The 44,123-nt window shown below is 43.3% G+C and carries 40 protein-coding genes and 1 tRNA gene; 26 read left to right on the forward strand and 15 right to left on the reverse strand.

All coding sequences use genetic code 11. The features are described 5' to 3' along the window. Positions 1–464 precede the first annotated feature (464 nt). The 4 genes from ACRZ9O_RS10240 (at position 465) to ACRZ9O_RS10255 (ending at position 2,019) form a co-directional block, all read left to right on the forward strand. The gene (locus ACRZ9O_RS10240; protein ID WP_459458874.1) at positions 465–698 is read left to right on the forward strand and encodes a response regulator transcription factor; all 234 of its coding nucleotides are present in this window, start codon (positions 465–467) and stop codon (positions 696–698) included. Positions 699–967: 269 nt separating this feature from the next. Then, positions 968–1,111 carry a hypothetical protein gene (locus tag ACRZ9O_RS10245; protein WP_459458876.1) on the forward strand — a complete coding sequence of 48 codons (144 nt, stop codon included), beginning with the start codon at positions 968–970 and terminating at the stop codon, positions 1,109–1,111. Between the two features lie 66 nt (positions 1,112–1,177). Beyond that, on the forward strand, positions 1,178–1,486 hold the full coding sequence (locus ACRZ9O_RS10250) for a hypothetical protein (RefSeq protein WP_459458878.1): 309 nt from the start codon (positions 1,178–1,180) through the stop codon (positions 1,484–1,486). Positions 1,487–1,500: 14 nt separating this feature from the next. After that, entirely contained in the window at positions 1,501–2,019 is a 519-nt protein-coding gene (locus ACRZ9O_RS10255) for a stage II sporulation protein M (protein ID WP_459458880.1), read from the forward strand. Positions 2,020–2,592: 573 nt separating this feature from the next. On the opposite strand, the gene pruA is transcribed toward ACRZ9O_RS10255, so the two are convergent. Continuing rightward, complete coding sequence (gene pruA, locus ACRZ9O_RS10260; protein WP_459458882.1) at positions 2,593–4,221, reverse strand: L-glutamate gamma-semialdehyde dehydrogenase; 1,629 nt, start codon at positions 4,219–4,221, stop codon at positions 2,593–2,595. Positions 4,222–4,268: 47 nt separating this feature from the next. Further along, a complete protein-coding gene (locus ACRZ9O_RS10265; RefSeq protein ID WP_459458884.1) occupies positions 4,269–4,964 on the reverse strand; it encodes a helix-hairpin-helix domain-containing protein in 696 nt (231 codons plus the stop codon). 413 nt (positions 4,965–5,377) lie between these two features. Here ACRZ9O_RS10265 and rpoB point away from each other — a divergent pair, with 413 nt between their 5' ends. The 8 genes from rpoB (at position 5,378) to ACRZ9O_RS10305 (ending at position 20,200) form a co-directional block, all read left to right on the forward strand. Then, positions 5,378–9,250: a DNA-directed RNA polymerase subunit beta gene (rpoB, locus tag ACRZ9O_RS10270; RefSeq protein WP_459458885.1), complete on the forward strand. Its 3,873-nt coding sequence runs from the start codon at positions 5,378–5,380 to the stop codon at positions 9,248–9,250. Between the two features lie 56 nt (positions 9,251–9,306). Then, a complete protein-coding gene (gene rpoC, locus ACRZ9O_RS10275; protein ID WP_459458887.1) occupies positions 9,307–13,638 on the forward strand; it encodes a DNA-directed RNA polymerase subunit beta' in 4,332 nt (1,443 codons plus the stop codon). A 72-nt stretch (positions 13,639–13,710) separates the two neighbouring features. Further along, entirely contained in the window at positions 13,711–14,031 is a 321-nt protein-coding gene (locus tag ACRZ9O_RS10280) for a DUF3467 domain-containing protein (RefSeq protein ID WP_130895864.1), read from the forward strand. 88 nt (positions 14,032–14,119) lie between these two features. Beyond that, positions 14,120–15,571, forward strand: a complete 1,452-nt coding sequence (locus tag ACRZ9O_RS10285) for a tagaturonate reductase (RefSeq protein WP_459458889.1) — start codon at positions 14,120–14,122, stop codon at positions 15,569–15,571. A gap of 262 nt (positions 15,572–15,833) precedes the next feature. Beyond that, positions 15,834–17,240, forward strand: coding sequence for a glucuronate isomerase (gene uxaC / locus ACRZ9O_RS10290; RefSeq protein ID WP_459458891.1), 1,407 nt, complete (start codon positions 15,834–15,836; stop codon positions 17,238–17,240). Next, complete coding sequence (locus ACRZ9O_RS10295) at positions 17,240–18,250, forward strand: PfkB family carbohydrate kinase (RefSeq protein WP_459458893.1); 1,011 nt, start codon at positions 17,240–17,242, stop codon at positions 18,248–18,250. The genes uxaC and ACRZ9O_RS10295 overlap by 1 nt, the downstream gene beginning before the upstream one ends. A 2-nt stretch (positions 18,251–18,252) precedes the next feature. Continuing rightward, positions 18,253–18,915, forward strand: a complete 663-nt coding sequence (locus ACRZ9O_RS10300) for a bifunctional 4-hydroxy-2-oxoglutarate aldolase/2-dehydro-3-deoxy-phosphogluconate aldolase (protein WP_459458895.1) — start codon at positions 18,253–18,255, stop codon at positions 18,913–18,915. 1 nt (position 18,916) lies between these two features. Then, a complete protein-coding gene (locus ACRZ9O_RS10305) occupies positions 18,917–20,200 on the forward strand; it encodes an MFS transporter (protein ID WP_459458897.1) in 1,284 nt (427 codons plus the stop codon). On the opposite strand, the gene ACRZ9O_RS10310 is transcribed toward ACRZ9O_RS10305, so the two are convergent. The 6 genes from ACRZ9O_RS10310 to ACRZ9O_RS10335 are packed head-to-tail and all read right to left on the reverse strand — an operon-like array spanning position 20,197 to position 25,024. After that, positions 20,197–20,781, reverse strand: a complete 585-nt coding sequence (locus tag ACRZ9O_RS10310; RefSeq protein ID WP_459458899.1) for a precorrin-2 dehydrogenase/sirohydrochlorin ferrochelatase family protein — start codon at positions 20,779–20,781, stop codon at positions 20,197–20,199. The two genes, ACRZ9O_RS10305 and ACRZ9O_RS10310, sit on opposite strands and share 4 nt — an antisense overlap. Beyond that, on the reverse strand, positions 20,774–21,826 hold the full coding sequence (gene rlmN / locus ACRZ9O_RS10315) for a dual-specificity RNA methyltransferase RlmN (RefSeq protein WP_459458901.1): 1,053 nt from the start codon (positions 21,824–21,826) through the stop codon (positions 20,774–20,776). The genes ACRZ9O_RS10310 and rlmN overlap by 8 nt, the downstream gene beginning before the upstream one ends. A 2-nt stretch (positions 21,827–21,828) precedes the next feature. Continuing rightward, the gene (locus ACRZ9O_RS10320; protein ID WP_459458903.1) at positions 21,829–22,281 is read right to left on the reverse strand and encodes a GatB/YqeY domain-containing protein; all 453 of its coding nucleotides are present in this window, start codon (positions 22,279–22,281) and stop codon (positions 21,829–21,831) included. 12 nt (positions 22,282–22,293) lie between these two features. Next, on the reverse strand, positions 22,294–23,808 hold the full coding sequence (locus ACRZ9O_RS10325; RefSeq protein WP_459458905.1) for a GH3 auxin-responsive promoter family protein: 1,515 nt from the start codon (positions 23,806–23,808) through the stop codon (positions 22,294–22,296). Positions 23,809–23,810: 2 nt separating this feature from the next. After that, entirely contained in the window at positions 23,811–24,629 is an 819-nt protein-coding gene (locus ACRZ9O_RS10330; protein WP_459458907.1) for a glycerophosphodiester phosphodiesterase family protein, read from the reverse strand. Between the two features lie 38 nt (positions 24,630–24,667). Beyond that, the gene (locus ACRZ9O_RS10335) at positions 24,668–25,024 is read right to left on the reverse strand and encodes a DUF4296 domain-containing protein (protein ID WP_459458908.1); all 357 of its coding nucleotides are present in this window, start codon (positions 25,022–25,024) and stop codon (positions 24,668–24,670) included. Positions 25,025–25,108: 84 nt separating this feature from the next. On the opposite strand from ACRZ9O_RS10335, the gene ACRZ9O_RS10340 reads away from it, so the two are divergent. From ACRZ9O_RS10340 to ispE, 4 genes are read left to right on the forward strand one after another with little or no spacing between them, the layout of a single operon-like run. After that, the gene (locus ACRZ9O_RS10340) at positions 25,109–25,975 is read left to right on the forward strand and encodes a DUF58 domain-containing protein (protein WP_459458910.1); all 867 of its coding nucleotides are present in this window, start codon (positions 25,109–25,111) and stop codon (positions 25,973–25,975) included. Continuing rightward, positions 25,975–26,829 (forward strand): hypothetical protein, encoded by an 855-nt coding sequence (locus ACRZ9O_RS10345; RefSeq protein WP_459458912.1) that lies wholly within the window; start codon positions 25,975–25,977, stop codon positions 26,827–26,829. The genes ACRZ9O_RS10340 and ACRZ9O_RS10345 overlap by 1 nt, the downstream gene beginning before the upstream one ends. Continuing rightward, positions 26,819–27,811, forward strand: a complete 993-nt coding sequence (locus tag ACRZ9O_RS10350; RefSeq protein WP_459458914.1) for a VWA domain-containing protein — start codon at positions 26,819–26,821, stop codon at positions 27,809–27,811. The genes ACRZ9O_RS10345 and ACRZ9O_RS10350 overlap by 11 nt, the downstream gene beginning before the upstream one ends. A gap of 1 nt (position 27,812) precedes the next feature. After that, positions 27,813–28,619, forward strand: a complete 807-nt coding sequence (ispE, locus tag ACRZ9O_RS10355; RefSeq protein WP_459458916.1) for a 4-(cytidine 5'-diphospho)-2-C-methyl-D-erythritol kinase — start codon at positions 27,813–27,815, stop codon at positions 28,617–28,619. On the opposite strand, the gene ACRZ9O_RS10360 is transcribed toward ispE, so the two are convergent. The 3 genes from ACRZ9O_RS10360 to ACRZ9O_RS10370 are packed head-to-tail and all read right to left on the reverse strand — an operon-like array spanning position 28,616 to position 34,630. Then, positions 28,616–29,734, reverse strand: a complete 1,119-nt coding sequence (locus ACRZ9O_RS10360) for an efflux RND transporter periplasmic adaptor subunit (protein ID WP_459458918.1) — start codon at positions 29,732–29,734, stop codon at positions 28,616–28,618. The two genes, ispE and ACRZ9O_RS10360, sit on opposite strands and share 4 nt — an antisense overlap. Continuing rightward, complete coding sequence (locus tag ACRZ9O_RS10365) at positions 29,727–34,190, reverse strand: CusA/CzcA family heavy metal efflux RND transporter (RefSeq protein WP_459458920.1); 4,464 nt, start codon at positions 34,188–34,190, stop codon at positions 29,727–29,729. The genes ACRZ9O_RS10360 and ACRZ9O_RS10365 overlap by 8 nt, the downstream gene beginning before the upstream one ends. Before the next feature lie 56 nt (positions 34,191–34,246). Beyond that, positions 34,247–34,630, reverse strand: coding sequence for a hypothetical protein (locus ACRZ9O_RS10370; RefSeq protein WP_459458922.1), 384 nt, complete (start codon positions 34,628–34,630; stop codon positions 34,247–34,249). An 82-nt stretch (positions 34,631–34,712) separates the two neighbouring features. Between ACRZ9O_RS10370 and ACRZ9O_RS10375 the strand changes: the two genes are divergently transcribed. The 9 genes from ACRZ9O_RS10375 to ACRZ9O_RS10415 all read left to right on the forward strand — a co-directional run bounded on the left by ACRZ9O_RS10375 (position 34,713) and on the right by ACRZ9O_RS10415 (position 41,689). Next, on the forward strand, positions 34,713–35,330 hold the full coding sequence (locus tag ACRZ9O_RS10375; protein ID WP_459458924.1) for a DedA family protein: 618 nt from the start codon (positions 34,713–34,715) through the stop codon (positions 35,328–35,330). Then, the gene (locus ACRZ9O_RS10380) at positions 35,327–35,794 is read left to right on the forward strand and encodes an NADH-quinone oxidoreductase subunit A (protein ID WP_459458926.1); all 468 of its coding nucleotides are present in this window, start codon (positions 35,327–35,329) and stop codon (positions 35,792–35,794) included. Before ACRZ9O_RS10375 ends, ACRZ9O_RS10380 begins: the two co-directional genes overlap by 4 nt. 1 nt (position 35,795) lies before the next feature. Next, positions 35,796–37,268, forward strand: coding sequence for a bacillithiol biosynthesis cysteine-adding enzyme BshC (locus ACRZ9O_RS10385; protein WP_459458928.1), 1,473 nt, complete (start codon positions 35,796–35,798; stop codon positions 37,266–37,268). Further along, positions 37,268–38,287 carry a tRNA 2-selenouridine(34) synthase MnmH gene (gene mnmH, locus ACRZ9O_RS10390; RefSeq protein WP_459458929.1) on the forward strand — a complete coding sequence of 340 codons (1,020 nt, stop codon included), beginning with the start codon at positions 37,268–37,270 and terminating at the stop codon, positions 38,285–38,287. Before ACRZ9O_RS10385 ends, mnmH begins: the two co-directional genes overlap by 1 nt. Continuing rightward, on the forward strand, positions 38,277–39,080 hold the full coding sequence (locus tag ACRZ9O_RS10395; RefSeq protein ID WP_459458931.1) for a serine O-acetyltransferase: 804 nt from the start codon (positions 38,277–38,279) through the stop codon (positions 39,078–39,080). The genes mnmH and ACRZ9O_RS10395 overlap by 11 nt, the downstream gene beginning before the upstream one ends. Before the next feature lies 1 nt (position 39,081). Continuing rightward, positions 39,082–39,957 carry a cysteine synthase CysM gene (gene cysM, locus ACRZ9O_RS10400; protein ID WP_459458933.1) on the forward strand — a complete coding sequence of 292 codons (876 nt, stop codon included), beginning with the start codon at positions 39,082–39,084 and terminating at the stop codon, positions 39,955–39,957. Positions 39,958–40,056: 99 nt separating this feature from the next. Further along, positions 40,057–40,132: transfer RNA gene (locus ACRZ9O_RS10405), tRNA-Phe, on the forward strand. A gap of 860 nt (positions 40,133–40,992) precedes the next feature. Then, positions 40,993–41,205: a helix-turn-helix domain-containing protein gene (locus tag ACRZ9O_RS10410; protein ID WP_459458934.1), complete on the forward strand. Its 213-nt coding sequence runs from the start codon at positions 40,993–40,995 to the stop codon at positions 41,203–41,205. Between the two features lie 259 nt (positions 41,206–41,464). Next, positions 41,465–41,689: a hypothetical protein gene (locus tag ACRZ9O_RS10415; RefSeq protein ID WP_459458936.1), complete on the forward strand. Its 225-nt coding sequence runs from the start codon at positions 41,465–41,467 to the stop codon at positions 41,687–41,689. Positions 41,690–41,804: 115 nt separating this feature from the next. On the opposite strand, the gene ACRZ9O_RS10420 is transcribed toward ACRZ9O_RS10415, so the two are convergent. Next, positions 41,805–42,026 (reverse strand): hypothetical protein, encoded by a 222-nt coding sequence (locus tag ACRZ9O_RS10420; protein ID WP_459458938.1) that lies wholly within the window; start codon positions 42,024–42,026, stop codon positions 41,805–41,807. 88 nt (positions 42,027–42,114) lie between these two features. Between ACRZ9O_RS10420 and ACRZ9O_RS10425 the strand changes: the two genes are divergently transcribed. Further along, positions 42,115–42,489: a hypothetical protein gene (locus tag ACRZ9O_RS10425; RefSeq protein WP_459458940.1), complete on the forward strand. Its 375-nt coding sequence runs from the start codon at positions 42,115–42,117 to the stop codon at positions 42,487–42,489. 14 nt (positions 42,490–42,503) lie between these two features. On the opposite strand, the gene ACRZ9O_RS10430 is transcribed toward ACRZ9O_RS10425, so the two are convergent. Genes ACRZ9O_RS10430 through ACRZ9O_RS10440 form a run of 3 tightly spaced genes read right to left on the reverse strand, consistent with a single transcriptional unit; the run spans position 42,504 to position 43,953 of the window. Next, positions 42,504–42,809: a hypothetical protein gene (locus ACRZ9O_RS10430; RefSeq protein ID WP_459458942.1), complete on the reverse strand. Its 306-nt coding sequence runs from the start codon at positions 42,807–42,809 to the stop codon at positions 42,504–42,506. A gap of 56 nt (positions 42,810–42,865) precedes the next feature. Next, a complete protein-coding gene (locus tag ACRZ9O_RS10435) occupies positions 42,866–43,234 on the reverse strand; it encodes a hypothetical protein (protein WP_459458944.1) in 369 nt (122 codons plus the stop codon). A 23-nt stretch (positions 43,235–43,257) separates the two neighbouring features. Continuing rightward, positions 43,258–43,953: a hypothetical protein gene (locus tag ACRZ9O_RS10440; protein ID WP_459458945.1), complete on the reverse strand. Its 696-nt coding sequence runs from the start codon at positions 43,951–43,953 to the stop codon at positions 43,258–43,260. Positions 43,954–44,123 lie beyond the last annotated feature (170 nt).

The raw sequence follows: 44,123 nt of genomic DNA on the forward strand, positions 1-44,123 counted from the left end.
TTGGATGTTTGACTGCTCTTATTTTAATAAGAAAATTGTCATTATCCTTGTCTTGAATGCTACTATTTCGACACTGTGATTTAAACACAGCATCTCTTCTTTATTTCTATCAACACGTCAAAGAACTCTTGTACCTCGATATAAATCTTCCAAAGCAACCCGCTCTGTCGTGAACTTAATCACCTGATCTACTCTCAGTCTTGCTCTAGAAACCGTATGTTCCTAGCGATTGGGAGTGCAAAGATGTAGGATTAATTTTTTAAACGCAAGTCTGGGCTAGAAACTTTTTTTGGCCTAACTTATAAACATCTGATTATCAAGTAAAGAATAAACCATATTTATTTATAAAATTTTAAATTATCAGTTATTCCTGTCGACAATCCTGATTTATTAAATACATTCACCAATTCGTATCTGTTCTTACAATGAGTCAATAATTATCCATCGTTTGAATTTTGCCCGATATGAGACCAAGCCCACTAATCCCCATTTCACATTTAACTTATAGAGAAATAGAAATCGTCCAGTTAATTAGAAGGGGCTACTCCACTAAAGAAATGGCCACAAAACTAGGACTTTCTTATTTTACCGTAAAAAAGCACAGAGAAAATATCCTACTTAAGGTAGGGGCTCGAGGCAAAACGGAATTTCGAAAATTCGTATTTGAATTTGAGTTTAGTCCAAAACAGGCAGAATAGGGACTTGAAATAAATGATATATATAGGACTAAAATAGTACTATTTATCCTATTGTGTCAGCCGATCGTTTTCGAAAACTTTGTCCCATACTTAGCGTATGGTGAAACCCGAAAAACCAATTATAAGAGTAGGGGTAAAATTTTAAATATCCACAAATGAAATTTTTAAAAACAAGTTTTGCATTATTGTCAGTTTGCTTCGCATTTGTTGTTCTTACCAATTCTGCCGAACAAAAATCAGGCAAAGTTTGGCTGGCCATAACACATGTTATGAGTAAACACGGTGCATCTGCTGGTGCTACTACAGCTGTTGGGGCGATAGGAATAATGGACGCAGCAGCTTGGGGCTTTGCTGTTGGTTCTGTCGGGACTCCAGTCGCAGGAGTAGTTGCAGGAATTGCTGCTGGATTCTAATTAGTAATGGGAGTTCAATTTGTGCTCCCATTACTAATTTTCACATATTAAAAATCTTATCTAATCATGCGATATAAATCTTCATTTTCTTGTGATAAATGTCAGGCTAATATCTCTATAAAAGAGCTTTTCAGGCTGCAAAAAAATTATACTATTACCTGCAAATCATGTAATGCTACACTTCATCCAAATGAAACTATCTCCTTCAATTGGGCATTTTTTATTGGATTTTGCTCAACCGTCATTCCAGCTGAAATTAGTTTTAATATAGTTAATAGTTTGTCTATTATGATTACAACGGCTATGATTGGTGGTATTTTGGCCGTAATTGGAATAGCATTTTATACCTACAAAACAACGAAATTTAGTAGCTAGGCCCCACAATTTAGATGAAAAAAATTATTCTATTAACTATATCCATCTATATCATCGGTTTCATAACTGCCGTATTGTTAAGGAATAATTTTTTAACCATAAAAATCAATTCGCTTTCTGTGGATTTTGCAAGCAGTTCCAATAAATCAAGCAAGGATTTATTTCTTGAGATTCTTAAAAATAACACCTCAGTGTTTTTTGCAAGCGTATCAGGCTTTTTGACCTTAGGGTTATTTACCGCCATCATTACGTTTTATAATGGCTTTGTGTTAGGCTATCTTCTTGTTACACTCAATCGATTCTCAAAAAGTCCGGCAGATTTTCTTCCCCGATTACTCCCCCATTCTATTGAAATAGGAGGATTTATTCTAGCCTCCACGCTTGGATTTTACTTAACAAACTATATTACCCATCATTATTTTTTAAAAACAAGGCCAAAATTTGACTATTTACTTTTTTGCCTTTTATTCATCTCAGGATATGTAATTATTATAATTTCTGCGTTCATCGAGTCATATGTGTCAGCTATCTAGACTATTTTCTGCTTTCGTACTATCCTGTTTATCAATAAACTTTTATTTGATATCAAAGGAGGCAGCTATCTTGCAAGAAAGCATCTCTGGAAAATTCAACTCGTTTCAACTGTTTGTATTTGAGATAAACAACTATTCTTCCGCACTTTCGCCTCTGTTAATTTTTGTATTTGTTTATGCTACGACAAGCATCATTTTTGACTATCTAGAAATAAAAATACAAAAAGGATCTTTAACTAAGATAATCAGCAATGCCTTTATTCCTGTTTTACTATTCTCGTTCTCTTACCTTTTGTTGCTTACGGATTTTGTGGAAAATTCAGGAGATATAAGTGGTCAAAGTGTAGAAGATCTACATATTTTCCACGAGTATACTTTTAATGATCTAAAGCAAATTGGTAACCTTTGTTGGGGACTCTTTTACCTTATTTTAATCATTGAAATAAAATTACATTTTGATATAAATTATTTCAAGTCCTTAGTAATCAATTTGACCCCTATTGCCATTTTGCTATTATTAATCAAAATGTATTAACTAAACGGCAAACCCAATTTATAGTCTACACCATCCAATTACTTTTCTAAGAACGGGTAACGAAAATCCGTAGGCGAAACGAAGACTTCTTTCACCGTACGCGGCGAAACCCAACGCAATAAATTTAAATAAGAACCCGCTTTATCATTCGTTCCAGAGGCACGCGCACCACCAAAAGGCTGTTGGCCCACCACGGCACCCGTGCACTTGTCATTTAAGTATAAATTACCTGCCGCATTTTCTAGCACTTTCATCGCTTCCAGCATCGCATATTTGTCTTGCGCGAAAATCGCACCTGTTAAGGCATACGCTGAAGTCGAATCTACTAAGGCTAAAGTTTCTTTCCAATCTGCATCATTATATAAGTAGATCGTTAATACCGGGCCAAAGATTTCCTCCACCATCGAGCGATACGTCGGATTCGTCGTTAATAAGACCGTAGGCTCTACGAAATAACCTTTCGAGTCGTCGAAGTTTCCGCCTGAAATGACGGTTACTTCTGGGGACTTTTTCGCTTCACTTATATAAGAAGTGATTTTCGCGAAAGCTTTGGCGTCGATGACCGCGTTCACGAAATTTTCAAAATCTTCCGTTCCGCCCATTTTGATGGCAGCTAAATCTGCCTTCAATTGGGTTTCTACCGCTGGCCATAAAGAAGCAGGGATGTAGGCGCGAGAGGCTGCGGAACATTTTTGGCCTTGGTATTCGAAGGCACCACGGATTAAACCGGTAGTTAAAGCTTTCGCATCTGCCGAGGAATGAGCAACGACGAAGTCCTTGCCGCCCGTTTCACCAACGATACGTGGATAAGACTTGTAGTTGGCGATGTTTTGGCCTATATTCTTCCAAATCGTCTGGAACACGCCTGTCGATCCCGTAAAGTGAATCCCAGCAAAATCCCGGTGAGAGAAAACAACCTCCCCCGCTTCCGGGCCATCCGCTAACACCAAGTTGATCACGCCAGCCGGCAAACCTGCCTCCTCTAAAATCTCCATCAATAATCCCGCCGAATACACTTGCGTAGGCGATGGCTTCCAAACGACCGTATTCCCCATCAAGGCTGGTGCCGCCGGTAAATTACCCGCGATTGCCGTGAAGTTAAAGGGAGTCAATGCGTAAACGAAGCCCTCTAAAGGACGGTATTCCAAACGGTTCCAAACGCCAGGCGACGAAATCGGTTGTTCACTATAAATCTGTTGTGCGTAGTGCACGTTAAAACGTAAGAAATCAATCCACTCACAAGCCGCATCGATTTCCGCCTGGTAGGCATTCTTCGATTGACCTAACATCGTGCGTGCATTCAATTGCATTCTATATTTAGTCGCCGAAAGATCTGCCGCTTTCAAAAAGATCGCCGCGCGATCTTCCCAAGGCATCGATGCCCAAGCAGATCTAGCTGCTAGAGCCGCGTCAATCGCCTGAGCCACTTCCGCTTTTCCTCCTTCATAATAGTGACCTAACACGTGTTGGTGATCATGGGGGCAAGTCATGGCGACTTTTTTGGCACCCTTCACAGAACGACCTGCAATGCGCATCTGCACGTCAATTTGTTGATTCCGCAAATCCGAAAGGGCTTGCTTTAACTTAGATCTCTCCGCTGAATTTGCACCATATTGTAAAATAGGTTCATTCACAGGTGTAGGGACTTGAAAAACTCCTGAGGACATATTGTTTCGTTGATGTGTATTAAATAGGATGCTAAATTACGTGTTTTCTACTTATTATCAAGAACCACAAAGCTCAGGTAGGGCTTCAATCGCCTCCACGCCACTTGATCCAACAATTGCATTTTTTGCAACACGTCGAAATCAGTTATTGGACCATGTTGTTTTCTGTAGGCCAAAACCACTTTCGACTGTCCATAAGGCAAATACGGATGCCTGAAATCTTTCCACTCTACCTGGTTAATCTTCAGAAACCGATACACCCCGGCACCCACCTTTAACAAAGCCTTATTTTCTTTTACCCAAACCGAGTCCAAGCCATACACCTCCTTCAATTGATCTACTTTGTAAAACCCTCCCAATTTCTCCCTATACGTAATAATCCTTTTTGCAAACCCTGGCCCTATCCCATTCAGCGCCACCCAAGCTGTTGAATCCGCGGTATTGATGTCGATGGCTGCCTGTTTTTTAGGAAGCTTTTTTACATCTAATTTATATGCTACCCAAGCGCTTTTATTTTTTTCGAATTTCCGAGGCGCAAACACCTTTGGCTTAATCTCCTGATAATTCGCCTCCCAAACCACCGGATTAAATTCTAACCTTTCCTGCTCCTTCTTATAATACTCGCTTACTATATAATAGAGTACATAGATTCCCATCATAAAAAAGAGAACTATAATCCCTTTGATCTCATCATGGGTGTAGGCGAGGATGAAGCGGAGGTAATAATGGATCTTATTTTTCATTAGTGGATGATTTTAAAGCATAAAGAATAAAGCACAAAGAATAAAGTTGGTTAAAAATGAGGCTGAAGCCCCATTTTCGTTGTTATAGAAAAGTAGACCACATCAATTCATAAAGGCATCGCCTGTGGCGATTCCAACTTTATTCTTTGTGCTCTATGCTTTATTCTTTACTTATGAGCAATCTCAAACAAAAATCTCACAACCCCCTTGTATCCTAAAAAATTATCAGTACCTTTGCAGGCTATTTTAGGGTACAAGCCTTCGGGCCTATCCAAAAAGAAATGATTTCTGAAACACAATTCCTTTATCGTAGGGGAAGCGCAAAGGGGAATCATTTTTTCATCTACGAGGCATTTCAGCTTTAAATTGTGCCCTAAGGGCCCATATTCATTTAATTTAAAACGTATAAAGCCTTGAGTAACATCACTGCCACCGGAAGACACAGCTTTGCAAAAACGCAGTCTGTGATCGATTATCCAGATTTTCTGGATATCCAAATCAAATCCTTTCAGGATTTTTTCCAGCTAGAAACAGCTGCTGAGAATCGTACTGACGAAGGTTTATTTAAAGTGTTTGCTGAGAATTTTCCTATCGCGGATTCGCGGGAAAACTTCGTTTTATCGTTCGTTGACTACTCTGTAGATCCGCCGAAATATTCGGTAGATGAGTGTATCGACCGCGGTTTGACGTATTCAGTACCTTTAAAAGCGAAATTACGCTTGATCTGTAATGATACAGACAACGAGGATTTCCAAACCATCGAACAGGAAGTATTCTTAGGAAACATTCCGTACATGACAGAACGTGGATCATTCGTGATCAACGGAGCTGAGCGTGTCATCGTTTCTCAGTTGCACCGTTCGCCAGGTGTATTCTTCGCGCAATCGAAGCATACAAATGGAACTAAATTGTATTCGGCTCGTATCATTCCATTCAAGGGTTCTTGGATTGAATTTGCAACGGACGTTAACAATGTGATGTATGCGTACATCGACCGTAAAAAGAAATTCCCAGTGACTGTATTGCTTCGTGCGATTGGTTACGGAAATGACAAGGATATTCTTGATTTATTTGGCCTAGCTGAAGAATTAAAGGTAGACAAGAAAACTTTGAAGTCTACGGTAGGACGTCGTTTAGCTGCGAGAGTTTTGAAAACGTGGCAGGAAGACTTCGTAGATGAAGATACAGGTGAGGTAGTTTCTATCGACCGTAACGAAATCTTGATCGAGCGTGATACGGTTATTACAGAGAACGAGATCGAGACGATTTTGGAATCAGGTTCTAGCACGATCATCTTGCACAAAGATGATGCGAACGTAACTGATTACAATATCATCTACAATACATTACAAAAAGATACTTCGAACTCGGAGAAAGAGGCGGTAGAAGTTATCTACAAGCAATTACGTAACACGGATGCTCCAGATGAGCAAACGGCGCGCGATATCATCCAAAACTTGTTCTTCTCAGACAAGCGTTATGATTTAGGCGAAGTAGGTCGTTACCGTATCAATAAAAAATTAGGCCATGATATCCCAATGGATATTAAGGTATTGACAAAAGAAGATATCATCTCTATCGTGAAGTACTTGATCGGTTTGATCAACTCTCGCGCGGTTGTCGATGATATTGACCACTTGTCTAACCGTCGTGTACGTACTGTGGGTGAGCAATTATATGCTCAGTTCGGTGTAGGTCTTGCACGTATGGCTCGTACGATCAAAGAACGTATGAACGTTCGTGATAACGAGGACTTTAAGCCAGTTGACTTGATTAATGCTCGTACGTTATCGTCTGTGATTAACTCGTTCTTTGGAACAAATCAGCTATCTCAATTTATGGATCAAACGAATCCATTAGCTGAGATCACGCACAAGCGTCGTATGTCTGCCCTAGGGCCAGGCGGCCTTTCTCGTGAAAGAGCTGGTTTCGAGGTTCGTGACGTTCACTACACGCACTACGGTCGTCTTTGTACGATTGAAACGCCAGAGGGACCAAACATTGGTTTGATTTCTTCTCTTTGCGTTCACGCGAAAGTAAACGGAATGGGCTTCATCGAAACTCCTTACCGTCTAATCGAATCAGGTAAAGTGGATACGTCTACGACTGTTTCGTATTTAACGGCTGAAGAAGAAGATGGCAAGAACATCGTTCAAGCGAATGCACAGATTGACAAAACGGGTAAATTCTTATCTGAGCGTGTGAAGGCACGTTTTGAAGGAGACTTCCCATTAGTGAATCCAGCGGATGCACAATATATGGACGTAGCGCCTAACCAAATTGTTTCGGTTGCGGCTTCTATGATTCCTTTCTTAGAGCATGATGATGCGAACCGTGCCTTGATGGGATCGAACATGCAGCGCCAAGCGGTGCCATTGTTACGTCCAGAAGCACCTATCGTAGGTACAGGTTTAGAACACCGCGTTGCGATTGACTCACGTACTTTAGTGGTTGCTGAAGGAAGTGGTGTAATCGAATACGTTGATGCTTTACGCATTGTAGTTAACTACGATCAAACGGAGGAGCAAAAATTAGTTAGCTTCCACGGTTCTACAAAAGAATACAAATTAATCAAGTTCCGTAGAACGAACCAGGATACAACGATCAACTTAAAGCCGATTGTCTTCAAAGGACAAAAAGTGGTGAAAGGTCAAGCGCTTTGCGAGGGTTATGCAACTCAAGCAGGTGAGCTAGCTTTAGGTCGTAACATGAAAGTGGCGTTCATGCCATGGCAAGGTTACAACTTTGAGGATGCGATCGTGATGTCTGAAAAAGTGGTTCGTGACGATATCTTTACTTCGATCCACATTGAGGAATTCGAATTAGAGGTACGTGATACGAAACGTGGTGAGGAGGAATTAACTTCTGAAATCCCGAACGTTTCTGAAGAAACAGTTCGTAACCTAGACGAGAACGGTGTTGTTCGCGTAGGTTCTGAGGTAAAAGAAGGAGATATCTTAATTGGTAAGATTACACCAAAAGGAGAGTCTGATCCAACTCCAGAAGAGAAATTATTACGTGCCATCTTTGGAGACAAAGCAGGTGATGTGAAAGATGCTTCAAAGAAAGCGCCACCATCGTTAAAAGGTGTGGTTATCGACACGAAATTGTTCGCTCGTCCTAAAAAGGATAAGGATCAACGTGATAAGTCGAAGGCTGAATTGAAATTGGTTATGAAGCAATACGGTAAAGACCTATTAGAGGTTCGTAAAATCATGATCGAAAAGACCGTTGCTTTATTAGCTGGAAAAACATGTGGTGGTATCCGTCACAAGTTTGGTACAGTGATCGTAGAGAAAGGGGTTAAATTCACAGCGAAAAATATCGAAGAATTATTATTCCCAGATAAAAACTTATACCGCGATGAGTCAACGTATGCCGTTCCTGAAGAAGCGAATTTACTTTCAGATTTGATCGTAGAAGATGCTACTGCGGATGCAGCGACTAACGCGACTTTCTTAGCGTTAATTAAGAGCTTCCACGTTCGTCGTAACGAAATCGCTGGAAACTTTAAGCGTGAGCGTTTCGTGTTAGAGGTAGGTGATGAATTGCCTGCAGGTATCGTGAAATTAGCGAAGGTTTATGTAGCTAAGAAGCGTAAGTTAAAAGTGGGTGATAAGATGGCGGGTCGTCACGGTAATAAGGGTATAGTTGCTCGTATCGTTCGTGAAGAAGATATGCCATTCTTAGAAGATGGAACACCAGTAGATATCGTATTGAATCCACTAGGGGTACCATCTCGTATGAACTTAGGACAAATTTACGAGACCGTATTAGGTTGGGCTGGACAAAAATTAGGTAAGCGCTATGCAACTCCTATTTTCGACGGTGGAACTGAAGCAGAGGTAGCCGCTGAGTTAACGTTAGCAGGCTTGCCAGACTGGGGTCGTACGTATTTATACAATGGTTTAACGGGTGATAAATTTGATCAACCGGTGACTGTAGGTATCATCTATATGTTGAAACTGGGTCACTTAGTGGATGATAAGATGCACGCACGTTCGATCGGACCTTACTCATTAATTACACAACAACCATTGGGTGGTAAAGCTCAGTTTGGTGGTCAGCGTTTTGGTGAGATGGAGGTTTGGGCATTAGAGGCCTTCGGTGCAGCGAATATCTTGCAAGAGATCTTAACTGTGAAGTCTGATGATGTCATCGGTCGCGCAAAAGCTTACGAAGCTATTGTAAAAGGTGAAAACATGCCTAAGCCTAACATTCCAGAATCATTCAACGTATTGATTCACGAATTGAGAGGTTTAGCCCTTGAAATCACCCTTGAGTAAACCATTGGGCTTTGGCCCTATTAAAAGAGTTCATTTTCCAATAAAATACATAGAAAATGTCATTTAAAAAGACTAGAAAGCTGAATAGCGATTTCCAAAAAGTAACCATCTCACTAGCCTCTCCTGAGTCCATCTTAGAGGGGTCTAATGGCGAGGTAACACAACCGGAAACCATCAACTACCGTACCTACAAACCCGAAATGGGCGGTTTGTTTTGCGAGCGTATCTTCGGTCCTACGAAGGACTGGGAGTGTCACTGCGGTAAATACAAGCGTATACGTTACAAAGGCATCATTTGCGATCGCTGTGGTGTAGAGGTAACGGAGAAAAAAGTACGTCGTGAGCGTATGGGCCACATCGAATTAGTGGTTCCAGTAGCACACATCTGGTACTTCCGTAGCTTACCGAACAAAATCGGTTACATGCTAGGTTTATCTACTAAGAAATTAGACCAAGTAATCTATTACGAGCGTTTCGTGGTAGTTCAACCGGGTATGTACGCGGAAGAAGGAAAGATCGGTAGCCAATACCTTGATTTCTTAACAGAAGACGAGTACTTAGATATCTTAGATAAGTTACCGCGCGAGAACCAACATTTACCTGATGAAGATCCACAGAAATTCATCGCGAAAATGGGTGCTGACGCGTTAAATATGTTATTATCACGCATCGAATTAGACAGCTTATCGGCTGACCTACGTCACTCTGCGGATACGGAATCCTCTCAACAACGTAAGGCTGAAGCCTTGAAGCGTTTGAAAGTGGTAGAAGCGTTCCGTGAGTCGATCGGTCGTATCGATAACCGTCCAGAGTGGATGATCATCAAAATGGTTCCAGTAATTCCACCAGAATTGCGTCCATTGGTGCCATTAGATGGAGGTCGTTTTGCGACATCTGATCTAAATGATCTATACCGTCGTGTGATTATCCGTAACAACCGTTTGAAGCGTTTGATCGAGATCAAAGCGCCAGAGGTAATCTTACGTAACGAGAAGCGTATGTTGCAAGAAGCTGTTGATAGCTTATTTGACAACTCACGTAAAGTAAATGCGGTTCGTTCTGAAGGTAACCGTGCCTTGAAGTCTCTTTCTGATATGTTGAAAGGTAAGCAAGGTCGTTTCCGTCAAAACTTATTAGGTAAGCGTGTCGATTATTCAGGTCGTTCGGTTATCGTGGTAGGTCCAGAATTGAAAATGCACGAGTGTGGTCTTCCGAAGGATATGGCGGCAGAATTATTCAAGCCGTTTGTTATCCGTAAGTTGATCGAGCGTGGTATCGTGAAGACGGTTAAGTCTGCGAAGAAAATTGTTGATCGTAAGGATCCAGTGGTTTGGGATATTTTGGAAAACGTAATGAAAGGACACCCAGTTCTTTTAAACCGTGCTCCTACCCTTCACCGTTTAGGTATCCAAGCTTTCCAACCGAAATTAATCGAAGGAAAAGCGATCCAATTGCACCCATTAACTTGTACGGCCTTTAACGCCGATTTCGATGGTGACCAGATGGCGGTTCACGTTCCACTAGGACATGAAGCGATTTTGGAAGCCTCGTTATTAATGCTTGCATCTCATAACATCTTGAACCCAGCGAATGGTGCGCCGATTACGGTACCATCTCAGGACATGGTGTTAGGTTTATATTATGTAACCAAAGGACGTAAGTCGACTCCAGATCACAAAGTGGCTGGTGAAGGATCTCGTTTCTACGGATTTGAGGAGGTTGTTATCGCCTTGAACGAGAAGAAATTGTCTAAGCACGCGAACATCGTGGTGAAAGCTACGGTTCGTAAGGAAGATGGTACATTGGTTCAAGAAATGGTGGAAACTGTTGCTGGACGTGTATTATTCAACTTGTGTGTTCCTGAGCAAGTAGGTTACATCAATGAGTTATTGACGAAGAAGAAATTGCAACAAATCATCTCACACGTTCATAAGATCTGTGGTATGGCTCGTACAGCACAATTCTTAGATGATATCAAAGAATTAGGTTTCCAACAAGCCTTCCACGGTGGTTTATCGATGGGTATTGGCGATGTTCAAATTCCTGCAGAAAAAGCTTCATTAGTGAAGAAAGCACAGGAGGATGTTCAAGCGGTTTGGGACAACTACTTAATGGGTTTAATCACAGATAACGAGCGTTACAATGCAGTTATTGACATCTGGACCAAAGTGAACTCGAAAATTACCGAGACATTGATGAAGCAGATGGAGGAGGATAACCAAGGATTTAATGCGATCTACATGATGATGCACTCCGGAGCCCGTGGTTCTCGTGAGCAAATTCGTCAACTAGGTGGTATGCGTGGTTTGATGGCTAAGCCTCAAAAGAACTTACAAGGTTCGATTGGTGAAATCATCGAAAACCCAATCCTTTCTAACTTTAAAGAAGGTCTTGACGTATTAGAGTACTTTATCTCTACTCACGGTGCGCGTAAAGGTTTGGCAGATACTGCCTTGAAAACAGCCGATGCGGGTTACTTGACTCGTCGTCTACACGACGTAGCGCAAGACGTGATCGTGAACGAAGAAGATTGCGGTACCTTACGTGGTATTGAGGTATTCCCATTGAAAGATAATGAGGAGATCATCGAGCCATTATCTGAGCGTATCTTAGGTCGTGTGTCTATTCACGATGTGTATGATCCGATCACGAATGAGTTAATCGTTGCTTCAGGTGATGAAATCAACGAAGCTATCGCAACGAAAATTGATGAGACAGCGATCGAGTCAGTAGAGATTCGTTCGGTGTTAACTTGTGAGACGTTAAGCGGTGTGTGTGCGAAATGTTACGGACGTAACTTAGCTACAGCTGCGATGGTTAACCTAGGAGAAGCGGTAGGTGTAATTGCCTCTCAATCGATTGGTGAGCCAGGTACTCAGTTAACGTTACGTACGTTCCACGTGGGTGGTACGGCACAAAACGTTTCTTTAGATGCGAGCGTTAAAGCGAAATTTGACGGAGTAATTAACTTCGAAGAGGTTCGTTCTGTAAGCTCTACAGATGCAGACGGAAATCCAGTAGAAATCGTGATGGGACGTTCTGGTGAGGTTCAAATTGTGAACCCAGCGAACAAACAAGTATTGATCTCTTCTAACATTCCATATGGTTCATTCTTACGCGTTAAGGAAGGCCAAGCGGTGAAAAAAGGAGATGAAATCTGTGCTTGGGATCCATACAATGCGGTTATCCTTTCTGAGGCTGAAGGTAAAATTGAATTCGAGGCAATCGAAGAAAACAATACCTACAAAGAGGAAGCGGATGAGCAAACAGGTATGCGTGAGAAGGTAATTGTTGAATCGAAAGATAAGACGAAGAACCCATCCGTATTAGTAAAATCAAAAGGTAAAGAGGATTTAGTATACAACGTTCCAGTAGGTGCGCGTTTAGCGATCGACGAAGGAGATAAAATCAAAGCGGGTCAAATCATCGCTAAGATTCCTCGTGCGGCAGGTAAAACACGTGACATTACGGGAGGTCTTCCACGTGTAACGGAATTATTCGAAGCGCGTAACCCTTCTAACCCAGCGGTTGTAACGGAGATCGATGGTGTTATTTCTTACGGTGTGATTAAGCGTGGTAATCGTGAGATTATCGTGACACCGAAAGAGGGAACTGAGCGTCGTTACCTAGTACCTTTAACACGATTCATCTTAGTACAAAATAATGACTTCGTGCGTGCAGGTTCTCCACTTTCTGATGGTGCGATTACCCCTTCAGATATCTTGAAGATCAAAGGACCTACAGCGGTACAAGAATACTTAGTGAACGAAATCCAAGACGTTTACCGTCTACAAGGTGTGAAGATCAATGATAAGCACATCGAGTGTATCGTTCGCCAAATGATGCAAAAAGTTCAGATTTTAGAGCCAGGTGATACCCAATTCTTACAAGGTCAAAACGTAGATCGTTTCGTATTCCGTCACGAGAACGACTTGATCTTAGATCAGAAGGTAATCACTGACGCTGGAGATTCTGAGAAATACAAGGCAGGTATGATTCTTTCTGCTCGTGCTTTACGTGATGAGAACTCTTCGTTAAAGCGTAGAGATATGAAGTTAATGAAGGTGCGTGATGCGCAAGCAGCCGTTTCTTCTTCTAACTTACAAGGTATCACGCAAGCGTCGTTAGGAACGGAGTCATTCATCTCGGCTGCGTCGTTCCAGGAAACTACGAAAGTACTTTCTGAGGCATCGATTCGCGCGAAAGTGGATACGTTAGACGGCTTGAAAGAGAACGTTATCGTAGGTCACTTGATTCCAGCAGGTACAGGTCTTCGTCGCTACAAAGACATCTTAGTGACATCGAAAGATGAGCTAAGAGCTATCGAAGCGAAGAAGGAAGCTGCTGAGATCGCTGAGGCGAAAGAAAAAGTAGAGGCTGCAAACTAATTTGTAGATTCATTTGAATAGACCCCCGGCTTTTCTTAAGTTCGGGGGTTTATTTTTTACTTGAAAAGAAATATGGAAAACCCCACAGAAGAAAATCAATTGAATATCGAACTTCCTGAAGAGATGGCGGAAGGTCATTACGTAAACTTAGCCCTTATTGCGCATAGCCCATCGGAGTTTGTCATGGACTTTATTCGCATTTTACCCGGTCTTCCGAAGGCCAAAGTAAAGTCGAGAGTCGTGATGACTCCGGACCACGCTTACCGCTTAATGCAGGCGCTACAAGAGAATATTCAGAAGTACGAAGAGGCCTTTGGCCCAATTATGAAAGAAGGAGATGCCGCTGGTTTCCAATTCCCGATGAATTATAACGGCCCCATAGGCGAAGCGTAAACGTTTTAGGTCATTTAATCCCATTTTTTTGCCTGAAAATCAGGTAAAAAGGTGGGATTTATGCCTTTTAAAGGAAATTACAATTACTATGCGCTTATCGAAAAAATTCCTGGAGTCAGGCAAACTTCAATCTTCTATTGCCTTACAAGTTCCATCGCCGGAGATATTTACGTATCCGGAGAAAGTCCTGCAGTTTGGGACCGGAGTATTACAACGTGGACTTTGTGATTTTTACATCGACAAAGCGAACCGCCAAGGAATTTTCAAAGGTCGCGTAGTCGTTGTTAAGTCCACTTCAAAAGGTGGTGCTGATGCTTTTGATGAGCAAGATGGATTGTACACCCATTGCATTAAAGGAATCGAGGATGGGGTTGCTAAAGAAGAGAACATCATCAACGCTTCCATCTCTCGTACCATCACAGCGTCAAAGGACTGGGATAAAATCATCGAATGTGCGAAAAGCGAGGAGATGCAAATCATCCTTTCGAATACCACCGAAGTAGGGATCACCTACGTGGCAAACGATCCAATTGCAAACGGTTGCCCTAACTCCTTCCCAGCCAAATTATTGGCGTTCTTGCACGCGCGTTTCACGCATTTCGCAGGATCTGATGCCTCAGGAATGGTGATTGTTCCTACCGAATTAATTATCAACAACGGTGATGTGTTGAAAGGCATCGTCTTGAAATTAGCAGCAGACCACGGTCTTTCAGCTGAGTTCGTGTCTTGGTTAGAAACAGCGAATCACTTCTGTAATTCCTTAGTGGATCGCATCGTACCGGGTAGCCCGGATGCGGCGACAAACGCGGATATTTGCGCACAATTAGGTTATGAAGATTCCTTGATGATCATTTCAGAGGTGTATAGCCTTTGGGCAATACAAGGCGGTAAAAAAGTAAAGGATGTGCTTTCCTTTGCGCCAGCTGATAAAGGGGTGATCATTGCCGAAGATATCGAGATCTACCGCGAATTGAAATTGCGCTTGTTGAATGGTACGCACACCTTGCTTTGCGGAATGTCCTTTTTATTAGGTTTCCGTCTCGTAAAAGATGTGATGGCGAACGGCTATTTAAGCAAATTGATCATGAATTTAATGCTGAGCGAATTAGCGCTGGGCATCCCTTATAAAATGGATTTCAAGGTGGCGGATCGCTTCGGACGTTCGGTTTTAGATCGTTTCCGCAATCCATACATTAACCACAAATTGATCGACATTACGGTGCAGTACACGACGAAAATGCGGATGCGTAATGTGCCTTTGGTGATTAATTATGCCAAAAAATTTGGCAAAGCACCTGAGCTATTCTGCATGGGCTTCGCGGCTTATTTACAGTTCATGCACGCAGTGAAAGAGGAAGGTGGAAAATACTATGGTGATAGCAACGGGGAGGCCTATCCAATCCAATGCGACTATGCGCCATATTTCTACGAGGCTTGGAAAGATTTTGACTTGAAAAAAGTGTTATCCAATACGGATTTATGGGGCACGGATTTAACGGCGGTTCCTGGGTTTGTGGAGGGGGTGACGAAGTATATTTAGGAGAGTATAGAGTAGAGAGTAGAGATAGGAGAGTAGAGAGTAGAGATTTAAAGCATAAAGAATAGAGCACAAAGCATAAAGGAGAAAATGGTGAATGGTGAATGAAATGGTAAGTGGTGGAGAAATGGTAAATGGTGAATGGTGAATGATAGCTCCGGACTAAACACCTTCGGACTCATTCCCTCCGGACTAAAAACCTCCGGACTGATTACTGCCCACTGCCGACTGCCCACTGCCCACTGAATAGATTAAACGAAATACTATGAAAGCGTTTTTAGATAAAGATTTCTTGTTGCAGTCCGAGACGGCGCAGACTTTGTATCATCAATTTGCGGCGCAGATGCCCATTATTGATTACCACAATCACTTGATTCCTCAGCAGATCGCGGAGGACAAGCAATTCGATAATATCTCCCAAATCTGGTTAGCCGGCGACCACTACAAATGGCGGGCGATGCGAGCTCACGGGGTGGATGAAAAATACATCACAGGAAATGCGTCTGACGAGGAGAAGTTCTTGAAATGGGCAGAGACTGTGCCTTATACGATGCGTAACCCATTATATCACTGGACTCACTTGGAGTTACAGCGTTATTTCGGGATTACCGAATTATTGAATGCGGAAAGCGGAAAGCGAATTTACGATCAGTGCAATGCTCTTTTGCGTACTCCAGCGTTTTCTGTGCGCAACTTATTGTTAAAGATGAACGTGAAAGCACTTTGTACGACGGATGATCCGATCGACAATTTGGCCTACCACAAACAAATCAAGGCGAGTGGATTTGCGATCAAAGTCTTGCCTACCTTCCGTCCGGATAAGGCGATGGGCGTGGACGATGAGAGTGTGTTCGTAGAATATGTGAATTCCTTAGCGGCTGCGGCTGAAATGGAGATCCATACGTTAGCAGATTACAAGAAAGCGATTGCGTCGAGACACGATTTCTTCCATTCCGTGGGATGTCGTTTAAGTGACCATGGGCTAGAGCAGATATACGCTGACGATTATACCGAACAGGAAATCGCGCACATTTTTGAGCGATTAATGACGGGTAAAACGATTAATCAGAAAGAGAAAGTGCAGTTTAAATCAGCGATGCTGGTATATTTTGCGCATTTAGATCATGCCAAAGGTTGGACACAACAATTCCACCTAGGGGCTATTCGCAATAACAATGACCGTCTGTTAGGGACTTTAGGGCCTGATACGGGATTTGATTCGATTGGGGATTTTGAGCAGGCGCGTCCTTTGTCGAAATTCTTAAATCACTTAGATTCGACGAATCAATTAGCGAAGACGATATTGTATAATTTGAATCCGCGCGATAACGAGTTGTTGGCGACGATGACGGGTAATTTCCAAGATGGAACAATTGTAGGAAAGATGCAGTTCGGTTCTGGCTGGTGGTTTATGGACCAAAAAGACGGCATGGAAAAGCAAATCAATGCCTTGTCTAATATGGGAATGTTGAGCCACTTCGTGGGCATGTTAACGGACTCCAGAAGTTTCCTTTCGTTCCCAAGACATGAGTATTTTAGAAGAATCTTGTGTAATTTACTGGGCGCGGACGTGGAAAATGGCGAATTGCCGGCTGACCATGCCTGGTTAGGCAAACTAGTGCAAGACATCTCCTATAACAACGCGGCAGGATTTTTTAATTTCGAGAATTAATGAAGAAGGTTATCACTTTTGGGGAAATCATGGGTCGTTTAAGCCCTGCGGGCTATGGACGTATTACCCAAGCACAGTCATTGAACATCACCTACGGTGGCGGCGAGGCAAACGTGGCGGGCGGATTAGCCCACATCGGGATCCCGGCGGAACACGTGACTTGTTTCCCAAACAACGAATTAGGCAAAGCTGCCACCGGCTATTACCGCCAAGTAGGCGTGGATATGTCGCATACGGCGTATAAAGAGGGTCGTTTAGGTTTGTATTTCGTGGAGTTTGGGGCAGCAATGCGTCCGAGCAAAGTGACGTATGACCGCGCAGATTCTGCTTTCGCTAACTTAAATCCAGCAGATTTTAATTGGAAAGAAATTTTCAACGGAGCAGGTTGGTTCCACTGGACAGGCATAACGCCTGCGATTTCGGAGGCAGCTACGGTAGCCTTAACTGCGGCATTAAAAGAGGCAAAAGCACAAGGTTTGACGATTTCGGCGGATGTGAATTACCGGAAGAACCTTTGGCAATATGGCAAATCAGTAAAAGAGGTGATGCCCGCTTTAATCGCGCAATGCGACATTATCGTCTGTGGCAAAGCGGACGCAGAGGATATCTTAGACATCGTTCCTACGGGCTCGCACAAGAGCGGCTGGCACGATATCTGCGTACAGATCAAAGCCCGCTTCCCTAACATCAAGAAGATTATTAATACCAAAAGAGGCCAGATTTCTGCGTCTCAAAATACTTTATCAGCCACCTCCTTTGATGGCTCTAAAGTGATCAAATCAGATACCGTAGAAATCTCCCAAATCGTGGATCGCATCGGCGGTGGGGACGCATTCATGGCCGGATACATTTACGGAAACTTAGTATACGGCGATGAGGCGAAGTCTTTAGCCTTTGCTGTAGCGGCTTCCGCTTTAAAACACACGATCGAAGGGGATATTAATTTATCCAACCTAGACGAAATAGAAACCGTCATGGGCGGCGATATCACCGGACGATTAAAAAGATAATCATGGCTAGAAATTCAGCAGAAATAGTATATTCTCGATTAGCGGAAACGCCGATTGTTCCTTTATTTTTCAATGCCGATCAAACGATCGCCCAAAATGTCCTAAAAGCCTGCTACGACGGTGGAATTCGCGTTTTTGAATTCACGAATCGCGGCGAAGCGGCTCCTGCCATCTTTGCGAAACTAATCGACTTTTGTGAGAAAGAATGCCCGGATTTAGTGTTAGGAATCGGAACGATTTACGATGAAAAACAGGCGACAGAATTTATCGAAATGGGCGCTGACTTTATGTTACAACCCTTCACGACGGCTTCCGTAGGCGAGGTTTGCGCAAAACACAACATCCCTTGGATGCCAGGCACGATGACCTTGACGGAGATTCGCAATGCGGAGATTTTGGGAGCAAAATACGTAAAAATCTTCCCAGGCAACGTGGTAGGTCCCGCATTCGTGAAAGCGATCCAAGGACCGATGCCGAAGACCAAAATCATGGTGACCGGTGGTGTGGAACCCAACCGTGAAAGCTTACAAACTTGGTTTGGTGCAGGCGCAGCGGCGGTAGGGATGGGATCCCAATTGTTCCCAGCTGATTTAATCCAAAAACAAGACTATACCTCTATATCAAACACGATCGCTAACTTGATCAAAACCTATCACGAACTTTAATATGGAAACAATTGGAAAGTACCGCTGGAAAATATGCGCACTGCTATTTTTCGCGACGACGATTAACTATTTAGACCGCCAGGTTATTGGATTATTAAAACCGGTCTTAGAAAAAGAATTTGACTGGTCTGAGACAGATTATTCAAACATTGTAATTGCTTTCCAAGCGGCCTATGCGATTAGTTTATTGGGTTTTGGCGGGATTATTGACCGTATTGGAACTAAATTAGGCTACTCCATTTCGATTGTAGTTTGGAGTATCGCGGCGATGATGCATGCCTTAGCGACTGGAACCTTGAGCTTTGCTTTTATGCGTGGTTTATTGGGTCTTGGCGAGGCAGGAAACTTCCCAGCGGCGATTAAGACAGTAGCTGAGTGGTTCCCTAAGAACGAGCGTGCGCTGGCAACGGGGATCTTTAATTCGGGAGCAAACATAGGCGCTGTTGCAGCACCGATTTTAGTGCCTTGGATTTTAGGAGCCTATGGCTGGGAAATGGCTTTCATTGCGACCGGAGCGATTGGATTTATCTGGTTGATCTTCTGGTGGTTCTACTATGAAGTGCCTTCGAAACACCAGTCTTTATCGAAAGCAGAATTTGACTATATCCACGCGGATATGGAAGCAAAAGATGATAATGTGACGCCGGTACGTTGGGCAAAATTATTTGGATTCAAGCAGACTTGGGCCTTCTTTTTTGGCAAAATGTTTACAGATCCGATCTGGTGGTTCTTCCTTTTCTGGTTGCCCTCTTATTTCTCTGAGCGCTTCCAATTAGACTTAAAGAAGCCTAGTTTAGAATTAATCATCGTGTATACGGCGACTACGATTGGTAGTATTGGCGGCGGTTGGTTGTCAGGTTATTTAATCAATAAAGGCTGGCCGTCCTTCAAAGCGCGCAAGTGGTCGATGTTTAGCTTCGCGATTGCGGTGGTGCCGATTATGTTAGCGCGTTATTGCGATAATATCTGGCAGGCGGTAGGATTGATTTCCTTAGCTGCTGCGGCACATCAGGCTTGGAGTGCGAACATTTACTCGATTGCGACGGATATGTTCCCGAAGAAAGCCGTTAGTTCGGTAATCGGAATCGGTGGAATGGCCGGATCAGTGGGAGGTATTTTCTTCCCCATGATCGTGGGTGCTTTACTCGATAAATATAAATTACTAGGTAATATCAACGACGGTTATAACATCATCTTCTTGCTTTGCGGAAGTGCGTACATGTTAGCTTGGGTGATTATTTATACCTTAGTACCTACGCTGGAGACAGCGAAGATCGACGACTAGTCCTTCTTTTTAAAGATTAGATTCTTAGTTAGTTCATTTAATTGGGTGATTTTCTGCTGAAAGTCACCCTTTACTATTTTCCGTACCGCTTCTAATTGATCGAGGGAGGTTTGGATGTCCTCCGGGATGACGTCCTCTAGGAAGGCTCTGATTCTTTTGGCCAAAGTAGGAGATTTCCCGTTCGTGGAAATCGCAATCTTTAGGTCACCCTTTTGGACAATGGATCCTAAATAAAAATCACACAAAGGCGGCGTATCCGCCACGTTGCAAAGCAAGTGCTGGGCTGCCGCTAAGGCTTTGATTTCCGCGTGTAAAGCGGGAGAATCCGTGGCGCAGATGATTAAGTCCAGTCCTTCTAAATCGGATGGCTGAAAACCGCGCGTTAAGATGCGCACGTGAGGAAAATCCTGCAGGTATTCAATCGTTTCTGAGCGAAAAAAGGGCGCCACTAAGGTCAATTTTGCCTCTGGGGAATTGCGTAAAATCGCCGATGCTTTTTCTAAAGCTACGTTTCCCCCTCCCACGACCAAGGTCTCGATTTGATCCATTTTCAAGAAGATGGGAAACATCGTATTAGGCATCTGCTGGGGCTTTTTTGCCGGCAAGCTGGCCGCAAGCCGCGTCAATATCACGTCCGCGGGAGCGGCGAATATTCACGATCATTCGTTTGCTTTCAAGGAAAGCGGAGAACTTCGCGATCGCATCTGCCTCCGCATTCACGAAAGAAGACTGAGCAATCGGGTTGTATTCGATGAGGTTGATTTTGCACGGGATGCCTTTGGCAAACTCATACAATTCTCGTGCATCCTCGATGGTGTCGTTGAACTTGTTAAAGACGATGTATTCGAGCGTGATTTCGTTGCCCGTCTTATCGAAGAAATACAAAAGCGCGGCCTTCAGGACGTCCAAGGTATTGCTCTCGTTAATGGGCATAATCTGGTTCCGCTTCGTATCGTTCGCGGCGTGCAGGGAAAGGGCTAGATTGAACTTGACTTGATCGTCGCCTAGTTTTTGGATCATCTTCGCGATACCCGCCGTAGACACCGTAATGCGGCGTGGCGACATCCCTAAACCCTCTGGCGAAGTAATTTGCTCGATGGATTTCAATACATTCGCATAGTTCAAAAGCGGTTCGCCCATCCCCATGTAAACGATGTTCGTCAGCGCTTGACCGTATTTTTCCTGTGCCTGATCGCGGATTAACACGACCTGATCGTAGATCTCGAACGACTCTAGATTCCGCTTGCGGTCCATATAACCCGTCGCACAGAAGCTGCAGGTAAGCGAACATCCCACTTGGGAGGAAACGCAGGCCGTCACGCGTTCGCGGGTAGGAATTAATACTCCCTCCACGAGGTTGTTGTCGTGTAATTGAAAGCTGGATTTGATGGTGCGGTCGGAGCTGTATTGCGCCTCCGCGGTGGTCACAATCTGCAAAGAGAATTTCTCCGAAAGCCACTCGCGCGTCGTCTTAGGGACATTTCCCATCGCGTCAAAACTGCGGGCAGCCTTCTTCCAAATCCACTCGTACACCTGCTTAGCCCGGAACGCGGGTTCTCCGGCTGCGAGCATCTCTGCCTTCAGCTGTTCAAAACTTAGATTCCGTATCGCGACCTTCTTTTCCAATCTTATTTCTTTAATAATTCACTCACTTTCGCCGAGATGGCTTTACCGTCTGCTAATCCAGCTAATTGCTTCGAAGCAGCACCCATCACTTTACCCATATCCGCTGGACTCGTAGCGCCTACTGAAGCAATAATTTCCGTGATTTTAGCGGTTAATTCTTCGTCAGACAATTGCTTAGGCAAGAACTCTTCGATGATGGCTAATTCCGCTTGCTCTTTTTCCGCTAAGTCTGGGCGGTTTTGAGAAACATAGACTTCTAATGAATCACGGCGTTGTTTCGCTGCTTTCATTAAGATTTTCATCTCTGCGTCTGCGCTTAAACCGTCAGCGCTAGAACCCGAAGTTTCTTCCAAAAGAATCATGGATTTGATGGCGCGTAATGCACGTAAACGGTCTGCGTCTTTCGCACGCATGGCATCTTTGATACCATTCTCGATAGTTAATTTTAACGACATAGCTTGTATTGATTAAAAATGAGCTTTGACTCCTTCTAAAAATTCCCGGTGGTTACTTAACCTCGGAACTTTATGCTGGCCGCCTAATTTCCCTCGTTCCCGCATCCAGTTGTGGAAAGTTCCGGCTGGGGCGATATGGACCAAAGGTGGGCCAAGCACTAAATCATAAGACCTTTTCGCATCGTAATCCGAGTTTTGCTCGCGAAGCGTTTGATCTAAAATCTGTGCAAAGGTACGAAAATCTTTTGGGGCTTTTGAAAATTCAATCACCCATTCGTGGTGACCGTTTTTGCCCTCGTTCATAAAGGCCGGAGCCGCCGTATAATCCTTGATCTCTGCCTGGGTCGCGGCGCAAGCGCGCGCGACGGCTGTCTCCGCATTCTCGATAATCAACTCTTCCCCGAAGGCATTGATGAAATGCTTAGTCCTTCCGGAAATCTTAATCCGATACGGACTCACGGAAGTAAACTTCACAGTATCCCCTATCTTGTAGCGCCACAAACCCGCGTTCGTCGAAATGACCATCGCATAATTCACGCCTACTTCAACTTGGCTTAAAGAAACAATGGTGTTGGCCTCTTCCCCCTCATCGTTCATGGGAATGAACTCATAGAAAATGCCGTAATCGAGCATGAGGAGCATCTCATCGGGTTTGGACAGATCATCCTGAATACCAAAGAACCCTTCAGACGCATTATAAATCTCTAAAAATCCGACCTGCGAAGACGGAAAAATCTGGTTCTTAAACAACTCGCGGTAGGGCCCAAAAGCCACCGCCCCGTGAATCATAAATTCGAAATTCTCCCACACCTCTAAAATCGACTTCTTCCCGGTAATCTCTAATATCTTCTCAATCAACACAAGCGTCCAAGTAGGCACTCCCAAAATACTCGTTACATTCTCCTTCGAGGTCTCGATCGCCATCTTCTCGATTTTCTGGTCCCAATCTCCCATCAGCGCCACGTCCAGCGAAGGCGTGCGAATTATTTGTGCCCATATAGGTAGATTCTTCATCACCACCGCCGACACATCGCCCATCAGCATACTCGAATTCACCGGACTTTCAGATAAACTCCCCCCGATGGAAAGACCCTTGCCTTCGAACACTTTGGTATCCGGTTTATTCGCCGCCAACAAGGTGATCATATCTTTCCCGCCCATCATGTGGCATTCCTCGAGCGCTTCCTTCGAAACAGGAATGAATTTGCTGCGTGCATTAGTGGTTCCAGAGGACTTCGAAAACCAGTTAATTGGCGTATCCCAAAGAATATTCTGTTCCCCTTGCATCATCCGATCGATATATGGAAAGATCTCCTCGTAGGTGGAAATAGGGACTTGCTGCTTGAATTTCTCGTAATTCGAAATATCCTGATAACCGTGTTTCAAGCCCCACTCAGTCGAGCGACCATGGGATAAAAGCCCCTGAAGCATCTGTTCTTGTAGTTCCAAAGGGCTATCATACATCGCCTCAATCCGCGGCATTCTCCGCTTCATAAACCACAACAAAGTCTCATTAAACAACGACATGTTTAGGGTTTTAGGAATTGAGGTGCACGATTAGGGTAATCGGTAATGATGCCGTCTACCTGCCAATCGCTGAATTTCTGCATCTCTGCCGTCGTATTGATGGTCCAAGGAATGACTTGCATTCCGCGCGCGTGACAAAAATCAATCTGCTCTTTCGTTAAAAACCGGTACGAAGAACTAAATATCTCCGGTGTAAAACCTAAGGCCGAAAGCATCTGCTCTGGTGTCTCTTTCTCCACTAAAGCGGAAATGCGTCCTTGGTGAATCGCCGTTTTCCAGTATTGCAAAACCGCGAAATCAAAACTCTGTAAAATCAGCGAGGACGGCGAAATATGAGTAGAAATCACAGACCAAACCCGATCCGCAAATTCCTTCACCGTCGCCGGCTGGGTAATTCCATATTCCGAAGGTTCGGACTTGATCTCGATATTGTAATAAATAGTTCGACCATATTTACGCGCAAAGGCTTCTCCTAAAGCTAAGACCTCTGAAAGCAAAGGTTTGTAAGTCGCTACACGCGCTTGCTCTGGGAAGAGCTTGTTTCCGCGAGAGCCTACGTCGAACGATTTGATTTCGGCATAGGGCTTTTGAAATAAATTAACGGAAGCATTTGTCACGGGCGAACCATCCGGAAACGACGCATACAAAGGATTCATATAGGGTTCATGCGAGACCACTACTTGTCCATCTGCAGACAGGCAAACATCCATTTCGAGGACTGTCACTCCCATCTCTAGTGCGTGTTGAAAAGCGGGTAAAGAGTTCTCAGGAAACAAGCCCCTACAACCACGATGTCCCTGAATAACAGGCGATTGCCCCATTGAAATTAGATTAATAAACAATAATAAGAAAAGAAGTCTCATGGTCGTTTAGCCGCTGCTTTTTTCCCACGCTCTTCAATAATTTCATTCACACGGGTATATAATTTGATATAAGCGGCTGGATCTTTCACGTAATAACCTAGGCTTTTTGAAACCATAGCTGAATCCAGACCTCGTTTTTTTAGTGATTGACTCGAAATCTCATGGAAAAGAACTAAGGCAGTATCGGTATTACCTAAGCTCATGTTTTGTACGATCGCTTCATCGATGTGAATATCTGCCAAAACCTGTGCCATCTTCTCTTGTTCTAATCGGTTGCCCACCGATTCTTCCGTGCATGCATTAAAAGCAAATACTCCCAGTGCCAAGAAAAGCAATAAATAGACCTTTTTCATCTTGTAAATATACCCGTAAATTAGAAAGCTTTTAGCTCATTTCATTCAGATTGGGTAAAAAATAGGTAATTTAGTCTCGTGGATATGGACATTAAAGCCTTCCTGACCCATGTTGTTCAGCTGGAAATTCGCATTAGAAAAGCGATTAACACGCAAATGCATGGAAATTTCTCCTCCGTCTTTAAGGGATCGGGCTTAGAGTTTAGTGACCTACGCCAGTACCATTACGGGGACGACGTTCGACACATTGACTGGAATACCTCTTCAAAGGGCCACGGGACATTTGTAAAACTCTTCAAAGAGGAAAAAGAACAAACCGTTTTCTTCCTCATCGACGTCAGTGCCTCCGGTACCGTAGGCAGACGCGGAAATAGCAAAATCAAAACTATAAAAGAAGTAGCTGGGGTGCTTGCCTTCGCTGCGATTCAAGAGGCAAGTCATTTAGGCTTCGTCTGCTTTAGCGATAAAAATGAAAAGTACATGCCCCCAGCCATGGGTAAAAAGCATGGATACAAGGTGATTTCAGAGCTTTTTAGAGTGGAAGCGGAGAATTCAGCAACTGATTTAAAGGCGGGCTTAACCTTTGCCTTACAGACTTTAAAACGTAAAAGTCTTTTGTTTGTCCTGTCTGATTTTATCGACGAAGGATATGAAGATTTATTACGTGCTGCATCTTTGAAACACGATTTAGTGGTCTTGCATACCCTTGATCAACAAGAAATTCAATTGCCTTCTATGGGGATTATTCCCATCTATGATCCGGAACGTAAGCGGACGACTTGGGTAAATACCTCCACGCGAGGATTCAAGAATTTACTCCAGCAGCAGGTCAAAAACCGAGGAGTAGATTTAAAAGAAATGTGTAAGAAATGGCGCGCAGATTACGTTGAATTGCGTTCGGGCGAGGATTTCGTTCCGGCATTGGTCAAACTTTTTAATGCCAGACGCTAATGCAAGAGACGCCATTCATTATTAAGGGAAAGTTTCAGGAAGATTCGGTGGTGATCGGACAACCGATTCACTATTCTTTGTATGTGCGTCATCCGAAAGGACAAGAAGTATTTTTTCCGAATGCGAACCAGAATTTTGGAGCATTTGAGACGGTCAAACGCGAGTTTTTTGCCACCAAGACGACTGCCTCTGGCTCTTTAGATTCGGCCGTTTATACGTTGCGGTTGTTTAATTTAGCTCCGGTCCAAAAACTGCAAATCCCCATTTACCTTTTGCAGGAACCAGATTGCACCATTATTTATCCCGTGGTGGATAGCGTTCACTTGAAACGCTTATTGCCACATCCGGAACAAATTGATTTGGATTCATTGTACCAAAGCATCCCCATCAAGCCCCTGAGCCCTAAAACAGATCTTAAAAACGTGTTTGCAGCAGGAATTAGTTTACTAATCATGGCGGGATTAATCTACTGGATTTTTGGAAAAGCCATCACCAAACTATTCAAACGCTACTTATTGTGGCGTCGTCACCGAGAATTTAGACGTACGTTTCAACGCTATGCACGACAAGTTGCCGGAACACCCGTGGGTTTACTCAATTTAGAGAAAGCCTTCTCGGCTTGGAAAAAATATATCGAGGAATTAACGAAATTGCCCTTTACGACATTTACTTCAAAAGAAATGCTCGATAATTTAGCGGATGAAGCCATGGAAAAGGTATTGAATGAGATGGATTCGGCCATTTACGGGGGCAATTTTTCGACAAATACAACGGAATCCGTCCAATATTTGGAATCCCTTGCGACGAGTTTATATGAAATAGAACAAGAGAAGATCCAGAACAATGAAGTTTAATCCGCTCTATTCTTGGCAACAAATTCAAGCTTTCTTCACTTTTGAGTGGGAGAATAGCTTGTTTTTATATGGCTTAATTTGGCCTGTCATTGTCTATTTCATCAAGTATTTACGTCAACGGGGAAACAAACCACGACTAGAATTATCCCTTTCTGTTCCCTTGCACCAAAACCGGATTTCGCTCTTTTTGAGTTATGTCCCTATGGTCATACAGGTCCTGTGCATCTCTTCCGTCATCATCGTGGCGGCAGGTCCCTACCGTGTGATCAAGCACCAGAAAAAGCAAGTAGAAGGTATTGACATCGCACTGGCTTTGGACATCTCCTCTTCCATGCAGACGCGTGATATTAGCCCTAGTCGCTTAGAGACGGCTAAAACGATGGGCAAGGAATTCATCCGCCAGCGGAGCCACGATCCCATTTCATTAATCGCCTTCGCGGGTGCTCCTTATTTAGCGAGCCCAATCACAACAGACACCGCCTTTTTATTGCATCAATTACAGCAGTTGCAAACGAATCAAATCGTGGAAGAGGGAACAGCTTTAGGCGATGCCTTAGGAATGTGTATCAACCAAATCCGTGACTCCGAAAACCCGAAGAAAATCAGTATCCTGATTTCTGATGGAAACAACACAGCCGGAAATCTTGACCCGGTTACCTCCGCGGAACTTGCGAAGAATTTTAACATTAAAGTATATACCATCGCCGTAGGAAGCCTTCAGCCGAGTGCTGACCCCGTGGACGAAAGTACCCTGCGCGAAATCGCAACGATGACCAAAGGGAAATTCTTTCGAGCGACAAATGGCCAAGCTTTGCAACAGATTTTCCAAGAAATTGACAAAATGGAGGCCTCAGTGGTCAAAACGGTTACCTGGGAAGAACACATTTCCCTCTCTTACTTATTTGCTGAAATTGCACTCGTCCTGTTTTTCATTGGGTTATGGGTACGTTTCAGCTGGATAGGCAACTCTTTAGAAGATTAATATGGTTTTATTTCCGCACGCGAAGATTAATATAGGCTTGTACATCACGAAGAAGCGCAAGGATGGATTTCACGATTTAGAGACGTGTTTCTTTCCGGTGCCTTGGACAGATGTGTTGGAAATCACGCCATCAGAAGGGGAATTCACCTTCAGCTCCTCTGGCTTAGACATCGCTGGCGCTATCGAAGATAACCTGTGCTATAAGGCTTATGAGCTATTGCGCAAAGATCATAAAATGCCGCCCGTGCACATTCACCTGCACAAAATCATCCCGATGGGAGCGGGTTTAGGTGGAGGTTCCTCTGACGCGGCGTTTACCTTGATGGGCTTGAGAGACTTATTTCAGCTCCCCTTAACGAATGAAGATTTACAACCCTATGCAGCTAAATTAGGCAGCGACTGTGCGTTTTTCTTGTCGAATCAGGCTGCTTTTGGCAAAGGAAAAGGAGATCAACTGAGTCCTATCGAAGCGAGCCTGAAGGGGAAGTTTCTCGTGCTTTTATACCCAGCAGTGAGCATCTCTACGGCGCAAGCCTATGCCGGAGTGACGCCAGCAAAAGCGCCGATAGATCTACGCAAAGCCATTCAGAAGGAAGGCTGGAAAGAAGCGATTTCGAATGATTTCGAGAAAAGCATCTTCCCCCATTATCCTGTCTTGGCTTCCTTGAAGGAGCAGATGTATACCCTGGGTGCTAGCTATGCGGCGATGAGCGGTTCGGGGTCGACGATTTTTGGGATATTCGATAAAAAAATCGACCCACCTGAGGGATGGGCCGATTATACTGTTTGGAGCGGCTGGGTCGATTAATCTTTCGCAAAGATGGCTTCTATGGCTGAAGCTCCTTTTGTCACTACTTTACCAGCCGGTAATGCCTTCAATAATTTGATTCCCGCGTATTCCGGTGTCGAACTCAAAATCTCCACAGGTACTTGCGTCATGGCGCCATTTGCCATTTCCACATAGATGAAACCCCCTTTCCCCACGCGAGCAAGGCCTGCTTGTGGGATGCTGGGGATTTTTTGGGATCCTACTTTGATACGCGCGCTCACGAATTGTCCAACGGTGAAATTCTTTTCGTCTGATTTGTTTGCGAAGTGTCCATGAACGGACGTCGTGCGATCTGTCAATTCAACTTGTGGGGCGATGAGGAAGATTTTGGCAGCAGCTTTTTCGCCCTCTGATTCGAATTCGATGGTTTGACCGATGTTTAATTTGGCTAAATCCTTCTCGAATACCTTCAATTCCACGTGCTTATCCGCCATTCCAACGACCTTAATGAGTACGTCTGAAGGCGTCACGTATTTTCCGATTGCCAAAAACTGGTCTTGGATATACCCATCAATCGGCGAACGCAAGGTCAAAACAGAACTAATATTCCCTTTCGCCAGCGACTTCAAGTCACAACCTAAGACCTCTAATTTTAGTCCCAAAGCCTTCACCTGCGCATTGACATTCCCTAAATCCGCCTCCGACTGTTGCAATTTCTTCTTCGATCCCACTTCCTCGTTCGTCAATACTTGTTGACGCGATTTCTCGGAACTCATAAAGGTCTGGGATGACAAGGCCTGCAAATATTCTTGCTGCATTTGGATGAAATCAAGCGATGTCAAGGTCGCTAAGGCTTGGCCTTTCGACACTTTTTTGCCCGGAAGCAATTCATAGGTCGTTTTCAAATAACCAGCGATCGGGATCGAAATGGATGCCAAAGACACCGGCGGCACATCGACCACCCCCGTGCACTTTATTTCCGTGGACATTTCGCGCTCCTCTAACGCACCAAATTCGATACCTGCGTTCGTCTTCTGTTCTGCGCTTAATTTAATTTCGGCCACCGGCGCTTCCGTGGTGGCCTCCTCTTTTTTCGAGCATGCAGCTAAGCTGAACACAAGGCATAGCGCTACTAATCTAAATATCTTATTCATTTCCAATGAGTGTTTGACGTGTGATAATCGCCTGGTTGTAGGCGTTGACTTCTCGAATATAACTTTCGCGAATCTGCCAAGCCTGCTGCGTATTTTGCAACATTTCGACGTATTCGATTTCTCCCTGCTGATACGATTTCAGCGCGGTCTTCTCCAGCAAAGCGGCTTGCGGCAAGGCCGTAGCCGTGTAGTAGGCCAAACTCGCTCGGTATTTCGCGACCGCTGCCTCCGCATTTTTGTAGTCCGTTTGCAAAGCCGATTCAGCTTGGATTTTTTGGCTGATAAAAGCCTCCTCCTGCAATTTAGCCGAGGCAATTTTTGCTTTCTGTCCTTTTCCAAAAATCGGAATCGCCAGACCAGCTTGAATGAAATTTTGGCCTCCTACATTTTCAATACTCTGGTTAGTCATCCCGATTCGCACATCCGGTTTGAGGCGTTCTCTTTCCACAGCTGTTAACAATTTACCATGTTCCACCTGCTCAGCTAAGAGTTCGATAGTGGGGTTTTTCGACAGATCCAGTCCCGTAGCACCAGATTCCATAGCTAGAGATTCCTTACCTTCGATTTCGAATTCGCCTGGTTCATTAATCCAGTAAGCCAAATTTTGATAGGCCGTCTTTTGATCCGCTTCTAACGCAATTCGTTTCTGTTGAAACTCCCGTAGACGCGTTTCTGCGGCCATTAATTCCAAGCGATTCGTCTCGCCTTGTTCGAATTTAATCGTTGCCGCACGCTTCATTTGCGTGTACAAACTGTCTTGGGAAGCCAGAAATTGTAGATTTTTCTGCTGTGCTAAAATCTGGTAATAATAGAATTTCACACTCGAAGCCACCAAATTCTGCGTGATCTTCAAGCGCTTTTCGCTCATCACCTTCGCCGAGGTCAAGGCCTTTACCTGTGCCTTCAACAGTGTAGGCCATGGGATACTTTGAGAAAACATCAGCGTGTAATCCTGACTCGTCGAAGTCTGTGTTTTTCCATACTGCGCATCTACCGTGCCCTTGGGCAATTCCTTTCCCGAGTTGATAAAGGCCTCCGCGGTTTTGACATCGGCTAGGCCGGTGGCGAGGAGGGCGTTCTTTTGGGAGGCTTGAGCGAGGCAGGCTTTTAGCGACAGAGTAGAGAGAGGAGAGTATAGAGTAGAGATGGGTGAGTCGTCACTGTTCGACTTAGTCAATGGGTCGTCACTTCGTGACTTAGTCGACAAGCGGGAGTCGCTAGTCACTAGTCGATAGTCGCTAGTCGATAGTCCGAAGTCCGGAGTCCGAAGTCCGGAGGCTGTGCTTGAAAATGACATCAAAATAAACAACACAATCATCCCTAAGCCTTTGGCCTTCAACTTTTGTTCTCTGCGGCCCATCACGAGCGAGTACACGACCGGGATAACCACCAGCGTTAAGAAGGTCGCCGTAATTAAACCCCCGATGACAACGGTTGCTAATGGACGCTGTACCTCCGCTCCCGGCGAGTGACTCAGCGCCATAGGCAAGAAACCTAAAGAGGCCACCGCCGCGGTCATGATAACTGGTCTAAAGCGCAATTCTAAGCCTTTCTTCAAACGCTCCTCTACGCCTAAACCCTCATCCGCTAATTGTTTAAAGTAGGAGAGTAACACGATTCCGTTCAACACCGCGACACCGAATAAAGCGATAAAGCCAATCCCCGCTGAAACCGAGAAGGGCATTCCTCTAAGCCAAAGCGCCACTACACCACCAATCGCCGATAAAGGGATTGCGAGGTAGATGATGGATGCTTCTAAGAAGCTTTGGAACGTAAAAAATAACAAAATGAAAATCAGGGCAAGCGCGATAGGAACGACGAGTGCTAAACGTGATTTCGCCGCTTGTAAATTCTCAAAAGTTCCGCCGTAGGTCACATAGTAACCCGCCGGCAACACAATTTTATCTTTCATGGCTTTCTGAATATCTGCTACCACACTTTCCACGTCGCGACCACGCACGTTAATCCCGATGGTAATCCGACGGTGCGTATTGTCCCGAGAGATTTCTAGTGGCGCATTTTCATAATTCACATCCGCCACCTCTTGTAAAGGAATTTGAGATCCTGAGGGTAGGTCGATGTAGAGTTCGCGCAAATTCTGAATGTCTTGGCGGTGTACCGAATCCATTCTGATCACTAGGTCAAATCGTTTCTCCCCTTCCATCACAATTCCCGCCGTTTCTCCGGCGAAAGTCATCTTGATGGCCGAGTTCACCTCGTTCACATTCAAGCCATATTGCGCCATCTTCACGCGATTGTATTTCACCACTAATTGCGGGATACCGTCGATTTGTTGGACTTTGATATCGCCTACGCCGTCGATGCTGCGGATGTAGCGAGAGGCTTCGGTGGCGTGATCAAACAATTCTTGCAAATCTTCCCCAAAAATCTTCACCGCAATATCCGATTTCACCCCTGCGATCAGCTCGTTGAAACGCATCTGAATCGGTTGCGTGAACTCGAAATTGACTTCTGGATATACGTCTAATGCCGCATCCATTTTCTCCTCTAATTCCTCCATAGTTTCCGCGTTTTTCCATTCAGACGGATCCTTTAATTGGATAATTAAGTCGCAAGAGTTGATACCCATCGGATCGGTTGGAATTTCGGAGGCACCTATACGGGATACCACTTGCTTGATCTCCGTAGGGAATTTCTTCAGGAGCATCGCTTGGGCGGCGGTGTTGACTTTGATGCTTTGAGACAGTGACGCATTCGTAGGCAGTAGCGTTTCTACTGCAAAATCCCCTTCATTTAGTTCCGGAATAAACTCACCACCTAAGGTCATAAAGAGGGCGATGCTAGCAGAAAACAGGCCAAAAGCCCCAATCACCACCCACTTGCGTTGCTGTAAAGCCCAATGAATAATAGGTTGATAACCGCGGTATAAAAAGCCCATGATGCGATCCGCAATCGTGATTTCGTGGCTGATTTTCTTGTCCAAAAACAGGGCAGACATCATGGGTACATAGGTCAGCGAAAGAATTAAGGCCCCTAAAATAGCAAAACTAACCGTCTGCGCCATCGGCCTAAACATCTTACCTTCGATTCCCCCTAAAGCCATAATAGGTAGGTAAACAATAAGGATAATAATGACCCCAAAGGCAGCGGAGCCGAAAATAGCTTTGGCAGAAATACCCACTTCCTCATCCATCGCCTGCTGACTTAATTCTTCCCCCTTTCGATGGCTGTGGAGTCGATGAATAATGGACTCGACAATGATGACGGCGCCATCTACAATCAGGCCAAAGTCAATCGCCCCTAAACTCATTAAGTTCGCAGACACCCCGAAAATATGCATCAGCGCAAAGGCAAACAATAAACAGAGCGGAATTACGGAGGCTACGATTAAACCGGCGCGCCAATTTCCCAGCAATAAAACCAAGATAAATACGACGATCAATCCTCCCTCGATCAAGTTCTTCTCCACCGTATTAATGGAGCGACCGATCAAGACACTTCGATCTAAATAAGGGACTATTTTAATTCCTTGTGGCAAAGTCTTTCCGATGATTTCCATCTGGACTTTCACATCTTGTACCACTTGGTTTGCATTCGCTCCTTTTAAGAGTAGCATAACGCCCCCCACAGCCTCGCCTTCTCCGTTTCGAGTCATCGCACCGTAGCGGACTGCCTTCCCGAAGCCCACTTTGGCCACATCCTTTACTAGAATAGGCAATCCGGCCTCGCCTCTTTGAGCAACAACCGTATTTTCGATGTCTTCTAACGAAGTCAACATCCCCTCCGAACGAATAAAATAGGCGTCCGTTCCTTTCTCCAAATAGCTACCGCCAGAGTTCGAATTATTAATCTGAATCGCCTTAAACACCTGGTTCACACTCACATTCATGGCGCGCAAACGCTCTGGATTCACCGCGACCTCGTATTGTTTTAGGTCTCCTCCAAAAGAGCTGACCTCCACCACGCCTTTGATACCCAAAAGCTGGCGCTTAATTAACCAATCCTGGTAGGTTCGTAGATCGGCTAGTGAATATTGATCCTTGAATGCAGGGTCTACCTCTAAGGTATATTGGAAAAACTCCCCTAAACCCGTCGTGATGGGCGCCATTTCTGGAACGCCTGCTCCTTGTAAAAGGTAGGGTTCTGCTGCCTTCAGTTTCTCCGCAACTTGCTGCCGCGTCACTTCGGTGGCCACTTCGTCCTCAAAAACGACGGTAATAATGGAAAGTCCCATCCGAGAAACGGAGCGAATATCCTTCACATTGGGGATAGTTCGCAAAGAAATCTCCAACGGATAGGTAATGAATTTTTCGACCTCTGAGGTCGCAAGTGCAGGGGATTGCGTAATCACCTGAACTTGGTTCGACGTAATGTCTGGCAAGGCATCGATAGGCAACTGGCGAAGCGAATACCCTCCCCAAAAAATCAGCCCCAGGACAAAAAGCCCGATCACTAATTTATTGCGTATACTAAAAGTAATAATGGAATTAATCATGATTTTAAAATTAAGCATTTACATGACGGCGCATGCCGTGATCTGCAGGCGTAATTTTAAAACCGGGGAGGTGCAATTAACACACGCTCCATTGAGAAATGGTAGTTGTTTTCGTAGAATTCTGAGCGGCGACGCGCAACGATGAGCGCAATAGCACTCATAAAAAAGAGGGCGACTGTGGGTAAAACGTAACCCATCGCACCTGAGAAATCGAAACTAGGTAAACTCGGATGTTGGGTTGTTTTTGCGTGCTTCGAATCAGCCGCATAATGCATCCAAAGGAAGTCCACAAAACTGAAACCCGCCGGAGCCTGCTTCTTGTGATCTTGAAAATGCTTCACCAGTTCATTCGCCTTGATGGCCTGTTCCATACCCACCTTAGGCAATAAGCCGCCGGCAAATAGGATCACAAAAAGAACATAGGCAACGACATTTTTCATCCACCAAATGTAACAAAAATTCGAATTTTTCACCCATATTTATGTTTTCATTTTATTTTAAGATGGAATGACGGCCTAAATCATGGATGAAATAAATCTTTTGTGGCATCAGCTCACTGATTCTGAAACCATTATCCGTTCTGGATTGATGGTGATTACCCTGATTGTTTTCGCCGAAAATGGCCTGTTTTTTGCCTTTTTTCTGCCTGGAGATTATTTATTGTTTTTGACGGGTGTTTTTGGAGGTACGGGTGTTTTGAAGGAGCCTTTGAGCTCGCTTTTGTTGAGTATTTTTCTAGCTGCCGTCATCGGTTCCCTCGTGGGCTATTTAGTGGGGCGCTTTTTCGGCAAATCGCTCATGAATAGGCCTGATGGCTGGTTTTTTAAGAAGAAACACCTCGAATCGACTCGCGAATTTTTTGATAAATATGGGTTTATGGCGCTGGTCATCAGTCGCTTTTTACCTATTGTGCGGACCTTTACTCCTATTTTAGCTGGCATTAGCCACCTTTCTTGGTACAAATTTATCTTGCTGAATCTCGTAGGAGGAGCCCTGTGGGTGGGCACTTTAGTAACGGCAGGTTTTTATTTAGGCCAAAGTTTCCCCGGCATCATCAACTACGTTCAATACATCATTCTATTTTTCCTTGCGGTCACTACGTTTACGGTGATTAAAGGCTATTTGAAGTTAAGGCAATGATCGAGCAATTTGGCTATGTGGCGGCATTTTTAGGCGCAGGAATCCTATTCCTAGGCTTGATATTAACCCTTGCCCGCTTCATTCGCCCAAATCGCCCGAATGTCGAGAAAAATTCCACCTACGAATCTGGTGAAGCACCCGTAGGAAACGCAAATATTCGCTTCAATCCCCGTTTTTACGTGATTGCTCTACTTTTTGTACTATTCGAAATCGAATTGGTTTTCCTCTTCCCCACGGCCACTTTATTGAAAAACAAAGAGCTGTCCATGATTGCACCGGAATTCCCTATTTACGCAGTTATAGAGATTTTATTATTCGTCGGAATTTTAGCCTTAGGACTGGTTTTCGCTTGGGTGAAAGGGTATTTGAACTGGGAAAAACCAGAAACGGCGGCAGAAAAATTGAACATTCCTATCCCAGATAGCGTTTACGATAGTATCAGAACGAAACATTCCGCACCTTAAAATGTCCTATAAAACGCATTCCTTTTCTTCTCTGAACGCATTCTCTAAACTGCTACTCGATTATTTAGCAGAGAAACCGGCGTTGAAGGAATTCTACAGAAATGGACCTCTTTTGGCAAATTTCAAAGAGCAAATTTCAGAGAAAAAAGGATTTTCGAGTGAAAAGCGGACGATTCTTCAGACTGTCCTAAGCGAGCAATATGCGGCAATTGGCGCAGAAATGCCGGCGGTGGATCTTCGCGATGAAAATACCTTTACGGTAACCACGGGACATCAATTAAATATTTACACCGGTCCGTTGTATGTGATTTATAAGTTGGTTTCGACGATTAACCTGGCACGAAAACTTCAGGAAGCTTATCCAGCACAGCGCTTTGTCCCTATTTATTGGATGGCGACGGAGGACCACGATTTTGAAGAGATCAATCACTTCTTTGCTTTCGGGACTAAATACGAGTGGAACACTTCCCAAAAAGGGGCCGTAGGTCGTTTTAACCTGAGTGATTTCCCTCGAATTCCGTTTAGAAACGAGGTCTTCGATAAGGCTTATGCCGAGGGAAAGACACTTTCCGAAGCCGTGAGAATGTATATGCACGCGCTTTTCGGGGCTCAGGGACTCGTTTGTCTGGATGCAGATGATGCGCGTTTGAAGTCGATTTTTGCTCCTATCATGGAGGCAGATTTGAAACAACAGCTGCACGAACCTATCGTGCGGGCAACCACAGAGAAATTAGAGGCCTTAGGATACAAGACACAGGTTTCGGCGCGTCCGGTGAATCTTTTTGAATTAACAGAGAACGATCGCATACGATTAGAAACGGGGGATTCGGTGGATATCACCCTAGCGAGCCCGAATGTGATCTTGCGACCTTTGTACCAGGAAGTCATTTTACCTAATCTGGCCTACATCGGAGGCCCGGCGGAGGTGGCGTATTGGTTTCAATTGAAAGGCATTTTCGATTTACACCAAGTTCCGTTCCCTATTTTATTGCCGCGCAACTTTGCGATCGTCAAGACGCAGAAGCAAGCGGAGAAGGCGGAGAAATTAGGCCTGAGTTTAGCCGATTTGTTTAAAAACGAATTAGCGCTACGACGGGATTTCGTGGCGGGACGTACGGCACATACATTGGATACGGAGGATGAGTCAAAAGCATTACAGCCCATTTTAGCGGAGCTAGCGGAACGGGCAAAAGCCATCGATCCTACGTTAGAAGCAAGCGTGCTCGCAGAGCAGGCGCGCTGGATGAAAGGTCTGGAGCGTTTAGCGAAGAAGTTAAAGCGCGCGGAAGAGCGTAATCAGGGGGATGAGGTGAGACAAGTTTTGGCCTTAAAAGAAGCCTTATTTCCTGCAGGAGAATGGCAGGAACGCCACACAAATTTCCTCGAATTCGCGAGCGATTATCCTAATTTTATACACGATTTAGTACAGACATTCGATCCACTGAACTTCGAATTCTACGAAATAACCCTATAATGCCCGAAAAACTGAGTCCGTCAGACTTCCTCGAAGCCGCAAAAACATTCCCGGTGCTCGATGTACGATCGCCTGGCGAATATACGCGGGCACGGATTCCTGGGGCGATATCCTTTCCTATTTTTGACGATGCACAGCGCGCCGCGGTGGGCAATTGCTATAAGCAAAAAGGCAAAGATCAAGCGATTGAATTAGGCTTGGAATTTGTAGGGCCTCAACTCGCGAAATGGGTGAAAAAGGCCAAAAAACTAGCCGTCGACAACACAGTGTTGGTTCACTGTTGGCGCGGAGGAATGCGAAGCGGCAGTATGGCCTGGCTTTTTGAGACGGCCGGATTACAGGTTAAACTCCTAGTAGGCGGCTATAAAGCTTACCGAAATGAAGTATTGGCCATTTTTGATCAACCCATTCCGTTCCGTGTTTTGGGAGGGAAGACGGGATCAGGCAAGACGGAAATCTTGCACGAATTAGTAAAAAGAGGACACCAAGTCTTGGATTTAGAAGGGATTGCGCACCATCGGGGATCGGCTTTTGGTCATTTAGGATTAGAGGTGCAGCCTACGAGTGAGCATTTTGAGAATGAAGTACACCGCGTTTTGTGCGGTTTTGATTATAGCCGCGAGATCTGGGTGGAGGACGAAAGTCGCCACATTGGTCAGGTATTTATGGGGGCTCCGCTGTATAATCAGCTTCGAGCGGCCCCTGTGGTGTTTTTAGACATCGAACCGGTCTACCGTTTGCCGCATTTAGTGAACGTTTATGCATCTTATCCGAAGGAGGATTTAGAAAAGGCTTTGGGCAAAATAAAGAAACGCTTAGGCCTGGACCGCTACGCCATCGCGCTGGAAGCGTTAGAAGCCGGGGATTTCAGTTTAGTCGCGGAAATCACTCTTCATTACTACGACAAGGCCTATATGTACGGCCTTGAATTACGCAACGAATCCCAAATCACCCGCATCGAGGTCCGCACGCTGGACCCGGTCGAACAAACCGAATTACTTTTAAGCCATGCTTCCTAAGGACTTTTTAGATAAAATAGTAGCACAACACCAGCAGACGCCCCCTTTCCCGGCGACGTCTGACATAAAAAAGTTGTTCACAAAAATCGTTTTGACTCTTTTTCCGGAGCAAACGCGTATGCATTTTAATACAAGAGATGAATTGAAAGCCGTTTGGGAAAGCATCGAAAATGGACTTGAAAGTCTTTTGTATTCGATGAAAGATCAACTTTCAGAAGATCCGGCGGTCATTGCGCACCGCTTTTTAGATCAAATTCCAGCCATTTACGACCTCTTGCAAACGGACGTGGAAGCGATGGTGGCGGGCGATCCGGCGGCGACCACTTCCTACGAAGTGATCCGGACCTATCCCGGCTTTTACGCTTTGGCCTTTTACCGCTTAGCGCATGGATTGCACCAGGAGAAAGTGCCGTTGATTCCGCGGATTTTGACAGAATATGCGCATTCCAAAACAGGTATCGATATCCACCCCGGCGCCAGCATCGGTCGCTATTTCTTTATGGACCACGGCACCGGAATCGTGATTGGAGAAACCACCGTCATCGGAGAGCGCGTCAAATTATACCAAGGCGTCACCTTAGGAGCCCTTTCTGTCGATAAATCGATGGCCTCCACGAAGCGCCACCCGACTATCGAAGACGGCGTGGTTATCTACTCCGGAGCTACTATTTTAGGCGGCGAAACGATTGTAGGAAAAGACTCGATCATAGGAGGAAATGTCTGGTTAACACGCAGCGTTGCCCCTAACACAAAGATTTACCACCAAGAGAACGTCAAAGTCATCCAAGATTAATATGAGCCAGCTGTTAGATTTAGTCGGAAACACTCCTTTAGTCGAATTATCACGCTTGAACCCGAACCCGAACGTTAAGATTTTTGGGAAATTAGAGGGGAACAATCCAGGCGGATCCGTGAAAGATCGTGCCGCGAAAAACATGATCGAAGGCGCCATCCAGCGCGGGGAATTGAAAGCAGGGATGAAGCTCATCGAAGCGACCTCTGGTAACACGGGCATCGCGCTAGCGATGATTGCCCGTTTATATGACATCGAAATTGAATTAGCGATGCCTGCGAATTCTACGCGCGAACGCGTGTTAACGATGGAGGCATTCGGGGCTACCGTAACGCTGACTGAAACCATTGAATCCGCGCGTGATTACGCGGTTGAAAAAGCGGCGACCGGCGAATTCTTTATGTTGAATCAATTCGAGAATCCAGATAATTATTTAGCTCATTACAAAACGACAGGACCCGAAATCTACCGCGACACAAAAGGCGCCATTACTCACTTCGTAAGTTCCATGGGCACCACGGGTACCATTATGGGCACGTCTATGTACTTAAAAGAACAAAATCCAGCCATCCAAATCGTCGGTTGCCAGCCCACAGACGGTTCGAAAATTCCTGGCATCCGCCGCTGGCCCATCGAATACCGTCCTAAAATCTATGACCCGTCCCGCGTAGACCGCGTGATGGATATTTCAGAAGCAGATGCAACCGCGATGACCCAGGCTTTGGCCAAAGTCGAAGGTGTCTTTGGCGGCATGAGCAGTGGCGGTAGTGTTTTGGCTAGCCTCCGCTTAGCCACTGAGTTAGAGGCAGGTGTGATCGTCTGCATCATTTGTGACCGCGGAGATCGCTATTTATCGAGCGGGCTTTTCGGGCAATAAATCCCCGCTTTGCGAGATTTCTTTGTTTTTTTTAAGCCAAGATTGGGATTAAATAAAATTATACTTATTTTTGCACTCCCGATTAACGCGGGGAATTGAGGTGGATTAGCTCAGTTGGTAGAGCATCGGATTGAAAATCCGTGTGTCCCCGGTTCGAGTCCGGGATCTACCACCATTTAAATTGTAAAAACCCTTTCTATTCATTTAGAAAGGGTTTTTTTGTGCTATTTTTTTTCGTCTTGTAATTTTTACACCATTTTTTACACCATTTTTTCATTCTATTTATTTTTTTCTCTGATATCTTTTTTCTGATTTTTGGTCTACTTTAAATTGATAGTTTTTTTATTTTCTTATAAGTAATTGATTATCAATTACTTAGCGGAGGCGATTAGTTTTTTTAAAAATATTTTAACTTTTTTTTGATTTTTTTATCGTTTGAGGATCTTATATGATATTTATAAAAGAGAAAACATTTATGGTTCTGTAGGTGTACCAAACTACTATACTTTCATTCAAAAGATGATTGGTTCAGGTAAAATTCCTGTATGAGTAGTCTTTGTAAGTTTCCAATGATATTCCACCACACCCAACTACTGTAAAACATATAGGGAGCAAAATCAAAATAAACTTACTACCGGGGGGGTGTGAAAAGGAATAGGACTGACACGTTACTGGGAGGACGGGTGTGATAGTTGGTTACTAATTTCACTGAAACTGAATATTTATGAATAAGAATTAACTAATCTTTTACCATTTATAGTACTTCCGAACTCCTAACTCCTACTTTATTTTAAAACTTAACTACTTAACCACTGTAACTATGATAACAATAACTGAACCCATAATCCTAATAGATGATTTAGAGAAAATTCTAAATATATCGAAATTCACCCTGTACAAGAGAATCAGAAACAACCAATTTCCAAATGGAATCAAATACAATGGAAAGAAATGGTTTAGAATTGCAGATTTGCAAAAGTACTACGATGATTTAGGTATCAAAGTCCAAATAGATTTACCATCAAACTAAAGGAAATGGAGAAACTTTACGATAGAACATTCATATCCCTTCAGGATTTAATCGAAACCCTTCAGGTCTCACAATCTACCATCTACCGTCTTTGTGATTCAGGAGAATTAAACAAATTCAAATCCAGAGGTACTAACTACTTTATGACCGAAGAAGTGATTTCCTATATTGATAGAACAAAAGGGTTAATTACCGAAGAGGGTGTAACTGATAAATAAATATATATGAAGTTTCCTATTTTGATATATTAAATACAACATTTTGAGTATATAAAGTATGGAATAAGGGTATGGACTAGTTTCTCGTAAATGAAAAAAGTAATTCAAAGAGAAATCCTCATCTACCCCATTCAGATATCGAGACCAATTTTGACCCAAACCAACAACTTCTCAAATTATGAAAACCACTAAAAACGAAAATTCAACTGATATAGAATCCTTTCTGAACCACAGAGATATCAAATTATATAAAAGGATAATGGACAAAATAGAAAGGGAATGGAATTCATTAGATACTTCCACCCTCTCAGATATGATTGATATTTTAGGATTGTTGAATACAAACATCCAATCCCACATCCAAAAACTTAAAAATCAGGAGTTATACCAAACTTCATACCGTAAAAACCCAAAGGAAGGAGATAAATCAATCTCGAAACTAGGAGAGAAGATTATAAAAAAGAAAAAGGTGGGAACTGTATAAGTTCACCACCTTTTCTACAACCTAACCACTAATAGGATTGAAATTTAGAGAGATTAAATCCAATTCCCTAAATACCTTATAAGATTATCAGTTAGTTGATTTTGAACCTAAATCATCAATTCTTATTAGGAGTGTAATAAACTATTCTACCTCCATCACATACACCTCTCCTATGAACAATTCGGATTTTCTTCTCATTTCTATTTTGCAATCCTTCAATTATTCCATCAATTCCAATATCAAAAAGGGAATTTGATGGTCTTTCTGAATTAGGAAATTGTTTAAGATATTCATCCTCCAACTCTTTCAATAAGATGTCTTTTGAATCTTCTTTCATAATAAACCTTTTTATAATTTTATTTCAGTCAATTAAGGGGTTAGTACAATTATTGTTTTAATTTGTAATTCATCATTTAGGATTGAATATGGTATCGGAAAAGGTATTAAATCAAATTGGTTTTCAAAAGGAAATTACCTGTAAGGAACCTAATTTTAATTTTTGGAATGATGAGGAATATTTAAAATATACAGAAAGGGAATACCTAAACTCTCCAACTAAAGAAGTAGATGAAGTTTATAGGATGTCCGAGTTCATTTTATTGCAAAAAAGTACTGGAATCCGTTTAAAAGTAATTTATTCAGAAAATTATTACGGTAATGAATTGGATTACAAGATTATCGAGGTATTTGTAATTATGAATGATGGAAAAAGAATCCAAGTTTTAGACTTAAATGTTGATAAAAAAACGATTGTAAGTGATGAAGGTAATATAGATTTCAAATCCATTTGGAAAAAATAACTCAATAACCAATATCAATCCCACATTCCATTAGGTTCAAACTTCAAACCCATTTCCTTACACTTAGGACACTGGTAATTCTCATTCATTAGTACATATCCTTCAAAAGAACCAAAACTCCAATCAAAAACTGAATCACTATATTCTTCTGAATCCACATCACTAACCTCCTTACCAAACATCACCATTTCCTTTCTACACTTCGAACACCTATTTGAATGGGAAAGTATGTTCTTCTCACCAATCGTTCCACAATCGTAACAGGAGAATGGAATTTTAACGGATTCCCTGAAATCCATCATACCTCCCCCAACCATCATTTGTTTAAATGGGAATTTACACTTTGAACAATGTGGAGTTATGATTGAACCCATTTTTAATATTCGTCTTCAGGTATCTCAAATTCCACCCATTCTCCATCAATGTATTTAAAACCTATGAAATCATAAAGTGATTTTAAAACCCATTGGAATTCATTGGGTGAACCCTCTACTTCAACCAATTCAAGTGAATAAGAATCACCAATATAACCCTCCTCAGTTTGATGTAGTATTTTATACCCCCAATCTTCGATTTTAAGATGCTTTTCAGAATAGTATAATGTTTTATTACATCTTTCTAATTCGTACCTTAAATTCAGGTTTTTCAACTTTTCAAATCCTTTATTTTTAACTTTTCTAACCGATGGAAAAGGTGATGGTTCTGAATCAGTGAATTTGAAAATGTTTAGTTTTTCTATTTGCATAGAAAAATATTATGCATCAATTTCTATTTCTTTTTACTTATAAAAGCTTCATTATATGTTATGAATTTACCCTTTTTCTTTTCAGTTCTTCCTTCTTCCTTTACTTTGTAATATTTCGAATTTTTATAGAGCAAATCTAAATAATCGGATCCCTTTATTGGTGAGTTAAGAAAGGTTTCAACACTACCTTCCTTTTGAAGCATTTCAACTAATTCATTCCTAATTAAAGGTATAACCAACTCACTTATCTTTGATTTTATCTTATTTTTATGTGGAATAGATTTATGAGGAAACATTTCAAAATATTCACTTTTCCCTTCAATTAAATCCAATTGTTCATTTACTGATTTAATGGTTCCAAGGTAGACCGTTTTCGTTATTTTACCTACAGTGACAAAAATTGTCCAACTTTTATTTCCACCCGTTTGAAAAGAACCAAATGAGTTTTGTTTCACTTTGGGTGTTTTACTTAATGAAACTGAAAAACTCGGTTGAAATATTTTATGGAATTTCACCAACTCTTTATATTCGGAAGTACTGAATTTCTTCCACTCCTTTAATTCCTTTTTCAGTTCTGAAATAGAATCAACCAATTTTTCTATCCTCTTTTCCCTTTGGTTAATACGGTATAATAATTTATCGTAATTCAACTTCTTCTTCCTCTCATCTTCTGGAACGAATATCCATCCATCGCCCATTTTTTTTAAGCTTTTATCCATTTGATTTTCAGTTATGAATTAAAGAAATATACCCCCAAAGATAAAATAATTACCTACTAAAAAAATAAAATTAGTGAAAAGGTAAATGAGGATTATACTGAAGTAGTAATGAGAGAGAAAGTAGTAGATACAATAAGTTTTGAAAATAATTACCTACTAAAAAAATAAAA

It is taken from the genome of Aquirufa sp. HETE-40SA, from assembly GCF_054558635.1.

Bases quoted from the DNA above. Each gene is read 5' to 3' on its own strand.
- ACRZ9O_RS10240 (WP_459458874.1), top strand. From the start codon at position 465: ATGAGACCAAGCCCACTAATCCCCATTTCACATTTAACTTATAGAGAA.
- ACRZ9O_RS10245 (WP_459458876.1), top strand. From the start codon at position 968: ATGAGTAAACACGGTGCATCTGCTGGTGCTACTACAGCTGTTGGGGCG.
- ACRZ9O_RS10250 (WP_459458878.1), top strand. From the start codon at position 1,178: ATGCGATATAAATCTTCATTTTCTTGTGATAAATGTCAGGCTAATATC.
- ACRZ9O_RS10255 (WP_459458880.1), top strand. From the start codon at position 1,501: ATGAAAAAAATTATTCTATTAACTATATCCATCTATATCATCGGTTTC.
- pruA (WP_459458882.1), bottom strand. From the start codon at position 4,221: ATGTCCTCAGGAGTTTTTCAAGTCCCTACACCTGTGAATGAACCTATT.
- ACRZ9O_RS10265 (WP_459458884.1), bottom strand. From the start codon at position 4,964: ATGAAAAATAAGATCCATTATTACCTCCGCTTCATCCTCGCCTACACC.
- rpoC (WP_459458887.1), top strand. From the start codon at position 9,307: ATGTCATTTAAAAAGACTAGAAAGCTGAATAGCGATTTCCAAAAAGTA.
- ACRZ9O_RS10280 (WP_130895864.1), top strand. From the start codon at position 13,711: ATGGAAAACCCCACAGAAGAAAATCAATTGAATATCGAACTTCCTGAA.
- ACRZ9O_RS10285 (WP_459458889.1), top strand. From the start codon at position 14,120: ATGCGCTTATCGAAAAAATTCCTGGAGTCAGGCAAACTTCAATCTTCT.
- uxaC (WP_459458891.1), top strand. From the start codon at position 15,834: ATGAAAGCGTTTTTAGATAAAGATTTCTTGTTGCAGTCCGAGACGGCG.
- ACRZ9O_RS10295 (WP_459458893.1), top strand. From the start codon at position 17,240: ATGAAGAAGGTTATCACTTTTGGGGAAATCATGGGTCGTTTAAGCCCT.
- ACRZ9O_RS10300 (WP_459458895.1), top strand. From the start codon at position 18,253: ATGGCTAGAAATTCAGCAGAAATAGTATATTCTCGATTAGCGGAAACG.
- ACRZ9O_RS10305 (WP_459458897.1), top strand. From the start codon at position 18,917: ATGGAAACAATTGGAAAGTACCGCTGGAAAATATGCGCACTGCTATTT.
- ACRZ9O_RS10310 (WP_459458899.1), bottom strand. From the start codon at position 20,781: ATGCCTAATACGATGTTTCCCATCTTCTTGAAAATGGATCAAATCGAG.
- ACRZ9O_RS10320 (WP_459458903.1), bottom strand. From the start codon at position 22,281: ATGTCGTTAAAATTAACTATCGAGAATGGTATCAAAGATGCCATGCGT.
- ACRZ9O_RS10325 (WP_459458905.1), bottom strand. From the start codon at position 23,808: ATGTCGTTGTTTAATGAGACTTTGTTGTGGTTTATGAAGCGGAGAATG.
- ACRZ9O_RS10330 (WP_459458907.1), bottom strand. From the start codon at position 24,629: ATGGGGCAATCGCCTGTTATTCAGGGACATCGTGGTTGTAGGGGCTTG.
- ACRZ9O_RS10335 (WP_459458908.1), bottom strand. From the start codon at position 25,024: ATGAAAAAGGTCTATTTATTGCTTTTCTTGGCACTGGGAGTATTTGCT.
- ACRZ9O_RS10340 (WP_459458910.1), top strand. From the start codon at position 25,109: ATGGACATTAAAGCCTTCCTGACCCATGTTGTTCAGCTGGAAATTCGC.
- ACRZ9O_RS10345 (WP_459458912.1), top strand. From the start codon at position 25,975: ATGCAAGAGACGCCATTCATTATTAAGGGAAAGTTTCAGGAAGATTCG.
- ACRZ9O_RS10350 (WP_459458914.1), top strand. From the start codon at position 26,819: ATGAAGTTTAATCCGCTCTATTCTTGGCAACAAATTCAAGCTTTCTTC.
- ispE (WP_459458916.1), top strand. From the start codon at position 27,813: ATGGTTTTATTTCCGCACGCGAAGATTAATATAGGCTTGTACATCACG.
- ACRZ9O_RS10360 (WP_459458918.1), bottom strand. From the start codon at position 29,734: ATGAATAAGATATTTAGATTAGTAGCGCTATGCCTTGTGTTCAGCTTA.
- ACRZ9O_RS10365 (WP_459458920.1), bottom strand. From the start codon at position 34,190: ATGATTAATTCCATTATTACTTTTAGTATACGCAATAAATTAGTGATC.
- ACRZ9O_RS10370 (WP_459458922.1), bottom strand. From the start codon at position 34,630: ATGAAAAATGTCGTTGCCTATGTTCTTTTTGTGATCCTATTTGCCGGC.
- ACRZ9O_RS10375 (WP_459458924.1), top strand. From the start codon at position 34,713: ATGGATGAAATAAATCTTTTGTGGCATCAGCTCACTGATTCTGAAACC.
- ACRZ9O_RS10380 (WP_459458926.1), top strand. From the start codon at position 35,327: ATGATCGAGCAATTTGGCTATGTGGCGGCATTTTTAGGCGCAGGAATC.
- ACRZ9O_RS10385 (WP_459458928.1), top strand. From the start codon at position 35,796: ATGTCCTATAAAACGCATTCCTTTTCTTCTCTGAACGCATTCTCTAAA.
- mnmH (WP_459458929.1), top strand. From the start codon at position 37,268: ATGCCCGAAAAACTGAGTCCGTCAGACTTCCTCGAAGCCGCAAAAACA.
- ACRZ9O_RS10395 (WP_459458931.1), top strand. From the start codon at position 38,277: ATGCTTCCTAAGGACTTTTTAGATAAAATAGTAGCACAACACCAGCAG.
- cysM (WP_459458933.1), top strand. From the start codon at position 39,082: ATGAGCCAGCTGTTAGATTTAGTCGGAAACACTCCTTTAGTCGAATTA.
- ACRZ9O_RS10410 (WP_459458934.1), top strand. From the start codon at position 40,993: ATGGAGAAACTTTACGATAGAACATTCATATCCCTTCAGGATTTAATC.
- ACRZ9O_RS10415 (WP_459458936.1), top strand. From the start codon at position 41,465: ATGGACAAAATAGAAAGGGAATGGAATTCATTAGATACTTCCACCCTC.
- ACRZ9O_RS10420 (WP_459458938.1), bottom strand. From the start codon at position 42,026: ATGAAAGAAGATTCAAAAGACATCTTATTGAAAGAGTTGGAGGATGAA.
- ACRZ9O_RS10425 (WP_459458940.1), top strand. From the start codon at position 42,115: ATGGTATCGGAAAAGGTATTAAATCAAATTGGTTTTCAAAAGGAAATT.
- ACRZ9O_RS10430 (WP_459458942.1), bottom strand. From the start codon at position 42,809: ATGATGGTTGGGGGAGGTATGATGGATTTCAGGGAATCCGTTAAAATT.
- ACRZ9O_RS10435 (WP_459458944.1), bottom strand. From the start codon at position 43,234: ATGCAAATAGAAAAACTAAACATTTTCAAATTCACTGATTCAGAACCA.
- ACRZ9O_RS10440 (WP_459458945.1), bottom strand. From the start codon at position 43,953: ATGGATAAAAGCTTAAAAAAAATGGGCGATGGATGGATATTCGTTCCA.